The organism is Magnetospira thiophila (genome assembly GCF_054657015.1).
In genome coordinates this window covers 1,070,969-1,126,992 of sequence record NZ_BAAHXF010000002.1, presented here as the reverse complement: position 1 = coordinate 1,126,992, position 56,024 = coordinate 1,070,969, and the positions used below count along the sequence as shown (strand labels likewise).

Here is a 56,024-nt window from a genome sequence, read left to right as displayed (position 1 = left end):
CAGGGCCACCACCTGACCCTGTTTGCCCACGGCGGCGAGCAGCACCTGGGTCCAGCCGCCGGGGGCCGCGCCGAGATCGACGACCCGCATTCCCGGCTTGATCAGGTGATATTTCTGATCCAGTTCCAGCAGCTTGAAGGCGGCCCGGGAGCGATAGCCGCGCTTGCGGGCTTCCAGCACGTAAGGGTCGTTGAGTTGCCGCTGGAGCCAACGGGTGGACGAGATCTTGCGTCCCTTGGCGGTGCGGACGCGCACCGTCTTGCTGCGACCGGCCAGACCGCCCGGCCCCTTGCCGCTCCGTTTCTTCGAAGGCCCCGACGTCATGGCTGGCCCGTGCTACCGGCGACGACAGGCAGGCGGAGGGGGCCGAAAACGTAGCCATCGGCGGTCATCATGTCGAGCAGCAGGCCCTCGCGGATGCCCCGGTCGGCGATGCGCAGCCGACCCACCGGCCAACGGCGACACAGGGCTTCGAGAATGGCGCAACCGGCGACCACCAGATCGGCCCGACCGCGCCCGATGGCCGGAATTTCAGCCCGTTGGTCACAGGACATGGAACAGAGCTTCTCCCGCGCCACTTCCAGGTCGGAAAATTTCATGCTCATGCCATCGACCCGCGAGCGGCAATACTGGTGCAGCTTCAAATGCACCGCGCCGAGGGTGGTTACCGTGCCCGAGGTGCCCACCATCTGCACCCGCTTGCGGGCCACTTCTTCGGAAATGCAGTGGTCGCGGTCGAAGCGCATCAGATCCCCTTCGACCTTCGACATCATGGCGCGATAGACCTTTTGCGGCACCGGGTCGCAGTCGAAGTTCTCGGTCAGGGTGACGACGCCGTGCGGCAGGGAAATAGCCCCGAGAACCTTGGGCAGGCCGCGCCGGGGGATCTCCGCCCACAGCAGTTCGGTAGAGCCGCCGCCAATATCGAACACCAGCGCCTTGCGGTGGTGCCGATCAAGCAGCGGCGCACAACCGCGCAGGGCCAGATTGGCTTCTTCCAGCGGCGTGATGGCTTCCATGCGCAGGCCGGTCTCGTGGCTGACCCGGGCGACGAATTCCGGCCCGTTGACGGCGCGGCGGCAGGCCTCGGTGGCGACGCTGCGGACTTGTCGGATATTGTCTCGGCGCTCGATCCGCTCGGCACAGATCTTGAGCGCTTCCAGCGCCCGGTCCATGGCCTGCTCGGACAAACGGCCGCTGTGCGACAGTCCCTCGCCCAACCGCACGATGCGCGAAAAGGAATCGACCACCCGAATGCCGCGCGGGCAGGGTTTGGCGATCAGCAGGCGGCAGTTGTTGGTGCCCAGGTCGATGGCCGCATAGAGCCCCTGCTCCGAGGCAGGGGGTTGAACGCTGTCCCCTCGGGTCGGAGGGGTGAGGGGAACCGCCGTGGGTGTCTCCATGAACGTCAGGGGCCTAAGCTGTCATTGGTCGATGTTCTTTTTATGACCATACGCCAAGAATCCGCCGAACCCAAGGAGAACCACGCATCCCGCTGCACGACCCGACATTGGGGCTTGTGGGAGCATGGGCTTTTTGCTAGTAAAGGCGCCTTCGCTCGATGGGGTGTAGCTCAATTGGTAGTAGCGCCTGATTCTGGTTCAGGAGGTTGAGGGTTCGATTCCTTCCACCCCAGCCATCGAGACAATTATCTAAATCAATATATTGATGGATGTCTGTGCTCTGAGATGGGCTGGCGGCGCGGATCGCGGCTCAGTATGAGGGTATCGTTTGCCATCAACAGGGTCCTCACCCCGCGCCGCAGCCAATGGAGGCGTGTCGAAGGGGCGGCTACAGAGTCGGCAATCCCACGAATCCGGGATGTTGCGGCGGGTCGGCGGGTTTGGGGTAGACGCCGCTGACCCGGGCCGCGGTGGGGCCGGTCGCACAGGCCGCCAGCATGTCGTTGACCCGATCCACCGGGCCGCTGAACAGGGCTTCCACCGACCCATCCCGCCGATTGCGGACCCATCCGTTCAGGCCCCGGCGTTGCGCCTCGGCGGTCGTCCAGCCGCGAAACCAGACCCCTTGCACCCGGCCTTCGATGCGCACCAGAACTGATTTTTGTTCAATCATTCAAATTCGAGGATAATCTGATCCACGGAAAGGCTATCCCCTTGCTTCGCATGGGCTTTCTTGATCACGCCATCGCGTGCGGCGCGCAGGACGTTTTCCATCTTCATGGCTTCGATGACCGCCAGTTCCTCGCCTTCCTTGACGTCCCGGCCTTCTTCGACCGCCACCGAAAGCAACAGTCCCGGCATGGGCGAAAGCAGATAGCGGGACATATCCGGCGGCTCTTTGTGCGGCATCAGTTCTTGCAGGCTGGCGGTTTTAGGCGACATGATCAGGGCATCGGCCTGCGATCCGGCATGGAACATGCGATAGCCGAAGCTGTGGCGCTCCACCTGCACATAGACCGGGCGGGTGTTGATCTTGGCCCGGAACAGCGTTTCTCCAAACTGCCATTGGCTGAGCACCTGATAGGGTTCCTTGTCGATCACGATATGGAACCCGCCGTCGATGACGCTGACCTCGATCTCGTAGCGATGCTCTCCCACATAGCCGACCCATTCGTAGCCCACCTGGCGCTCGCGACCGGGAATTTGCCCGGAAATCTGGGAGGCACGGATCTGGAAAGCCTGATGAATGAAGGTGGCCACGGAAACCAGCAGCTTGGGATCGTCATGGGGCACATCCGCCGGGTGGAAGCCGTCCGGATATTCCTCGGCGATGAGGTTGGTGTTGATCCGTCCCGACAAAAAGCGGGGGTGCGCCATCAAGGCGGCGAGGAAGCTGATATTGTGCGAGACTCCGCGAATATGGAATTCATCCAACGACCGCTGCATGTGCTGAATGGCGTGGTCCCGGTCGGCCCCGTAGGTCACCAGCTTGGCGATCATCGGGTCGTAATACATGGAAATCTCGCCGCCCTCTTCGACGCCGGTGTCGACGCGCACGTATTTGGTTTCTTTCGGCGGCACGTAGTTGGTCAGGCGACCAATGGACGGTAAAAAGTTGCGGAACGGGTCCTCGGCATAAATCCGCGATTCGATGGCCCATCCGCGGATCGACACGCCGCTTTGGTCGAACGGCAATTTCTCCCCGGCGGCAATGCGGATCATCCATTCGACCAGATCAAGGCCGGTGATCAATTCGGTGACCGGATGCTCCACCTGCAAACGGGTGTTCATTTCCAGAAAGAAGAAATTGCGGTCCTTGTCGACGATGAATTCCACCGTGCCGGCGGATTTGTAGTTCACGGCCTTGGCCAGGGCCACCGCCTCGGCCCCCATCGCCTTGCGCACCGCAGGGGTGAGGAAGGCCGACGGGGCCTCCTCGATGACCTTTTGGTGGCGGCGCTGGATGGAGCATTCGCGCTCGCCTAGATACACCGTGTTGCCGAAGCTGTCGGCCAGGATTTGGATTTCGATATGGCGCGGCTCTTCGATGAATTTCTCCACGAACACCCGGTCGTCGCCAAAGCTCGATGCAGCCTCGGAACGGGAGCGTTGCAGGCCGTCGCGACATTCCTCGTCGTTCCAGGCAATGCGCATGCCCTTGCCGCCGCCACCGGCGGAGGCCTTGAGCATCACCGGGTAGCCAATCTGGTTGGCGATTTTGACCGCATCGTCAATATCTGAAACGGCATCGGGATGGCCGGGGACGCAACTCACCCCCGCAGCATTGGCCAGCTTTTTGGAGGTGATCTTGTCGCCCATGGCGTCCATGGCGTCGGGGCCGGGACCGATCAGCACGATCCCCTCTGCTTCGAGACGGCGGGCGAAGGCGGCATTTTCCGACAGGAAGCCATATCCCGGATGGATGGCCTCGGCACCGGTGTCACGGCAGGCCTTGATGATGTTATCGGCCACCAAATACGACTGATTGGTCGGGGCAGGGCCGATACAGACCTTTTCATCGGCCATGTCGGCATGCAGGGCATCCTTGTCGGCCTCCGAATGGACCGCGACGGTGGCGATGCCCATTTTCTTGGCCGTCTTCATCACCCGGCAGGCGATTTCCCCACGATTGGCGATCAGGATTTTTTTGAACATGATGCTTTCTCCCTGATCAAAGCGGTATGTTGCCGTGTTTGCGCCAGGGGTTTTTGACCTCCTTGTTGCGCAACATGGCCAGCGACCGACAGACCCGCTTGCGGGTTTCGTGCGGCATGATCACGTCGTCGATGAATCCCCGGTGTCCCGCAATGAACGGATTGGCGAACTTCTGCCGATATTCCTCCGTGCGGGCGGCAATTTTCTCGGCGTTGCCCAGGTCCTGACGGAAAATGATTTCCACCGCGCCCTTCGGTCCCATCACGGCGATTTCCGCCGTCGGCCAGGCGAAATTCACGTCGCCGCGCAGATGCTTGGAGCTCATCACATCGTAGGCCCCGCCATAGGCCTTGCGGGTGATCACCGTGACCTTGGGCACCGTGGCTTCGGTGAAGGCATAGAGCAGCTTCGCCCCGTGCTTGATGATGCCGCCGTATTCCTGGTCGGTGCCGGGCATGAAGCCGGGCACATCGACGAAGGTGACGATGGGGATATTGAAGGCATCGCAAAACCGCACGAACCGCGCGGCCTTGCGGGCGGAATCGATATCCAGGCAACCGGCCAGCACCATCGGCTGATTGGCCACGATGCCCACCGTCGAGCCTTCCATGCGCCCGAATCCGATGATGATGTTGGCCGCGAAAGCCGGTTGAATCTCGAAAAAGTCATTCTCGTCAACGACCTTGGTGATCAGTTCCTTCATGTCATAGGGCTTGTTCGGATTGCCCGGCACGATGGTGTCGAGAGAGACATTGTGCCGGTCCGCCGGGTCCGGCGTCGGACGGATGGGGGCCTTGTCCTTGTTGCTGGAGGGCAGAAAATCGACAAAGCGGCGCAGCATCAACAGCGCCTCCACATCGTTTTCGAAGGCCACGTCGGCCACCCCGGACTTGGAGGAATGGGTCAAGGCCCCCCCCAACTGCTCGGCGGTGACTTCTTCGTGGGTCACCGTTTTCACCACCTCGGGGCCGGTGACAAACATGTAGGACGTATCCTGAACCATGAAGATGAAGTCGGTCATGGCCGGGGAATAGACCGCTCCCCCGGCGCAGGGCCCCATGATGACGGAGATCTGTGGGATGACGCCCGAGGCCAGCACATTGCGCTCAAATACCTCCGCGTAACCGGCCAGGGAGTCGACCCCTTCCTGGATGCGGGCCCCGCCGGAATCGTTCAGCCCGATGACCGGCGCGCCGACCTCCATGGCCCGATCCATGATCTTGGTGATCTTGGCGGCGTGGCTCTCCGAAAGGGAGCCGCCGAAAACCGTGAAATCCTGGCTGAAGATGAAAACCAGGCGCCCGTTGACCGTACCGTAACCGGTCACCACCCCGTCCCCGGGGGTCTTGTTGTCGGCCATCCCGAAATCGGTGCAGCGATGCTCGACGAACATGTCCCACTCCTCGAAGGAGCCGGGATCGAGAAAAAGATCAATGCGCTCGCGAGCCGTCAGCTTGCCTTTGCTGTGTTGCGCGTCAATCCGGCGTTGTCCGCCGCCAAGCCGCGCCAGTTGACGCTTTTCGTCTAGTTTGCGGATGATATCGTGCATGGATCTCCCCTCGGATTTGTGCGCACCGAACGGCAATATCATGTAATAGCACGTCAAATCCATGCTGCACCAGCGAAAAGAATTCGCAGGGGCAAAACGGCCTGTGGATCAGCCGCCCTTTTTCCCCTGGGCGCGGATGGCGGCGATCAATTGCGCCATTTCCGGGCTCGCGGATTCCGGCAGGGGGTGGTCGGGGTCCGTTTGTCGCCGTTGGAGGGCGGAGATCAGAGCCTGGATCGGACGGATCAGGCCCTTGCGGATCAGGGTCATGATCAGATAGGCCATGACGAAAACCATCACCATCAGGAATCCGGTTATTTCGACGATGGTACGGATCGAGCGTTCTTTTTGGCGCGTCAGGTCAAAAACCGTTTCCACCACCCCCAAGGTCTCACCCTCGCGGATGTGCACCCGGTTTGCATCCTTGTGACAATAGCCGCACTCCTTGTCGGCCCGGATGGGCGACCAATAGGTCAGCAGAACGCCATCTACCAAAGAGGCCGGTTTGCCGCTCTCCAGGACCTGGGTGATTTGAGGTCGGTCGGCCTGTCGGCCCTCGACGGCGGAAAACTGCGCTTCGATCAGCGGCGAGCGAATGACGCGAAAGCGATAGGTTTGACCGGCGCTAAATCGGGCATAGAGTTCTTCAATCTTGGCAGGGACCCCCTCCAGGCCCACTTTCGAGTCCTGGATCATCGCCTCCTTGGTGGTCAACATGGTCAACTTGATCATGTTGGAGAGTTCGTCCGAAACCATCCGCGCATGTTCGCGGGCGACCGCCGTGTCGTGCTCGTACAGCCGATAGGGCAGCAGGGCCAGCAGCCCGCCCAACGTGACCACCACCATGAATGCGATGGATCGAAGAAGCTTTTTTTCCATGCTGCCTTTCCTGTCCGAGTCGGTCCGGGATACTTTTCCGGAGGCAAGCCTACGCGAAAATGCCCGCCCTGGAATTGCTCTTGATCAAACCTCGGACGGAGAAAGCAGGGCGAACAGCCGCGCGGCGGCCTCGAAATCCGCCCGCAATTCCGCCCGATGGGCCAGCGCCTCGTCGTCTTCGCCCCATTTTTCCATCTGATAGGTCTCGTCGATCTGCGAAACATCAAAGGCCTGCCCGGCATCCAGGTGCCCCTCGGCCAGGGCCAGGGCGATGGCCAGGGACCCGGCGGAGCGGGCGGCGGCGGAGAGGGCCGAGAGGTGAAAGGAATCCAGCGTTTCCAATGCGGCGCGCAGACACGCCAGGGCGGTATCCGGTTGAGGAATGGCCAGCACCCCGTCGGTGATGGTCAGCCGCGCCCCATGTCGCGCCGCCAGCCAGTCGAGCAGGGGGTCCCAGGCGGCGGCCTGTCGGGCCACCAGATCGGCCGGGAATTTCGCACGGTAACACAATAAGTCGGTTCCCGCATAGGCCAGCAGGTGGTCGATGACCTCCTGTCGCACCACTGAAATACGGTCAATGGCGGTACAGGTCAGGCGCATCAGCGGCATCCGATGGGGACGGATTTCCGTCTCCTGGGCCGCCCATTCGGCGGCGATGGCCTCGGCCAGCCCTTGTTGCGCCACAACCAGCGCCGCCCCTTCGGGAGTCTTGATCGGTCGACCGTCGAGCAAAACGGCGAAACCGCCGCCGGAGGCGGGACCGGCGGCGGCCTGTTTATAAAAGCGGCGCTTAGCCCTCATGCTTCGACAAGCTCATGCTTCGACAAGCTCAGCATGAGGGTGGGGGAACGCCTCAGCATGAGGGTGGGGGAACGCCTCACCCTGAGCCTGTCGAAGGGAGAGGGGCAGGATCGCCTCCCGCATATCAATTGCCGAACAAACCCTTGAGCGCCCCACCGAGACCCTCTTCCTTCTTGGGTTCGGTTTGGGCTGGGGCAGGTTCGGCTTTTTTCTCGGTCTTGGGGATCGGCTTGCCCAGCGCCACCAGACAGGGATAATCGGCCCCTTCTTCGTCCATCACGCCGGAAGCATCGAGCAGTTTTTCACCAATGATGCTCAAACCGCCGGTGGCGACGCCGAGCACCGCCTTGCCTGCGGTCTTGGCGACGCCCTTTTCATCAATACCGACTCCGGGATTCGCCAACGTGCCGCTCAGTTTGACCAATTTGGCCACGCCGCCCGCGCCGACGCCGACGGCGTCCTTCATCTGCGGATTGATGCTGATATCCAACTCCTCGGTTTTCAGGTTGATTTCGCCATCCCCCTGAATGGTCTGTTCGGAGGTTTCGACGGCGATCCCCTTGCTCAGTTTGGCCAGTCCGTTGGTGATCTTGGCGTTGATTACGGCACAGGCCAGCTTGGAGTCCTTTTTCTCGCCGGTCAGGGTCGGCAGCAGGTTAGTCAGCAGATTACCGCCTGCCAGATCAATCAACGCATTGTCAATGGTGCCCTGGCCCACGTCGACCAGCAGTTGGCCGTTGAGACTGCCCATCAGCGCCGCCACCGAACCTCCGGCTCCGGTCAATTTGATCGTCACGTCGGTCGGTGCGCCCTTGATCAGGTCCTGCCCAGCCAGAGTCGAGGCCATGGTTCCGGTCATCAGCTTGGCAATCTTGAGGTCGGTATTGAGGTTTGCTGTTTTGCCCGAGGAGCCGTCCAACACCACCGATCCGGCCACCTTGCCGCCGAAAATGTCGGCATTGAGCGGGGTAACGGTCAGTTTGCCGTTTTTCAGGATCAGCGCCAGATCAATATTCTCGATCACCATCTTGTCGGCGACCACCTTCTGGCCCTTGAAGGTCACGTCGGCATTGACCGCTTTGAGACCGTCCAGCGGCAGGGGGTCGGACGAGAACACCTTTTGCGCCTTGTCGCCGTCGGTTTTCTTTTCTGCCGGGGCGGTCGCGGCGCTCTCCGAGGCCGGGCCGGTGAAGTCGGAGGTATCGACCAGGTTGGAGGTCAGCCGCGCGGTGATGCTGGGAATATCCCCCAACAAGGCGGTGACGCTTCCGTTCAGGTCGGTCTTGCCGGCCTTCAGACTCAGATTCTCCAGCGCATAGCCGCCGTCGATATCCTTGGCCTGGACAGTCAGGTCGATGCCGGTGGGCGGCGGCGGCGCGATGTCCTTCAACTCCGGCAGGGCGGCCTGGGCGGCAGCGAAGCTGTCGGTGAGGCTGGCGACTTTGGTCTGTAGGGTCAGGTCCAGCCCCTTGGCCTCGTGCAACCTGGCGATGGTACCGTTCACCGTGGCCACGGCCGCGAACGCCTCGGCGGCGATATTGACCGGAAACGGCTGATCTCCGGCCATGGCGGCGGCCAACGAGCCGATCTGACCCTCGACGGTAATCGGCGCGCCATTGAAGTCCAGACGCAGGGCGAAGGCCAGTGGGCTATCCGCCGAATCCGCATGGGCGGTCAGGCTTTGAACAACGGCGGTGGTGGTCTTGCCGGTCATGCCGTCATGGTAGGTCAGCTTGACGTTTTCCAGCACCACTTCGCGGATCACCGGCAGGGCCGCCGGTCCCTCGGACGCCTCTTCGGCCTTGGCCGGTTCGGCGGCGGTGAAGGTCCAGTTGCCGTTGCCTTTTTTATCGGTTTCCAGCAACGCATCCACGTCCTTGAGGATGAAACGCTGCACGTCCACCGTGCCGGTCAGCAGCGGCAGCAGGGAGACCTGCGCCTCGACCCGCCGCAGGGTGACCATCTCCTGGCGCGAGCCCCATTCGGCATTGGACAGGGAGACGCCCTCGACCATCAACGAGGGGGTGAGCGAGATCCCGACCTCGATATCGCCGGAAATCATCAGGTCGCGACCGGTGGCAGCCTTGGCCTGCTCGGCGATCATGCCCTTGTACTGGTTGAAATCCATGCTCTTGAGCACGACCACGACGGCGATCACCAGGACCACCACCAGACCAACAAGGCCGATCAGTAGCTTTTTCATTTGCGTTTCTCTCCTAATTGACGGAGGGCCGTCGGCACCTGCCCGAAATGCTCGAAAACACGAGCGGCACCGGCTTCCATTAATTCCGTGGGTTCATGATAGCCCCAGGCGACGCCCAAGGCCACGACTCCGGCATTGCGTGCCATGTGAATGTCGTAAGTGGTATCGCCCAGCATGACCGTGTTTTCTGGGCGCGCGCCGGTTTCGTCCATGGCGCGGTAGAGCATGTCAGGCGCCGGTTTGCCGGGACACAGGTCGGCCGTCTGCAAGGTGACGAAGCGCTTTGCCAGATCGTGGGTAGCCAGGGTGCTGACCAGTCCGCGCATGGATTTTCCGGTCGCCACGCCAAGCAGATAGCCCGCCTCTTGCAGGTGGTCCAGAACCTCAAGGGTGCCCGGATACAGTGGTTCCTCCACCGCGCCGGCCTCGCGCTGGGCGGCGAAGGCCTGTTTATAGGATTCTCCAATGTCACCCCAGAGTTCCGCCGTTCCTTCGCGATGCAGCCGGGCAATGGCTTCGGTCAGCGGCAGCCCGACCATGCGACGGACCTTGCCGGCATCGGGTTCCGGCAATTCATGATCGGCGAAGGCGGTGGCCATGGCCGCGATGATAGCTCCCTGGCTATCGACCAGCGTGCCATCGCAATCGAAGACCACGAGCTTCATGGAGGCGGGAACCTTTCGATGCGGATTCGTTTTTTTCAGGCGGCCATGATAGCGCCTTGGGGATGATCTTGCTGCGGAATATTGGCTGATAATTTCCCGGTGAGACTGAAGACGCTCACCAAGTGCTAAAGGGAGCGGCAATCAGGTTGGCATTGTAATACCGGAAGTCGCCACTCACTTCGGTGCCGATCCAGTCGGGTTTGGTGAACTGCTGATCCTCGGAGTCCAGTTCCACTTCGGCGACGATCAGCCCGGCATTCACCCCGGAGAATTCATCCACTTCCCAGACCAATCCGTCGAGGGGAATCTTGTAGCGCCGTTTTTCGATGATCGGCTGTTGGCACAGGGCATCCAGCATGGCGTTGGCCTCGTCGACCGGGATTTCATATTCGAACTCGGTGCGGGACATGCCAACGGTGATCCCTTTGATGGTCAGAAATCCTTTGCTTCCGACGGTGCGCACCCGCACCGTGCGTTCCTTGTCCGTCGACAGATAGCCCTGACGGTACAGGACACCCTCCGCCAGCGCCCGCCAGCCCTCATTCGAAATCAAAAACTTGCGTTCGATTTCCGTCGCCAAGGCTGCCTCCTTGCGAAGATTACAGGCCCAGGGCAACGACTCTCCGCCCCCTGATCCCCCAGACCATAGGCCATCCAGGCAGCACCCTCCAGACCACAATCAATGATGATTTTTTGAACCCCCCCGCGAGGTCGGAAGGGGGCGGTTGCGGGGCGCGTCAGACCCCGAACGATGTGCCGCAGCCGCAGGTGGAGGTGGCGTTGGGGTTCTTGACCTGGAACGAGGCGCCCATCAGGTCCTGCACGAAATCAATTTCCGAGCCGTCGAGCAGGCCGAGGGAGGTTTCGTCGATCAGCACCCTGACGCCGCCATGCTCGAAGGCCACGTCGTCGTCATGGGTTTCCTTGTCGAGGCTGAAGCCATAGGAAAACCCGGCGCAGCCGCCACCGGAAATGGACAGGCGCAGGGCCATGTTCCGGTCGCCCTCCATTTCAATGAGTTGGGCGATGCGCTTGGCGGCATTGTCGGTGATGGTGACGGTCGGTTGCTCGGACATGGGTCGGGACCTCGAAAGGGCAGGGGATATGATCTCTGGCTCATATTTGGGGCTGTTTCATCAATTGTCAATTTCCGCAGGCTAATCATTGCTCCTGATCGTCCTTGCGAGTAGGGTCCCGCCATGTCTCGAATGTTCAAGCTCGCGCCCTATGCCTGCCGCCCGGAGGATAGCCGGGGGCGTCTGTTTGCCGAGCCGGAGAGCGAGACCCGCACCTGTTTTCAGCGCGACCGGGACCGCATCATTCATTCGGCGGCTTTCCGGCGTCTCGAATACAAGACCCAGGTGTTCGTCAATCACGAGGGCGACTTCTTTCGCACCCGGCTGACCCACAGCTTGGAGGTGTCGCAGATTGCCCGTTCGGTCTGTCGCTCCCTGTCGCTCAACGAGGATCTGGGGGAGGCCCTGGCGCTGGCCCATGATCTGGGGCATCCGCCGTTCGGTCATGCCGGAGAGGATGCCTTACAAGAGATTATGACACCGTTCGGCGGCTTCGATCACAATGCCCAGTCATTGAAGGTGGTGACGGCGCTGGAGCGGCGCTATGCCGGGTTCGACGGCCTCAATCTCACCTGGGAGACCCTGGAAGGGGTGGTCAAGCACAACGGCCCCCTGATGAAGGCCGACGGTCGCCCGACCAAGGGCAAGCCGATCCCGGAAGTCATTCAGAGTTATTGCGCCGATCACGATCTGGAACTGCGCAGCTACGCCGGAGCGGAAGCGCAGATTGCCTCGCTGGCCGATGATGTGGCCTACAACAATCACGATATCGACGACGGCTTGCGGGCCGGACTCTTCACCATCGAGGATCTGGCCGACGTGCCGCTGGTCGGGCCGGTGTTCGCGCTGGTCGAAAAGGAATTTCCGGGCATCGACTGGTCGCGCAAGGTGCACGAAGCGGTGCGGCGGCTGATCGGGCTGATGGTGCATGATCTGCTGACCGAGACCGGCGGGCGGATTGCCGACCTGAAACCGGGCCATCCAGACGACATCCGCAACCAATCGGCCCCGGTGGCCGGCTTTTCCGAGCAGATGGCGCGCAACGACGCGGCGCTGAAGAAGTTTCTTTTCGAAAACATGTACAGGCATTACAAGGTCAACCGCATGGTCAGCAAGGCGCGGCGGGTGGTGCAGCAACTGGCAGTCCTGCTGCTGGCCGAGCCCAACTGCCTGCCCACCGATTGGCAGAAAACGGTCGGCGCGCCGGGCAGTCCGGAAACCGCCCTGGTGGTGATGGATTATATCGCCGGGATGACCGACCGGGCGGCGCTGGATGAACATCAAATTCTTTTCGACGTGCAGGCAAGGACTTCATGAATCTTTTCCGGACTTTTACCGATCAAGTGACCGCCATTTTGACCCAATTGGCTACCGAGGGGGTGTTGCCCACGGGGCTCGATCTCTCCCGGCTGTCGGTGGAACCGCCGCGCGATCCGGCGCATGGGGATATCAGCACCAACGCCGCCCTGGTGTTGTCCAAGACGGTCGGCATGAAGCCGCGTGACCTAGCCGCCATCATCGCCGAACGTTTGGGGCAACTGGATGAGGTGATCGCCACCGACATTGCCGGGCCGGGGTTCATCAATCTGCGGCTGGGTGAGGATTTTTGGCGCGACCAATTGGGGGATCTGTTGCGTTATGGTCCGGCCTTTGGGGATTCGGATCTCGGGCAGGGCCGCAAGGTCAACGTGGAATATGTTTCGGCCAATCCCACCGGCCCCATGCATGTGGGCCACGGACGCGGCGCGGTGGTCGGCGACGTGCTGGCGGCGTTGCTGGCCAAGGCGGGATACGATGTGACCCGCGAGTATTACATCAACGACGCCGGAGCGCAGGTGGACGCCCTGGCCCGTGCCCTGCATTTCCGCTACCTGATTGCCCTGGGACAAAAGACCGAGGCTGATTTCGAGGCCGCCCGCGCGGCTGGAGAGGTGGTCTACGGCGGGGATTATCTGGTGCCGGTGGCCGAGGCCCTGGCCCAGCGCGACGGTGACAAATGGGCAATGGCGGATGAGGCGCAATGGTTGCCCGCGCTGCGGTTATATGCGGTCGATGAGATGATGGCGCTGATCCGGGACGATCTGGCGGCCTTGGGGGTGACGTTTGCCACCTTTACCTCGGAGCGCGGGCTGGTCGAATCCGGGGCGGTGGATGCCGCGGCGCAGTTCCTTGAGCAACGGGAACTGGCCTATACCGGCGTGCTGGAGCCGCCCAAGGGCAAGACCCCCGAGGACTGGGAACCGGTGCCGCTGTATCTGTTCAGGGCCTCGCAATTCGGCGATGACGTGGACCGCCCGCTGAAGAAATCCGACGGCACCTGGACTTATTTCGCCACCGACATGGCCTATCACAAGGACAAGGTGGATCGCGGCTTTTCCCATATGATCGACGTCTGGGGGGCCGACCACGGGGGCTACGTCAAGCGGATGCAGGCGGCGGTCAAAGCGCTGACCGGCGGAGCCGGGGACCTGGATGTCAAGCTCTGCCAGATGGTCAACCTGATGAGCAACGGCCAACCGGTGAAAATGTCCAAGCGCGCCGGAACTTTTGTCACCCTGCGCGAGGTCATCGACGAGGTGGGCCGGGACGTGGTGCGGTTCATCATGCTGACCCGCAAGAACGATGCCCACCTGGATTTCGATCTGGTCAAGGTGACAGAGCAGTCAAAAGACAATCCGGTGTTTTACGTGCAATACGCCCATGCCCGCTGTCATTCGGTGCGCCGGGCCGCCGCCGAGATGTTCCCGGATCTGGATCTGACTCCGGCCGCGCTGGCCGAGGCCGACCTGTCGCCTCTGGCCAGTGTCGATGAATTGGCGCTGATCCGCACCCTGGCCGTCTGGCCGCGTCAGGTGGAGGCCGCCGCCGAGGCCCATGAGCCCCATCGGGTGGCCTATTACCTCTATGATTTGGCGTCGCAATTTCATACCCTGTGGACCAAGGGCAATGTGGAGGCCAGCCTGCGGTTTCTCAACCCGGAGGACCCCGGACAGACTCGGGCGCGGCTGGCCCTGTTGCAGGGCGTGGCGACGGTGGTCGCTTCTGGATTGCAGGTATTTGGCGTGACGCCGCTTGAGGAGATGCGCTGAGATGTTTGGTTTGGGCAGAAACAAAGGGCCGCGGGTCGAACCGCAATTGGAAGGCGGTTGGTCCGATGATCGGCTCCCGAACCTGCCCGACATGGACTCCTTGACCGCCCGGCGCTCGCCCTGGGGAAAACGTGTCGGTGTGTTGTCGGTGCTGGCTCTGTTGGCCGGCGGTGGGGCTTGGCTGGCCCTCAGTCAGGGGGCGATCGACATTGATGGCTCCGGACAGGTGCCGCTGGTCACGGCCCCGGAAGGCCCGGCCAAGGTGCGCCCCGATTCGCCGGGCGGGCTGGATGTGCCCAATCAGGACAAACTGGTGTACAACCGGGTCGGCGACAATGGGGAAGCCCCCAAGGCGGAGCATTTGCTGCCGCCGCCGGAAACGCCCTTGCCGCCGCCGGTCCCGGCCCCGCGTCCGGTCGAGGAGACGGTGCCCTTGCCGCCCCCGGCCCCGTCGGCCCCGACGCCCCTGAAGCCAATGGCCGTGGTGCCGGAAGAAAAAGTCGAACCGCTGATCGCTCCGGTTGCTCCGGAGCCCAAACCCGAACCCAAGCCGGAGCCCAAACCCGAACCCAAACCTGAACCCAAGCCGGAACCGAAACCGACACCTCCGCCCCCCCCGGTGGCCAAGCCAACTCCGATGGGCCAGGTCTATCAGGTGCAGGTGGCGGCCTTGCGGGATCGGGCCAAGGCGCTGCAAGCCTGGGAAAATCTGCAACGCAAGCACAAGGACTTGTTGGGCGGGCTTTCCCTGGATATCGAGCGCGCCGACCTGGGAGCCAAGGGGGTCTATTACCGGGTGCGCGGCGGGCCGCTGGCCGATGCCGAGGCGGCCAAGGCGCTCTGTGCCAAGCTGGATGAACGTAAAGTGGGGTGCCTCGTTGTCCGTCCCTGATATGCCTTCCCGGCCGCCGTTGGCGGTGTTGTTCGGCTGTGCCGGTGCGCAGCTATCGGCCGACGAACGGGCGTTCTTCAGCGAGGTCGATCCGCTGGGGTTCATTTTGTTTGCCCGTAATTGCCAGTCCCCCGACCAAATCCGCCACCTGGTCGCCGACCTGCGCGCTACGGTGGGACGGGAGGATGCGCCGGTACTGATTGATCAGGAAGGCGGGCGGGTGGCCCGTCTCAAGCCTCCCCATTGGCGCGTTTCGCCGCCCGCTGCGGTTTTTGGGGACTTGGCGCGCCGGAATCTGGACAAGGCCCGCGAGGCGACGTTCTTGAACGCCCGGTTGCTGGCCCAGGAGCTGTTGGACCTGGGGGTGACGGTCAATTGCGCCCCGGTGCTCGACCTGCCCACCGATTCCGCCGATCCGGTGATCGGCGACCGGGCATTCGGCAACGATCCGGCAATGGTCATTGAACTGGGCCGGGCGGCCTGCGAAGGGTTTTTGGCGGGGGGCGTGCTGCCGGTGCTCAAACATGTGCCGGGACATGGCCGGGCACCGGTGGACAGTCACCTGAAGCTGCCGGTGGTCCATGAGTCCATTGCCGAACTGAAAGCCACCGACTTTGTTCCGTTCAAGGCGCTGGCCGACATGCCCTGGATGATGAGCGCCCATGTGGTCTATACGGATCTGGACCCGGCGGCACCGGCGTCTTGCTCCCTGCGGGTGGTGCACGAGATCATCCGGGTGCATATGGGTTTTGATGGCGTGCTGGTATCCGATGATCTGAGCATGAAGGCCCTGCGCGGCAGTTTCTCCAATCGCTCGCGGGATGTGCTGGCTGCCGGATGCGATTTGATCCTGCATTGCAATGGCGATATGGCGGAAATGAAGGCGACTGCTGGCGGGGCGCGGCCCCTGGATCGGGACGGCTGGCGGCGTGTGCGGGCCGCCGAGGCCCGGCGCGGCACCGCCGATACCCTGGATGTGGCCGCCGTCCTGGCGCGGCGGGATGACCTCCTGTCCGTTCTGGAGGCCTGAACTGATGGACCATATCCTGGAACTGGCCGCCATCTGGACCGTTCCGATCCTGCTGGCGGTGACCCTGCACGAGGCGGCGCATGGCTGGGTGGCCTGGAAACTGGGCGACGATACGGCCAAGCGCATGGGCCGGGTGACCTTCAACCCGTTGAAACATATTGACCTGTTCGGCACCATTCTGCTGCCCGCCTTGTTGCTCTATGGCTCCAATGGTCAGCTCATGTTCGGGGCAGCGAAACCAGTGCCGGTCAATTTTTCCCGCCTGCATAACCCCCGGCGCGACATGATCCTGGTCGCCCTGGCCGGACCGGTGACCAACATCCTGCTCGCCTATGGGGCGGCGTTGCTCATGCATGCGGTTCCGCTGCTGCCGGGAGAGGCGATGATCTGGGTGTTCATGAATCTTCAGGCGGCGATTTATATCAATCTGTTGCTCTGTGTGTTCAACATGATTCCGCTGCCGCCGCTGGATGGCGGGCGAGTGGCCGTCGGCCTGCTGCCCGCGCCGTTGGCCATGCCGTTGGCGCGGTTGGAGCGCTACGGCATTTTCATTTTGCTGGCGATGCTGTTTTTGTTGCCGTGGGTCGGTCAGCAACTGGGCGTCGAGCTGAATATCTTCTGGTGGCTGGTGAAGGTCCCGGCGGATATGTTGATGGAAGTGGTCAAGGTGCTGGCCGGATTTGGGGGCTGACGGCATGGACGATTTCGAGCAGGGCGATCTGCGCCGGGAATCCGAGGGGCCGCGCGGCTTTGATCTGGTGCTCGATCTGGAGGGCTTCGAAGGGCCGCTGGATGTGCTGCTGACCCTGGCCCGCGACCAGAAGGTCGATCTGATCCATATTTCCATCTTGAATCTGGCCGAACAGTACCTGCGCTGGATCACCGAAATGCGCCGCGCCAATCTGGAACTGGCGGCGGATTATCTGGTGATGGCGGCCTGGCTGGCCTATTTGAAGTCGCGGCTGCTGCTGCCCGCGCCGCCGGGGGAGGCCGAGCCGTCGGGCGAGGAAATGGCGGCTGCCCTGCAATTCCAATTGCAGCGCCTGGAATCCATGCAGGAGGCCGGGGTGCGGATGATGGCCCGGCCCCGTCTGGGTGAGGATTTTTTCGCCCGTGGCATGCCGGAAGATCTGTCCAACGATGTGACGGCGGTCTATGACCTGACCCTCTATGACCTCCTCAAGGCCTATGCGGACCATAAACGGCGCGAGGAAATCGGCGGCACCCTGCATATCACGCCGGTGGAACTCTACTCCGTGGAAGCGGCTTTGGAACGCCTGCGCAAACTGATGGGCGATCTGGTGCCCGATTGGCAGACCCTGGCCAATTTCCTGCCGGAAGGATTGCGCGATCCGCTGTTGCACCGCTCGGCGGTGGCCGCCACCTTCGTCGCCAGCCTCGAATTGGCCAAGGAGGGACAATTGGAATTGCGGCAGACGGAAACCTATGGCGATATCCAGATCCGCCGCGCGCTGCGGGCGGGGCAGGAAAAGAAGGGGGGCTCCCATGGCTGAGGCGCTGGGCGAGTATCTGCGACTGCTGGAAGCGGTGCTGTTCGCCTCGGCGGAACCGCTGGCTGAGAAAACATTGGCCCTGCGCCTGCCCGATGATGCCAATCTGAAAGAACTGTTGACCACCTTGCAGGGTCATTACGCCGACCGGGGGGTGCGACTGGTGCAGGCCGGGCGAACCTGGGCTTTTCGCACCGCGCCGGATTTGGCCGGACGGCTGAACATGGAAACGGAATCCCTGCGCAAGCCCTCACGGGCAGCGGTGGAGACTCTGGCCATCATCGCCTACCACCAGCCGGTGACCCGGGCCGAAATCGAGGAGATTCGCGGTGTTTCCCTCAGCAAGGGCACCCTGGATTTGTTGCTGGAAGCCGGGTGGATCGCGCCCAAGGGCCGCCGTCAGACTCCCGGTCGCCCGGTGACCTGGGGCACCACCGATGCCTTTCTGGATCATTTCGGCCTGGAGCGGGTCGGCGACCTGCCGGGGATCGAGGAATTGAAAGCGGCGGGATTGCTGGACAGTCGCCCGGCGATCCAGGCTTATGGCGAGCGCGGGGCGTTGGCCGCTGGGGACGAGCGGGAGCCGGAATTGGATCTGGACCTGCCCGAACCGCTCGACCCGGACAGCTTCGATTGAATTTAACCGGGATCGGGGTGCCGCGCCCGTTGCGGTCGGCGGCATTTTCGGCCATTATCCGCCCAACGCAAACTCCATAGCGGGATAGAGAACATCATATGGGTACTTTCAGCATCTGGCACTGGTTGATCGTGCTGGCCGTCGTTCTGGTTCTTTTCGGCGGCAAGGGCAAGATCTCGGCGCTCATGGGAGATTTGGGCAAGGGCCTGAACTCTTTCAAGAAGGGCATGAAGGACGACGGCGCCGACAGCGCTCCGACCACCCCTCCGGCGATCGAAAACGAGCCGACCGAAAAGGTCGCCGCGACTTCCAAAGAGAAGGATAAGACGTCGGGCGCTTGAGCCGGACGCCCTCCCTTTCGCCTCCATGACCGCCTCATACTCCGGGTCCGCAGAACATGTTTGATTTGGGCTGGCAGGAAATGTTCCTGGTTGCGGTGCTGACCCTGATCGTGGTCGGCCCGAAGGAGATTCCGAAAGTCCTGCGCACCGTGTCCGAGGTGATCAAGAAGGCGCGCGGACTGATCGGCGAGTTCCGGACCTCGGTCGGCGACGTGATTCGCGAGGCGGAACTGGACGATATCAAGAATCAGGTGACGGCGGCGGGACACACGGACCTCAAGGGCCGGATCGAGGATATGATCGATCCGCAGGGGGATGTTGCCAAAAAATTTGAGATGGACGACAAGACCCGTCAGGCGGTGGCCGAGATGAACCCACAGGATGACGTGGCGGAAATCGGCCCCGACGTAGACCTGCCGCAACCGGCCAAATTGCCCGAACCGGCCAAGCCGGAGCCGGGGAAATGATCGAACCCGTCGAAGAAACCAAGATGCCGATCATGGAGCATCTGATCGAGTTGCGCTCCCGGTTGCTGCGCAGCTTTGTCGCGTTCATCCTGGTGTTCTTCGTCTGCTATTACTTCGCGCCGCATATCTATCAGTTTCTGGTGCAGCCGCTGGCCGATGTAGTGCACAAACAGGGCGGTTCGCAGCGGCTGATCTATACGGCGCTGCACGAGGCGTTTTTCACTTATATCAAGGTCGGTTTTTTTGCCGCGCTGTTTTTGGGCTTTCCGCTGTTTGCCATGGAGTTTTGGAAATTCGTGGCACCGGGGCTCTACAAGCATGAGCGGCGGGCCTTTCTGCCATTTCTGGTCGCCACGCCCATCTTGTTTTTCCTCGGCGGGGCGATGGCTTATTACTTCGTCTTTCCCATGGCCTGGAAATTCTTTTTGGGGTTCCAGACGGCCGGTGTTGACGGTGGCATGGCCATCCAGTTGGAGGCCAAGGTCAACGAATACCTGTCCCTGGTAATGGGGCTGATTTTTGCCTTCGGGCTGTGTTTTGAGCTGCCGGTGGTGATGACCCTGCTGGCGCGGGTCGGCATGATCACCTCCAAAGGCATGCGTGAAAAGCGCAAGTATGCCATTGTGTTCGCCTTCATCGCGGCGGCCATCCTGACGCCGCCGGACGTGATCAGTCAGGTCATGCTGGCGGTGCCGACCATGCTGCTGTACGAAATTTCCATTCTGTCGGCGCAACTGATCGAGCGCAAACGGGACGAGGAAGGCGATGCGGCGGGCGAGGCTTCCACTGCCGATGATCTCGACGATCTGCCGCCCGAGGAAACCGACTTCAATAAGTGAGGTCCCCGATGCCGCTTCGCATAATGACCGTTTTTCTGTGTCTGCTCTGGGCCGCGCCGGGGGTCGCCGAGCCCTGTCCGGAATGTCCGGCCCTGGAAGGATTTGTCCCGCCGGAAGACATCACCGAGGACATCCGCCGGATGGTCGGAAAATACAACGGTGGAAGCGGTGCCGAGAATGTGGCGGTCCAGCAGGCGCGCGGGGTGATTGAAACCGGGCTGTACCCGATTTTTGCCAACGGTGCGAGCTGTCCGCAAATCGACAGCGAGAAATGGGCCATCGACTATTCCGGCAAGCGTCCAAAGCCCGCCCTGCACAAGGGTGTGGATATCCCACAACCCCGGGGGACGCCAATCCTGGCGGTGGCCGACGGGATTGTCGTGGGGCGTTTCGCCAATGACGGCAACCGCAAGGGCATCGAGGTCATGCTGCGTCATCGGCCGGAACAGACCGGCCTGCCGTTTTGGACCTATTCCCAATACACCCATTTGCAGGAGATGTCGCCGTTGCCCGTCGGCACGGAGGTGCATCGGGGCGACCCCATCGGCAAGACCGCCAATACCGGCAAGATGGGGCGCAGAGAGCGACGTGTTGCGCTGCATTTCGCCATCCTCTACAGTGCCGTGCCCGAATGGTCCCATGATGGCGAGGTGGTGATCCCCAAGGAGAGCTACTTCATGGACCCCAATGCCTTCTATCGACTTGAAGGCCCTTACGATTCACCCTCCCTGGCGGCCCTGCCTTCGGACCACAAGGGGGTGACGGTGCCCCATCTGAAAGCCGGGGGGACGTCCGTTCCGTCCGAGACATTGCGGATTTGGCCTTATCCTTGTCCTTGATCCGTTTTTGCGATTTTTCTTGCGCTTGTGGCCCAATGAAATCATGGTCGTTGCAATGGACTCCCCCGGAACCAACGGGGAGAGTCGAGAGCGTGCGCTCCTAAAGGCGTGCGGAACGAGCGCCGGAAAGACGCTCGCAAGGGGAGTGAATTAAATAACATGAAAGATCTGGAATCCGTCCGTTCGCATATCGCGACCCGGGTCATCGGCCAGCGTAAGCTGGTGGATAGCATGCTGATTTGTCTGCTCAGCGAGGGGCATCTGCTGGTCGAGGGGCTGCCGGGATTGGCCAAGACCACGGCGGTTAATGCCCTTTCCGAAGCTCTGGAAGGGGACTTCCACCGGGTTCAGTTTACTCCGGACCTGTTGCCGTCGGATCTGGTCGGCACTGATATCTATCGTCATGACCGGGGCGAGTTCGAGTTCCGCGAAGGCCCTTTGTTCCACAACATTCTGCTCGCCGATGAAGTCAACCGGGCCCCGGCCAAGGTGCAGTCGGCGCTGCTGGAGGCGATGGCCGAGCGGCAGATTACCGTCGGACAGACTACCTATAAATTGCCGCAGTTGTTCATGGTGCTGGCGACCCAAAATCCCATCGAGCAGGAGGGCACCTACCATCTGCCGGAAGCCCAGCTCGACCGCTTCCTGATGCAGGTGCAGGTGGAATATCCGACCCGCGAAGAGGAACTGAAAATCGTCGAATTGGATAGCAGCTTACAGGTCGGCAAACCGACGCCGCCCAAATCGGTGGTCACCCAGAAGGCCCTGTTCGCCATGCGCAAGGCGGCGGCGGAACTGTATCTGGACCCTAAGCTTTTGCAATACGTGGTCGATCTGGTTCAGGCGACCCGCAACCCGGGTGTGTATGACAAGGATCTGGCGCGCTGGTGCCGCTTCGGGGCCTCGCCGCGCGCGTCCATTGCTCTGGCCCGCTGCGCCCGGGCGGCGGCCTGGCTGCAAGGGGATGAATTCGTCACGCCGGAGCATATTCAACGGGTGGCCCCGGATATCCTGCGTCATCGTCTGGCCCTCAGTTTCGAGGCCGAGGCCGAGGGGATCGTGACGGATCGTTTTGTCGAACGGCTATTGGAGCTGGTGGCCATCCCATGAACGTGAAAACGACCGATCAGGAAGCGGTTTTTCCTCGGGTCGATGAACTGCTCGAACTGCGCCACGAGGCCCATACCATGGGCATGGCGTCGCACCATCTGGTCAACAGCGCCTTCATGGGGGCCTACGCCTCGGTGTTTCGCGGTCAGGGCCTGAACTTCGAGGAAGTGCGCGAATACCGCGAAGGCGATGATATCCGCAACATGGATTGGAAAGTCACCGCGCGGACCAACAAGCCGCATCTCAAGGTCTATCGGGAGGAACGCGAACGGAGCGTCGTGCTCTGTGTCGATCAGGGGCCGCATATGTATTTCGGCACCCGCAAAACCTTCAAGTCCCATCAGGCCGCCCGCGCCGCCGCCCTGCTGGGCTGGGCCGCCAATGGACTGCATGACCGGGTCGGCGGCATTCTATTTGGCAATCCGGACAACGGCATGGTGCATTTTCGTCCGACCAAGGACCGCCGCTCCCTGTGGCGGCTACTGCACGAACTGGCCCGCGCCCAGGCCATCCCGGAAAGCTGCGACAGTTGCCTTGATCAGGTGCTGGTGCGGGCCGAGCGGGGGGCCGGGACCGGGGCGGTGATTTTCGTCATCGGCGATTTCAATCGCGAGGTGCCGGGACTGGAAAACAGATTGGTCCAATTGGTACAAAAACATTCCGTGGTGCTGGTGCCGGTGGACGATCCGGTGGAACGCGAGTTGCCGGACATGGGGCGGGTGTTGTTTCGCGGAATCGAAGGGGACCTGCTGGAAGTGGATACCCATGACGCCGCCGGACGACGGGCCTATCAGGAAGCTTGGGAACAGCGCCGGGAGGGGCTGAACCAACTGGCCAACTCCCTGGGCATCGCGGTCATTCCGGTGACCACTGTGGAGGACGTGCATCTGTCGTTGATGAACGGGCTGCGCAGGCGGGCCCGCTCGCGGAGGATGCTGTGAACCCGGACATGATCCTTCATCGCATGCAGGATATCCGGGGTCTCGATCCGGTAAGCGTCTGGCCGCTGGCCCTGGGTTGGTGGCTGTTGCTGGGCGGCGGGGTCCTGGCCGTGGTGTTTGTACTCTATGCCCGGCGTCGCTATCGCCACTGGCTGCGTCTGTTGCAGGAAAAATGGCGTGCCGATGCGTTGCGCCAGCTGACGGCCCTGGAAAAGAGAATCAAGCGTGACGATCCCAAGCAACTGGCGGTCGCCTTGTCTGAACTGCTGCGCCGGATCGCCATTGCCCGCTGCGGTCGCGAGGCCTGCGCCGGTCTGCAGGGGGAAGCCTGGCTGGCTTGGTTGCGTGACCACGATCCGCAAAATTTTCCTTGGGGCAACTATCGAACCCTGTTGGTCGATCTCCCCTACGCGCCGCCCGGCAAGGTGACCGAGGGGCATCTGATCGGCGATTTGCGGGCGGTGGTCGCGGCAACCCGGGCCTGGATCGCCTCTCCGGTCTTCGGATCTGCGGACTGCGGAGGTCGGGATGGGGTTTGAGTTTCATTGGCCCTGGCTGATTGTGCTGATGCTGGTCCCCGTGCTGGTGCGGTTGTTCTGGCCGATGACCGGACATCGGGGCGGCGAGGCGGCGGTCGAAGACGCCATCCGTCAGCAGACGTTGCTGCATCCCTCGCTCGACCGGATCGGCGATGGATTCGGCAGCCGAACGCGGTTTGTTTCGGCCCGTGGTCCCTGGCATACCCGGCTTTCGTGGGTGCTGTGGACGGCCCTGGTGATGACCCTTATGCGGCCGCAATGGGTGGAGCAGCACACGGAAACCCGGGCCAAGGGTTATGATTTGATGATGGCCATTGATGCCTCCCATTCCATGGAAGCGTTAGACTTTTCCGTCGAGGGGCGGCAGGTCACGCGGATGGCGGTGCTCAAGGGGGTGGTCGATCAATTCATCACCGACCGCACCGGCGACCGGATCGGGCTCATTGTGTTCGGGTCGCAGGCCTACACCATCGCGCCGCTGACTTTCGATATCGAGGCGGTGCGCAATCAACTGGCCGCCGTGGCCCCCAATATCGCCGGGCAAGGCACCGCCATGGGGGACGCCATCGGGTTGGGCGTGCTCAAGTTGCGGGATCGCCCGAAGGGCTCCCGGGTGCTCATTCTGGTGGCCGACGGGGACAATTCTGCGGGGACCATTCCGCCTCTGGAGGCGGCCCGCATGGCGGCCCATGAAAACATCCGGGTCTATGTCCTTGGCGTGGGCAGTGACGAAAAAACGGTCGAAATTTTCGAGGAAGGCCAAGTGGTCCGGCGCGACGATTTGGGACTTGATGAAGGGACGTTGCGCGACGTGGCCCGGCTGTCCGGCGGGGCCTATTTCCGGGCCACCAACACCCATGCCCTGGAAGAAATCTATGCCCAGATCGGTCGCCTCGAAAAGTCTTTGGTGGAATCCCGCTCGGTCTTGATTCCCCATTCCCTGCATCAGGTGCCCCTGGCCGTGGCGCTGTTGGCGGCATTGCTCCTCGGCCTGTTTCCCGAGGGCCGTATCCGGTTGCCCCGATGGTCGATGAGAGTGGGGACGCGCCATGAGTGAAACCGGATTCCATTTCGCCGACCCCCTGTGGCTGGTTTTGTTGTTGGTGCCTGGCCTCGTCTGGTTGTGGCTGCGGTTGAGCGCCAATCTGGACAATCCGGGGCGTTATGCGGCCTATGCGGATAAGAATCTGCTGCCCTTCCTGCTCGGCACTCAACAGCGCGAGGGGCGCGGCGGTTGGCAGCGTCTGTGGCCCTGGGTGCTGCTCTGGGTCTTGTCGGTGGGGGCCATGGCCGGACCCCGTTGGGGCTTCGAGGATCGCCAGTTATTCCGCTCCGGCATTGATCTGGTGGTGCTGTTGGATCTCTCGGCCTCCATGGACGCGACCGACGTGGCCCCGTCCCGACTGGCCCGTGCCCGCCAGGAAATCGAAGACCTGATCAGTCAGAACCGCCATGCGCGGATCGGTCTCATCGCCTTCGCCAGCCTGCCGCATGTGGTTTCACCGCTGACCGAGGATGGTGCTGCGTTGTTGCGACAACTTCCGGCGCTCACCACGGATTTGGTACAACTCAAGGGAAGCCGCCTCGGCGAGGCGTTGTTGCGCGCCCAACAGATGCTGTCCGGCTACCCCAAGAAAAGCAGCCACCATATCCTGCTGATCAGCGATGGGGATTTTTCCGATGACAACGGCCTGACCACGGCCCAGGAACTGGCCGATGAGGGAATCCACATTCATGCCCTGGGCATCGGCACCCCGGAGGGGGCTCCGGTACTGACTCCGGGCGGGCAGCCCTTACATTATCGGGGCGGTGAGGCGATCATCAGCAAACTAGGCGAAGCGGAGTTGCGGCAACTGGCGCAAATCGGCGATGGCCTTTACCGTGCCGCCGGATTCCGCAATACCGATACCACCGATTTGTTGTCCGCCGTGGAGGCCGATGCCCAAGCGGAACGGGTCGAAGGTCAAACCGTCCGCATGTGGAACGAACGTTTCTATTGGCCGGCCGCCGCGGCTTTGCTGCTGGCGATGCCTTTGTTTCGGTTGCGGCGATCCAATGCCCGTCGGGGGGATCGCTCATGAAGTGCGGGGCACTGCTGATCGGTTTGTTGCTGCTGGCCTCTGTCACGGATGCGCAGGGGGCACCGTTCGAGAACCAGGAGCAGGAAGCCGCCCGGCTGTTCCATGAGGGGCACTACGATGCGGCGGCGGAGACCTTCGAGGACAGCTATCGCAAGGGAGTGTCGCTATTCAAGGCCGAGCGCTACGACGAGGCGGAGGAGGCATTCGCCCACGTGGAGCGGCAGGAGGTCAAGGCCGATGCCCTGTATAACCTAGGAAACACCCGACTGGTTCAGGGGAAATTCGAGGCCGCCATTGAGGCCTTCGACGCGGTGCTGGACGTCGCCCCGGAGCACGAGGATGCTTCCTACAATCGCAGTTTGGCGCGCGCCTTGCTGGCCCAGGTCGATCCCTCCAAGAAACAAGAGGAGGAAGAAAAGAAAGAGGATAAAAAGGACGAGGGCCAAAAAGAGGAAAAGAAGGACGACGGGAAGAAGGAAGAAGAGTCCGAGAAAAAGGACCAAAGTGGCGACCAGGACTCTGAAAAAAAAGAGCAGGACGGCAAGCAGGAATCGGAAGAGCAGAAACAGGGCGGCGAACAGGAATCGGAAGAGCAGGAGCAGGGCGGCAAGCAGGAGTCCGAGGAACAGAAATCATCCGGTGATCAACAATCGGAGGAGCAGCAATCCTCAGGGGATCAGAAATCAGAGGAACAACAGTCTTCCGGTGATCAGAAGTCTGATGAGCAGCAATCTTCGGGTGACCAGCAATCCGAAGAGCAAAAGTCCTCAGGCGATCAGCAATCGGAGGAACAACAATCCGCCGGGGATCAAAAGTCCGAGGAAGATCAATCCTCCGGTGACCAGCAATCCGAGGAGCAAAAATCCGACGGCGACCAAGAGTCCCCGGAGAAGAAAGACTCTGGCGATCAACAATCCGAACAGAAAGATGAAAAATCGTCCGGAGGCGATCAGGAAAAGGATCGCCGCGGCGACAAGGACAGTACTCAGGACCCGGAGAGCCAGGGGGGCAAGGACGAGCCCCGGGACGACGAGTCCAAGGGCGACGCCCAGCAGGAGAAGGCACCCGAGGATCATCCCTCCGAAGCGGGCGATAAGGACCAGAAGGACGGCAAGAAAAGCCGTGACACGGCGCAACTGGGCAACGCCGGGAGCAAAGAGCCGGAGACCCCGCAAACCCCGTCACAGGATATCGAGGCGGTCAGCCGTTTCGATCAAATGGGACGGGGACAGAAGCCGGGCGAGGAGGGAGAGACCGGGCTGCCCGATCCTGAAGGGGCAGCGCAGGGACCCGATTCCGGCTACACGCAATTGGTCAGCCAGTGGCTGAATTCCATTGAGGGCGATCCGGCGATGCTGCTGCACAATCGCTTCATGATGGAGGAATACCGTCAGACACGCCCCAACGCACAGGGAGGACCGCTTTATGAACCGCGCCCCTGGTAACTCCTGGATGCTCGCCGGAGTGGGTCTGGCGCTGTGGGTTCTGCTGACCGGGTTGCCGGTCCTGGCCCAGTCCGGTCCCTGGGGGCCGCCCGGTGCCATCCCGACCCAGCCGCAATGGTATGGCATGCCGCAGCAAGGCTATCCCGGTGGCGCAGGCTGGCCCTACGGTCAGGCTCCCGGTGCCGCCCCGGCGCAGCAGGCGCCGACCACGCCTCCGAGTGTCAAAATAAAACTCGAAGCCACCCAGGCCTATGTGCATCAGGGACTGGTGGCGGTGGTGGAAATTATCAGCGACGACAATCTGGACACCCTGTCCATCGAGATGCCGCACTCCGACGCGGTGATTTTCCGTGAAATCGGCACTCCCAGTGCAAGGGCGGAGACTCGCGGCGGGCGACGGCGGATTATCAACGAGCGCCAGTATCACATGATCCCCATGCGCCCGGGACAGCAGGACCTGGGGGTGATCAAGGTATCCGGGGAACTCTCCGGCGGACGTCCTTTCGAGACCGCGACGGCGGCCCATCTGGTGCTCCAGATCGAGCCGCCGGACGACCGCGTCAGGCCCTGGCTGCCGCTGCATCAATTGGCCTTGAGTGCCCGCCTGCAAGACGACGATTTGGTGGATGAAGGGCGGCCCCTGACCCTGATCATCGAGCAGCAGGCCGTCGGCATGGCCGGGGCGCAGCTTCCCTCGCTGGAGAAGCAACTGAAGTCCGAGCATCATCAGCTCTATCGAGAATCCACTGCTTTCGAGGCGAGCATTTCGGACGACAACCGTCTGATCGGTAAGCGCACAGACCGCTTTACCCTGGTCCCGCAACGGCGCGGCGAGATGGTGATTCCGGAGATCAGCCTGTCCTGGTGGAATGTGGACAAGCGGCGCAAGGAAGTCTCGATCATTCCGGCCCGCCATCTATTGGTTGCCGGAGAGGTGGGGTCGTCCCGCCGCATTCCCGGTGTCAGCGACATTCTGTTTTTTGCCACCGACATTGATCCTCGCCTGTATTGGGTCGTATTGATCGCCGTCGGTTTCGTCGCCGGTTTGAGCTGGCGCAGAATATGGAACGGCCTGCGGGAGCTCGACGACAGGCTCTTCAGGGGATTTCTGGGCCGTGCCCTGGTCAGAACCCGGCGGGCCGCCGGTGAGCGGGTGGTGGTCGCGGTGGAGCCGGTGCGCGAAGTATGGCAGGAAACGGCGGGTAAGGTCTCGCTGCGCCGTTGCCCACAGATCGCCCGCCATTATCTGGCCGACCTGTTGCCGCGTTCCCTGCGGCTGTGGTTCTGTGTCCGCGTCGCCGCCATCGAGCCCGATCCGGAGGATTGGACAACCGTCTTCCGCTTCCTGCTCGAAAAGCGGCTGGGCATTTCGGCCCACAAGCCCATGGCTCCCCTGGCCGCCCAGTTGGCCGACATGCATCCGGGTAGCGACCCAGAACGTCTGGCGGCGTTGCTGCATCAACTTGAATCGTCGCTGTTCAGCCCTCGACCGATGACGGATTTCGAGACCTGGAAACGGGACTTTACCCATCAAATCCGCCCGCGTCCCTGGCGCGCCCTGAGGGCGCGACTGACCCGCAAGGGCGGTGGCAAGCTCCCGGCGCTGAACCCGGACCCTGGAGTCTGAGAGCCGTTACTTCGCGGTCAGTTTTCCGAAAAGCGCCTTGGCCTCGGCCTGTTCCGGGAAGGTCTTTTCCAGGACCGGCCGCAGGATTTCCGCCGCGCGGTCGTTCTGACCCGACTGGGCCAGCGCCGAGGCGAAGTGGAACTGGGTCGTGGGGTCCTTGCTCTCATCCTTGGTGGCGGCGAATTCCAGCAATGGCAATCCTTTCTCCACCTCTCCCACCCGTACCAGCAGCCAGCCGTAGGTATCGGCAATGGAGGGCTGCGGATTGTTTTTCATCAGCCCCCAAGCCTGACGGGCGGCGACGAGGCCTTTCTGAGGGTCGGACTTGCCCGCCAGATAGGCCAGATTGTTGAGGGCGATAATGGCCTTTGGGTCATGCGTCAGCACCTGTTCGTATTGGCTGATGGCCGCCGCCTCATCCTTTTCTTGCAACAGGAAATTGGCCAGGGACATGCGGGCGGTCGTGTCGTCGGGATGCTCGGCCAACCAAGTTCCCAGGAAATCCTTCGCCTGATCGGAAGTTCCCGTCACAGCCAGGGCCTGGGCCACGCGCACCGCCAGACGGGTCGAGGGGGTCTCCTTGAATCCCTCCTGATAGTGGGTGAGGGCCGCCTGGGGGTCCTTGTTGCGGAAATAAAGATCGCCGACCAACAGCTCGGCCAGCGCCCGACCGCCGCCGAGAATCGATTCGGCCTTGCGCGCCAGGGCGATGGCCCCCTCCAGGTCGGTTTTGGTTTGTTCATCGGCAAGCAACTGGACCCAGGCGGGCAGCAGATCGGGGAAGATCTGGACCGTTTCCTCCAACAGCTTGCGGGCCGCATCGGACTTGTCGTCCTTGTTCAGGGCTTCAACCATTTTCAAATGCACTGCGGGCGCCTGTTCCGTGAGCGCTTTGGTCTTGCGCAGGGCCGCGATGCCGCCGTCCAGGTCGCCCATGTCGAAATGAATGCGCGACAACAGAACATAGGCCTCCGGGGACTTTGAGGCTGCGGCCACGAGGCGCTCGGCCACGGCCAGGGCCTCTTTCTTGTCGCCGGTTTTGATCAGCAGATCCGTATAGATTTTGCCAACCAGCACCGAATCCGGGGCCATGGCCGAGGCCCGTTTGGCCAGATGCAGGGCCTCGGTGTTCTCGCCCCGAGTGGCCGCCAGGGTGATCTGTCCGAGCAGGGCGCGGACGTTCTTCGGGTCCAGTCGCAGCAATTCCTCATAAATCGCCGCTTCCTTTTCCGTCTGCTTGTCCTTGCGGTAGCGGGCGGCCAGTTCGAATGCCGCCTGTTGAAAGGCCGGGTCGATCTCGCGGGCGGCCAGCAAATGCTTCAGGGCTGCCGCGTCATCCCCCTTGGCCTGATAAATGCGCGACATCAGGAGTTCCGGCAGGGGCGAGTCAGGCATCTGCTTTTGATAGCTTTCCGCCGCCGCCAGGGCCGCGGGCCAATCCCCCTTGCGCATGTGAATCATGGCCAGGGCGGAGGCGGCCTGCGGCCCGGTGGTCGGGTCATCGGACAGTTGAATCAGGGTGTCTTCCGCCGCCTGACTGTCGCCCTCCGCCATATGCGCCATGCCCAGGCGCAATTTGAGAGCCTGATTTTCCGGATCGAGCGCCGAGGCTTGCTCGAACAACGCCGCAGCTTCCGCCGTTTTACCGGTGGCTCCATAGGCGGTGGCCAGACGGGCCAGGATCATCGGATCATCGGGGGATTCTGCTTGGATTTTTTCGAGCAGCGGCACCGCCTTGTCGAAGGCCTTGGAGCGCAGGTGATATTCGGCCATCAGGCGCAGGGCGGCCGCATTCTCGGGTTCATCCTTGAGCACGGCATCGAGATAGGTCCGGGCCTGTTGCAACTGGTCCTGTTCAAGGGTCAAGGCGGCGGCCAACAGATTGGCCGGTGTAAAGCTCTGCAAGTGCGGCATGACCGGCAGCAGAAATTCCCAGGCTTCCTTGGTCTTCTTTTGCTGACTCAGTCGCTGGGCGCGCAGGAGCCGGGCCAGGGGATGTTCCGGGATGTTGGCCAGGACCAGACCGATTTCCTCGTCCGCCTCCTGGGAACGGTCCAGCGCCAGCAGGGTGGTCGCCCGATCCAGTCGCAGGGAGACCCCATTGGGGCGCAAAGCGATGGCCCGGTCTTGAATTTCCAGCGCGCCTTTCATGTCTTTGCGTTGTTTCAGCAACGCAGCCTTGATAAGCAGGGCGTCGACATTGTGGGGGTCGCGGGTGAGCAGATCGTCGATGCGGGTCTCGCCCTGCTTTTGCTTGCCGGTCGCCATGTCCAGCCGAGCCTGGGCCAGGATTACGTCCGGCAGGTCGGGAGCCAACTTCAGAGCGGCACCGATTTCAGTGCGCGCCTCGTCGATCATCTGACGGCCTACCAGCGCCTGTCCGCGCAAGGCATGCATCCGGGCCTTGAGGTCGCTGGAGAAATGGTCCTGAAGTTGGGCCTCCTTGGCGATCCACAGCAAGTCGCCCTGGGCCAGTTTGGTTTTCGCCATCCAATACAAAATTTCGTCCGCCGCATATCCCTTGTCGCGGGCCTGGGTGAAGGCCGTTTCGGCGTGCGGGATGTTGCCCTGATTCAACAAGATGCGACCGAAGGCCAGACGCAGGTCCGAATCGTCCGGATGGTCGCGGATGGCATTGCGAAGCTTGATCAGCGCCGTGGCCAGATCCCCCTGGGCTTCCAGGGCCTCGATTTCCTGGAGTATCCCGCCACCATTGGGCGCAACAGTGGTGCTGGCCGATGCGGTGAAAGCCAGCAGCGCACACAAGGTGACGATGGACAGAATTTTTTTGAGCATGGGAGCTTCAGCCTTCCAAGGTTAAACGAATCAAGGGGCAAGCGCATTTGTTGCCAAATCATCGCCGATCAGGCCACTTTCTTCAACCAACGTCAAACGGAGGGCACCTGGCTATTTTTGAAGCAGGGGGACCACATAGCGATCAAATGCCGCAGCGCTGAACGCCCCTTGAGAGACATAAGGGACGTTGCCGTCTGGGGCAATGATGACGGTGTAAGGCACCTCCCCCAGTCTGTTACCCCATAGGGCCATCAGAGCGGTGCCCCCCGGTCCGGCCACCAGAACCGGATACGAAATCTCAAGGGAACGGACGAAATTGCGAATCTTGCGGGTTTCATCAAGCGAGATTCCGATCACTTGAAGGCCCGACTTGCCATGGGCTTTCTGCCAACGTTTCAGGTCGGCGATTTCGACCTGACAGGGCAGGCACCAAGTGGCGAAGAAATTGAGCAGAATGATCTTGCCTTTCCATTCCGCGACCTCGTGGGTTTGACCACTGAGATCGGGCAGGGGGGCAGACGGGATCTCCCAGGCATTGACAGGAGCAATATTGGCCGCCTGGGCCGACCCAAAGAGCATCATCCCCAGGAGCAGTGCTATGCGTCCTGAAGACCTCATGGCTGCCCCATAGGCAGAGTCCATTGGACAGGAAATTTAGTGCTCAACTGATTGACGAAGGCCGTCAAGCGCTCTTGTCCGATCATTTGACGCAAGCGGTCGGAGACCACGTCGAAGCTGCGAGTCTGTGACTTCTTGCGACCATAAATCGCCACCAAATGATAGCCGAGCGGGGTGGCGATGACCGGGCTCACCTCGCCATCGGCAAGCCCCTGGAGTGCCGCCTCGATTTCCGGCATGGCGGTGCCTTCTTTTTGCCAGCCCATGTCACCGTTGTTGTGACGGCCCACCGGGTCGATGGAATATTGACCGGCCAGCACATAAAGGCTTTCCCCGGCCAAGACACGGGCGCGGAGAGCCTCAGCCTCTTGCGGGGTCGCCAGCACGACCTGCGCCACATGGCGAATTTCCGGAACATAGCTGACTTCGGGATGGGCTTTGAAGGCGTCGAGGAGAACCTCGTCATTGATCCATTGGGCTTCCAGGCGCTCGCGCAGCAGCGCCGGGAGACGTTCTTGGCGGAAAGTCTCCATGTCCCGGCTCACATCCAGGTGTTCCGCTTCAGCCGCCCCGACAATGAGTTCCAATTCAATACGGTCGTACAACCGGTCGCGCAGCAAGCGCAGGTCATCCTCGGTTTTCATCGGCGAATCACCGAGGATATCGGAGAGGCGTAGCGTCAACCCGTCGGCTTCGGCCAGCACGGTTTCGGGGAGCGTGTCCAGTTGTAACAGGTCATCATGCAGCACCAGATGGCGGCGCTCCTTGAGGGTCTGTAAGGCGAGGGCGCGCATGACCTTGTACTGGGAACTGATATAGACGGACTTGGCCGGTTCAAGGGCTTCCGGGTCGTCCTTTGTGGACTCGATCAGGCGGGCCATTTTGTCTTCCGGAATGCGGATGTTGGCCCGCAGCCGATCCATATAGGCCCGATACAGCAGGCCGCGCTGGTGGTCTTCTGCCTCAGCCAGATAGGCAGGATCTTGGTCTAGCCCTTGGCTTTCGGCTTCCAGCCGCAACAGCAAACCGGCGACCAGTCGTTTGAGCATGTCGCCGCGCAAGGCCGCCTGATCATCCGGGTCCATGGATGGAAACGAGGCGGCAAAATCCGAACTGTGAATGGTCCGCTCCAGGTCATCGGTGGTCAATTCGTGACCAGCTACGGTGACCAGGACCTGTTGAGCCTGGGCGAGGCCATTTAAACAGAACAATGCTGCGGAAAGGACAGCCGACATAACCCACCGGCGAGGGGAAAAAGTAAGTTTCATGAACGAAAGTCCTGTTGGTTGAAAAACGCCGGGGGGCGCACTGAGCACCCCCCGGAAACAACGTCATCGGTCAAGACTATTTCGCGTCTTTCTTGTGATCGTCGTCGTCGTCATCGTCTTCTTCATCCGGAACTTTGCCACCGAGGTCAGCCGCGCTGGCGTGCATCCAGGTGACCGCAGCGTCGTAGTCTTCGAGGATCGGCTTGCCGTTCCAGACATGCTTTTCCTTGTTGGCCACGAAAGGCACGCCCTTGTCGTTGCTGACGTGGCAGGACGCGCACTTCAGCGGACCATGGGAACCGTCCGGATTATACTGGGCCGCTTGCCGGTAAGACGTGACGTCGGTGTTCGGAGTCACCGGATAGAGCCCATGGGTGGACTCGTGGCAGGCTTGACAGGCCAAGCCCTGGTGACCCTTCGAGTAGCGCATCACGCTGTACTTGCCGGGCTGGTTGATCGGGTAGGCGACGCCCCCCTGACCTTCCACATAGGGCGCGGCATGGCAGTCGGCGCAGTGCGGCGCACCGGGAGACAGCCAATAGTCACGGCCATGGGTGGCGGCTTCGTAAGGCACCGCCAAGGCACCGGTTGCCCCTTCGGGCAGGGTGAGCGACTTGGGATCGACCGCCGGATTGGCCGACAGGATGCTGACACTGATGTCGCCATCCTCATCCTTGCTGACCATCGGACCATCTCCCTTGAGGGCGATGATACCAATATCGGGCACCAAGCGTTTCTTGGCCCAGGTCAACAAAATGCCGGATTTGCCCGGGGTGTCATGCCCCTTCGCATCCGCCACGACCTTGGGGTCCATGTACTTGCTGGCCAGTTCTTCCTTGGTCACGCCGATCGCCTTGGCAATGTCGTCGAGCGACTTGTTGCGCAGGGTTTCGCCGGTTTGCAGGAAGGCGTTTTGCAGATTGTCGCGCTGATAGAGCTCGCGAGACAGTTGGTTGTGACAGTTGGTGCACCACAGACCCTTGCCGTTTTCTCCGTTGCCGATCTGCGACACGTTGGCCTGTAGCCATTGACCGACGGAATTCAGATATTCCTTGGTCTCGGCGCCGTCCTTGTCTTTGCCCGGATTGGCGTGCACGTCACGACCGACGTAGCAGCCCCCTGCGGCATCCCGGTTATCCCGGTCGGCATAAGCATTCTTACCGTCCGGCGTAATCGGATAGCCTTCCATGCCACCGTCTTGACGGTGAGCCGGATGACAGCCCTGGCAGGAAGAGGTGCGGCCCTGAGAGTCCGGCATGGGCTGCTTCACCAAGTGAACCGAATGCATGGCTTCGGTCAGCGCCGGAATCAACTCGTCCTTTTCTTCCGGCTTGGCCTTGTCGCCGAGCACGTCGCCGATTTTCTTGGAATTCAACACGCCGATCACGTTATCCGCGTGGCACTTCTGACAGAGGACAGGGTCTCGACCGGTCCGGTTCGAGGTGCTGGTGCTCTTGACGTTGTAGTTCTTCAGGAAGTCGGTGCCGTTCTCATCATCGTGGATTTGCAGGATGGAAATGGCCGAGGCCTTGACCGAGGCAATCCAGTCACTGGCTCCCATGGACTTCCAGAAGGCTTTTTCACCTTCATAGAGCTTGTACTTATCGCCATTGGCCGTTTTGCTGCTGTGGCAATTGGCGCAGTTGGGGATATCAATCGGGTTGTCGCCGACGAACATCACCGGCTTGCCGGTGTGGCTGTCGATGACTGGCGCGCCGCTATCCGCGTCAACCAGCTTGACCCAGGCTTCCTGGAACGGTTGCACATCGCTCTCGACCAGGGTCATCGGGTCTTTGTTGATCGCATCATCATTGAACGGAGTCAGCGGCAGGCCCAGAGCATCCCAAATGCCGGGATTGGTCAGCACGATGGGCACATTGTCAAGCACCGGGGATTTGGTATAGACCACCGTGCCGGTCTGGCCCGAATAGGTCAGGAAACCATCCTTCATCGGGGCACCGGTCGGACCGGAATCCCGGGGGATTTTAATCTGTTTGCCAACGAACAGCTTCTTGGCATCGGCGCTGGTCCCTTCCGGGTTGCTGCCTTCCAGATCCTTATAGATGTAGAGGTGAGTCAGATAGGCGTTGGCGACATTTTCATCGGGATCAATGGTGCCATTGCCGTCCACATCGTAGGGCACGTCCCAATATTTCAGCTTGCCACCTTCGGAATAGGTATTGCCGACGTGACCATACGCGAGCTTGAAACGCTTACGGCCATCCTGAAGCACCGTTGGGTCTTTCTCCGAGCCTTCTAGAAGGCGTGGAGTCTGCGTGGCACGGGTCGAAGTTTTGATGACCTGTGCCTGAATGGAGTTGTAGGGTGGAAGCACGCAGCAGGCGCTGAAATCAAAGCCGGTGCAATGCATCCCCAGTTCGTAGTTGATGGTGATATTGTAATCGTTCTTCGGGTCAATGGTCTTGCCCGGGTCCATGTCCTTTGCCGAAGCGGGGGACGGGGACGCGAGTGCAGCAAGACCGACCGCCAAAACAGTTGGCAGAATCAGAGCCTTCCTCATCAATTTTCTCCCTGTTGAAGCCTATGGCCTTCTGGAACCCCCCAGAGCCATTTATTGCATTCTTTTGTTTTTATTGATGGTTCAAAAAATACACTTACCAAGGTGTGATGACAATGGAAAAATAATCTCGACATCGTGGGCCGAAAATCCACCCCAGATCGGCGCGTATTCTGCCGCACTGGTGATGCCATTTTATCCAGCAAGCCACCTGCTGAACTCGAACCCGAAAGGCCGGGCGGTTGGCCCGCCCGGCGCAGTCCTTCGTTCAGTTCGCCATGCCGGCGGACGGGCGCGATTGTGGTCAGTGGGCTTTCTTGCCGGAAAGCGCCTTGGGCGCGGCATTCGAGCCGATCTCAATGCTGCGCGGCTTCATGTGTTCCGGCATCTCGCGGACCAGAGTCACATGCAGCAGGCCGTTTTCGAGCGTCGCACCGTCGACCCGGATGTAGTCGGCCAGATTGAAGGTCCGCTTGAAGGTCCGGGTGGCAATGCCCTGATGCAGGAACGCACCCTCTTGCTTCGTTTCGACGTCCTTCTTGGAACCGCTGATCTTCAACTCGTTGTTTTCGACGACCAGATCCAGTTCGTCCTCGGTGAAACCGGCGACGGCCATGGAAATGCGGTAGGTGTCCTCATCCAGCTTGACGATATCGTAGGGCGGATAAGCCACCGACGACTCATCGAAGTGGGAGAGGGCATCGAACAGATTGTCGAGCTTGTCGTAGCCGACGGAAAGACGATACAGGGGAGACATATCAAAGGCACGCATGGTCATATCCTCCTATCGAAGCGACATGAGCCCGCGGGAATCGTGTCCCGGGATTGAGCCACGCCCCAACGGGCACGCAACTCGGAAAGTCCCATATGGCAACCTTCCACCTATGATTCTAGCGCAATAAAAGGCTGATTCAAGACCTCGCGTATGAAAATAAAGTAACCATTTATGCTTATGCATGAAATGCATAGCCCTCGGATCAGGCCGTTGCGCGTGAGCAAAAGCGTCCTAAATCAATAGGGTTCTCATGACGGGAAAGCCAGAAAGATGCCTGATACTTATCATGTTGTTTGCCCGCACTGTCATACGGTCAATCGGTTGCCGACGACCAAGTCGGCCTTGAAAGGGAACTGCGGCAAATGCGGCGCGCCCCTGTTCACGGGGCATCCCGTAGCGTTGACGGGGGCATCATTCAACCGCCACCTGTCCAGCGATCTGCCGCTGGTTGTCGACTTCTGGGCCGATTGGTGCGGTCCCTGCAAGATGATGGCCCCGGTGTTCGCGCAGGCGGCGAGGGAACTGGAGCCGCAATTTCGCCTCGCCAAGGTGGACACCCAGGCCGAACAGAGCCTTGCCGCGGCGTATCAGATCCGAAGCATTCCGACACTGGTGATCTTCAAGGGGGGGCGGGAAGTCGCCCGAACCTCCGGGGCGATGGGATTGTCGGACCTGCTGTCCTGGGTCCGGGCGCACAAGTAGCTCTCCCTGGGGCAGGGCGCTTCACGGGTGGGACGAGAGGCCCGTCAGATGGGCACCTTGATCGCCCCCTCCACTTCCGGCTCAGCGACGATCGCGCCACCGAATTCGATTTCCTCTTCGGTGGCATTGCGTACGTTCAGCACTTCCAGTTTGAAGATCACATGGCGGCCACAAAGCGGGTTGTTGCCGTCGACCGTGAGGGTCTTGTCGTCCATGCGGGTCACGATGAAGTTGCGGGGCTCGCCCTTTTCGTTCTCCATGGTGATGGTGGTGCCGATTTCCCGGTAGGCCTCGGGGACGTTTTCAATTTTGTCGGTAAAGACCAGGGATTCGTCCCGCGGGCCATAGAGGATGTTGCAATCTATGGGCACCTCGATGATGTCGCCCGCCTTCTTGCCCTCCAGTTCCAGGGTGACGCTTTGGTCCAGGGCGCTGTCCTTGCCGTGCACGTAGCCGATGGGAAATTCGACCGCGACCAGGGTTTCGCCGGACTTCTGGTCGATCACCTTGTAGCTGAGTTCGACGAACTTGTCGTCTCGAATGGTTTCAGTCATATCACTTCCCAATCCGGTTCTTAGAAGACGGAGGCGCCAAAAATCTTGATCACGTCTTGCTCATCGTAGCCGAGCACCAATCGACCCAGCCATTCACCGGCTTTTTTCGTGCTGCGCACGCGAAAAAGGACCGTCACATGTTCGTTCCGGCGAATGATGCCGAGATAATCGTAGACTTCGGAAAGGCTCCGGGTCAGATCGCTTTTGGCGAACTGCTTTCCCACTTCGACCTCGTTCAGGCCTTGGATCAGGCTGTAGTGGAAATTGCGGATGAACTTTCCGTACTTGCCTTCGTTGGAAGCCCTGACGAGCTCCGTCCACATGGGTTCGGCAACGGCCAGAATTTCTTCATCGGTGAGTTCGATAATGTTCATTAGGGTCCTCGGTGGTGCTGGAAGGGTGATTTGCGGGGGCATAAAAAAAGATCAACACTTCGATGCTGATCTTTTTTCAAACCCCCGGCGGAAGCTCGGAGTGAACTTCCGCCGGTTGTTGTGAAGGTTACTCTGCAGCGGCGGCGGGCTTTTCCACGTCCACCAAGTGATACAGAGGCGCCTTTTCCATAGTGTATTCGCCGGTCTTCGGATCACGACGGGACACGGTCAGAACGTGCCAGTTCTTGTCATCCAATTTCAGGGCGTCGCCACGATAGTAGTAGCCCGGCCAACGGGTTTCCTTGCGGAACAGGGTGTGCTGCATAACACACTCGGACGTCCGATGGCGGTGCTTGACTTCCCAGGCCCGCAGCAATTCATGCAGGTCCTTGGCCGCAATCTTCTCCAGATCTTCTTCCATGATCTTGAGCTTCTTGAGACCGATGCTCAGCAGCTTGTCGTTGGTCATGTAGTTGACCGTCACGCCACCGCAGTACTCGTCCATCAGCTTTTGCAGGCGGTCGAGAGACTGGCGCGGGTTGTGGTAGTTCGGATTGACCTCGCCAGCCACGATTTCGTTGCGGTGGACCTTGTAGTGCTCCATCGGCCGGAAGACTTCTTCCTTCAGCTTGGCGATGGTGGCTTCGGATACACGGATGCCCTCGGCCTTGCCGTCGTCGATGTACTGACAGGCGGACTTCGCAGCAATGCGGCCCTCGGTGAAGGAACCGGAAGAGAACGCGTGCGGCGTTCCGCCGACCGCATCACCGGCACCGAACAGACCTTCGACGGTCATCATGCGGTTGTAACCCCACTGATACTCGGGCGGGGACACATCCGACGGGCCGGAGCACCAGGCGCCGCAACCGGTGGCATGGGAACCCATGACGTACGGTTCGGAGGTGGTCAGTTCCGGGTTCTCGTTCTTCGGATCCACGTCCGTGGCGGCCCACAGCACGGCCTGACCAACGGTCATACCGAGGAAGTTGTGCCAACCAATTTCTTCCAGATGCGGGTCCTGGAACGAGTGCATGGTGATCATGTGGATCGGTCCGCGGCCCGCGTTCACCTCGTTGATGATGGCGTGGTTACGCAGGCAGGTCGGGATCGGGCGGTGGGTCCGGTGGGAAACTTCCGGATCCAGATATTCCTTGCCCACCATTTCCTGAAGGGCAGGGAACCACTTGGATTCGTATTCCTCACCATAGGCGTTCTGGGTGTAGGCCTTCAGGTGCAGGAAGTAGGCACCAACCGGGCCATAGCCGTCCTTGAAGCGGGCCAGAACGATACGGTTTTCCATCTGGGTCATCTTCGCGCCGGCGTTGATCATCAACGCATAGGCGGAACCGGACGACCACGGGGCGTACCACACACGACCAGCACCCTCGCCGACCGAACGCGGCTTGAAGAGGTTGGACGCGCCACCCGCACCGCAAACCACGGTCTTGGACTTGAAGACGTGGAAGTTGCCCGTGCGGACGTTGAAGCCGACGGCACCGGCGACGCGGTTTTCCTTGGCTTCGTCCATCAGCAGGTGGGTGATGCAGACACGGTTGTAGACCTTGTCGGCCGACTTTTTCGCGGCTTCGGCCACGATCGGCTTATAGGACTCACCGTGGATCATGATCTGCCAACGCCCTTCGCGCAGGAACGATCCCTTGTCCGGATCGCGCATCAGCGGCAGGCCCCACTCTTCGAACTGGTGAACCGCGGAGTCCACATGGCGCGCCATGTCGAACAGCAGATCTTCACGCACCATGCCCATCAAGTCGATGCGGGCATAACGCACGTGATCTTCCGGGTTGTTTTCGCCCCAACGGGTGCCCATGTAACAGTTGATCGCGTACAGACCCTGGGCCACGGCACCGGAACGGTCGATGTTGGCCTTTTCGGCAATGACGATCTTCTTGTTCTTACCCCAGTAGCGGGCTTCGAAAGCCGCACCGGTACCACCTAGGCCAGCACCGGCGACGAGGATGTCGATGTTGTCTTCGACGATTGTATTGTAAGCCATTAGTAGTACACCCCTTCCTTCATCACGAGGCCGTTGGATTCCAGGGTATTCAAATCACCGTCATCCATGCGGATATACTTCGGCTCGTTGTACAGCAGTTGACTCTTGCGCTGTTCCTGGGTCGGTTCCGGAGCATTCTTCAGCTGCGGAATGCAGGTTCCCCAGGGCTTCGTGGTGATCGGAGCCAGCAGGTTCAGGTCTTTCTTGCCATTGCGGAACTTGATGCGCCAGGCAATGACACCCTTTTCTTCGTCGCGGACAGCGCGGACGCTGTGGCCGAGCGGCGCGAAGTCGGCGTACCCACGCACATCAATGGCGTTCTGCGGGCAGGCCTTGACGCAGGAATAGCATTCCCAACACATGCTCGGTTCGATGTTGTAGGCACGACGGTAGGTCGTGTCGATGTGCATGATGTCGGACGGGCAGATATCCACGCAGTGGCCGCATCCGTCGCATCGTGTCATATAGACAAAGGTAGGCATATTTCGTTTCCTTCCCTGTTAGAAAGAATCTTTCAGGATTGATTCAGTAATGCTTGGGTTGCTCGCGCTTGATGCCGAGACCCATGTACGACGGTTTGCTGCCCATGTATTCCGGGATATCGGGATACCGCTTCTGCAGCGCAGGGTCGGACAGATCACCCAACTTCGGCAGGTTCTCCATGGAACCGTCAGCCTTGATGACGCGCTTGTTGAACGCGGCGGCCGGCTTGAAGAACATATGTGCGAACTTGGACCACATCACGCCGCCGAACAGAACCGTGGCGGAGATGATGAGCAGGCCCAGGAACACGGTGTTCCAAACCGCGACGCCCATGGTCAGGGACCATACCAGACCAAAGGTCGTGGTGCCCAGCAGCGACAGGATGAACATGTCAGCCTTGGCGATGCGATACCAGGGGTTGCCCTCTGCGGAGACGTCAACGCGGATGAAGAACCAGAACCAGTAGCCGCCGAACATCACCATGGCGGCACCCAGGTGCCAAAGCATGGCGACAATGGCCGGAGCTTCGTGGGTCGGATAGGCGAACACCAGGGCAACGGTGGTCAATACGAACAAGATGAATCCGTACATGGTGAACAGGTGCGAAATCCGACGACGCGGATTGCAGAATTCACCGGATGTCATCACATCGACAGCGACCGTGTTGATGGCGATGCCAATCTTGTCGCCACCGCTGAGTTCACGGGTGCGCGAGGCTTCGGCAGCCTTGGCTTTGGCGAAAAAGTACTTGGCGCTCTTCTTGTGGATCATGTCAAAGATGGTACCGCCAACGACCAGAACGAACATCAAAATGACGTAGCCCTGAATGACGTTGAGCGGGACGGTCGTCGCGAGATCAGCGAATGGATTACTGGCGAACATCGATTCCTCCGTGCCGCAGTCGTTAATTGTTTACACACCTGTTGCCAGGCATCATCTATTAGCGAAGCATTATATAAAGGAAACTTGGTTTGACAATCACATTGACGACAGGGAAGGTAACTAGTTTGTTCCGGCTCCGTAACGCCTTATTTTTTCAGCATGTTAGTTATTAGATTACAATAATTTTAAGTAGCGAGTAGCCAAAATTGTGGCGATTTCATGACACTCCCCGCTCGTTTCAGGACATATTCTTGCCTGCCGACACCCGCCGAGCCCCGCATGATTCGGTTTGTGAAAGGCTCATTTTATGCGCTGATCGTCTGGTGATCCCTATCGGATAGATCAGGCGTTCCCCAGGACGGTGCTGTGGTGTGTTCGCCATGGAGGTGAAAAAAGCGTCTTCCCTCCCGCCACACCATCGTATATATTCGAATCATGGAATGTGCAGGAGACTTTGTGCCGGGGCGGGTTGTTTTGTGATTTTGTCTCGGCTTGTAACTAGGCAACAGATAGGTTGAATTATGGCTAACGTTAACGCTAAAGATCCGGTTCCTGATGGACACACCAAGTACTACACCACGAAGCAGCAGCCGGTGAACGAAAAGGGTTTCGTCGGTTACAAGACCGAGTGGATTGAGTGGCAGAAGGAAGTTCCCTACCAGACTCCGAAAAAGCCGTAGGCTCCTCGGACGGGCGCTTGTCGCTCGGTTGTGAACGGAACAAGGGAGGCGCTGGACGCCTCCCTTTCTTTTTGTCCGTATGGGGAGGGGGCTCCCCGAGGGCGAATCGAATCGCCCGGGTACTCCCGATTCTCAGACGGAACCAGCCAGCTTTTTGAGAAACTCGGCGCGTTTTCCGGCATCCATGGCCACGCTTTCCTCGACCGGCATGCCGCCGAGATACCATTCCTTTGACCCGTCATCGTATTCCACGGCGGGACCGTCTTCCCGGTGCAGCAGGCCGTCCACCCACCATTGGCGCATCAGCCGATCCTCGATCACGGCGGGGCCGTCCGCCCGATGGCGCACGCCGTTCACCCACCATTGCTGCACGCCTTCCGGACGGATGACCGCCGGGCCGTCCTCCCGATGGGCGACTCCGTTTTGATGCCATTCCAGGGTGCCATCGGATTCCATGATGGCTGGCCCATCTTCGCGGTGCAGTTGGCCCTGTCGCCACCATTCCCTGGACCCGTCCCCATGTTCCACGGCGGGGCCGTCGTCGCGGTGCTGTTTGCCATTGATCAGCCAGACCCGAGTTCCATCGGGCCTCTCGACGGCGGGACCATCTTCCCGGTGCAACTTCCCCAGCAGGTACCACTCGATGGTTCCGTCTTCCTTTTCGGTTTTTTCGGGTGTCTGGCACAGTTGGCCGTCTTGCCACCATTCCTTGGTTCCGTCGCCATGTTCCACGGCGGGACCGCCTACGCGGTGCTGTTTGCCATGCAGAAACCAGACTCGGGTCCCATCGGGCTTTTCGACGGCGGGACCGTCTTCACGGTGCAATTTTCCATCCAGGAACCATTCGATGGTTCCATCTTCTTTTTCGATTCTTTGCGGTGTGTTGGGCATCAATAATATCCGTTTCTCTGGGCCTTTGATTTGTGCAAGGAAGCACCAAGGCTCCTTCACATTCTATATATATGGCACTGATGTTCTGATATGAACAGCCCACGGCCGCAATCGGACAGGGGTGGGGTAGGCATTTGGCCACAGAAAAACCCCTAAGCCGTTGTGACTCAGGGGTTCTAACTGGTAGCGGGAGAGGGATTTGAACCCCCGACACGCGGATCAGGATGCAGCTTTGGACTTTCCTGTAACTATATGGAAAATAAAAAGAAAATGAGATTTCCGGGGACGCCTCTCACTGCATACCTTCGAGACCGGCTCGGAACTCCGCAACGGCCTGAGACGCTGGGTCGGCTGCGACAACGCCCACGGGCCCCACTCAGCACTGACGACGTTGGCGGCATGATCCTGAACCAGGGATTAGCTTAACTCGACGGCGTGGGGCGACCAATTTGGTCACCCCACGCTCGACCCGCGCGAAGTGGATTACCCCTTCACGCAGACCACCTGCTTCAAGGTATGGACCACCTCGACCAGATCGGCTTGGGCCGCCATTACCGCGTCGATGTCCTTGTAGGCCATCGGGGTCTCGTCGATGACCTCGGCGTCCTTGCGGCACTCCACGCCCTCGGTGGCCTTCTCGTGATCCTCGACGGTGAACCGCCGCTTGGCCTCGTTCCGCGACATGGCCCGACCGGCCCCGTGCGAGCAGGAACAGAAGGACATCGGGTTGCCTTTGCCCCGCACGATGAATGAGCGGGCCCCCATGGAACCGGGGATGATGCCCAGTTCACCGGCCTTGGCGCTCACCGCGCCCTTGCGGGTCAGCCAAACCTTGGCCCCCAAGTGCTTTTCCTGGGCGACATAGTTGTGGTGGCAGTTGACCGCCACATCGCCCACCTCGAATCCGGTGAAAGCCATGGCAATGATGTTCAATACCCGATCCATCATTACCTCCCGGTTGGTCCGGGCGAACGCCTGGGCCCAGGACACCGCCTGCACATAATCAATGAAGTGGTCAGTGCCCTCCGGGAAATAGGCCAGGTCCTTGTCCGGCAGGGTAATGAAGAACCGCTCCATGTCCTTCTTCGCCAGTTCGATGAAGTAGGACCCGATGCGGTTGCCGACGCCCCTGGAACCGGAATGCAGCATCACCCAGACCCGGTCGGACTCGTCCAGGCAGACCTCGATGAAGTGATTGCCGGTGCCCAGCGTGCCCAGGTGATGGACACTATTGGCCTTGGACAACTTCGGATGCCGCTCCAGGAGCGCCGTGAAGCCTTCCTCCAGGGAACCGTCCCGGTAAGGCTTGGCGGTCCAGGTCGCGCCGATGTCGTCGGGCACGTTGCCCCATGCACCTCGGTCGGACTTCACGTCGCCCCGACCGGTGCGGCCATGCGGGATTGCCCGCTCGATGTCCGACCGCAGTCCATGCAGGCTGTCCGGCAACTGCTGCGAGGTGAGCGAGGTCTGCACCGCCATCATGCCGCAGCCGATGTCCACGCCGACCGCCGCCGGGATGATCGCTCCACGGCACGGGATCACCGAGCCGACGGTCGCGCCCTTGCCCCAGTGCACGTCCGGCATGGCCGCCACGTGGTGGTGGATGAAGGGCAGGGAGGCGACATTGCGCAACTGCTGTTCGGCGGCGTCCTCAACCGGCACGTTGTCGGTCCAGGCATAGATCGGTACCCCCTCTGTGGGCATGTAGTTGTATTGGTTCTCGCTCATCTTCTTTCTCCGTCATCGGTTCGGGGAGGACCGGAATCGAACCGGATGGACGCGGATGACGGGACCGCCGCTCGCCAGAGCCTACCCCTGTTTCAAGGTCTCAAACTTCTTTCCCTCAACGAAAAACCCCTCCCGGTGGGACCGAGAGGGGTTTGCGAAACTCGAACGCTGTTGTTGCGTGTTACGAGGTGCTTCCCTCCGATGGCCGGACAAAATTCAGGCGCAGGGTGGCGGATTCTCTTCCGACCCACATCTGGGCGAATGTCTTTTTCGTGCGCGAATGTTGCCGTAAGAGTGAAAGCATCATCGTTCCATTTCCAGTCGTGGCCGAGGTTTCCGGCTCATATGGTCGTGCATCCTATAGGTGTTGAGCTCGAAGTCAAGATCCATCTTGGTAGACCCTATACAACAAGGGTGACAGTATCGGGCACACAAGGTCGTGGCGATGAAGATGATACCAATAGTTGGAGACCGTTTTTGTCCTCCACGCGTTCTAGTAAAACGCTCGACTTTCAGTCTGCATGTTGCCGAAGGTATCCATGCTGAAATCGCCGCGATCAGTGGTCATAGCCTCGACAGGATAAGGAAAATCTTGGAGGTCTATTTACCCCGCACACCCGAGATGGCTCGCAATGCCATGGCGAAGCTGGAGGAGAAAACGAAAACGTGTGTCTAAACGATTGCGCCCAGGCTAAAGAAAACCCCTGGAGAACCGCAGTTTTCCAGGGGTTTCATTGGTAGCGGGAGAGGGATTTGAACCCCCGACACGCGGATTATGATTCCGCTGCTCTAACCAACTGAGCTACCCCGCCAAGAGGGCCGTACGGATAAGATGAAAGGCCGGGGTTGTCAAGGGGCGTTGGGCGTATTTCGCCGTGGCTCCGGGGCTTTTTTGACGCTACAACAGGCACCGAAGATCACAGCCAAAGGAAAGAGCCATGACCACCACGGTAACTTGGACGGGGGGAATGACATTCAACGGGGTCAGCGCCTCGGGGCATGAACTGGTCATCGACGGCAAACGGGTCGAGGGGCCGTCGCCGATGGAGCTTTTGCTGCTTGGGGCCGGTGGCTGTTCTTCCATCGACGTGGTGATGATTCTGGAAAAGATGCGTGAGCAGGTTTCGGGGGTGGAATGCCGTCTGGAAGCCGAACGCGCCGACAGCGACCCCAAGGTCTATACCCAAATCGACATGCATTTCATCGTCACCGGCAAGGGCCTGAGCCCGGACAAGGTGGACCGGGCGGTGCATCTGTCGGCGGAGAAATACTGCTCGGCCTCCATCATGCTGGCCAAGACGGCGACCATCACCCACAGCTTCGAGATCATCGAAGGCTGAGCGGCTGATTACTCCACGGTCACGCTTTTTGCCAAGTTGCGCGGTTGATCCACGTCGGTGCCCTTGATACAGGCGGTATGGTAGGCCAGCAACTGCACCGGGATGGCATAGAGAATCGGCGCGACGAAAGGATTGACCGTCGGCAGTTCGATGGTCGCGGCGGCCATGGTGCCCAGTTTCTCGATCCCGGCCTTGTCGGACATGAAAATCACCCGACCCCCGCGCGCAATGACTTCCTGCATGTTGGAGGCGGTCTTTTCGAACAGCTCGTCCGACGGGGCGACGACGATCACCGGTACGCTTTCGTCGATCAGGGCAATGGGGCCGTGCTTCATCTCGCCCGCCGCGTAGCCCTCGGCATGGATATAGCTGATTTCCTTGAGCTTTAGCGCCCCTTCCAGGGCGATGGGGTAGCCGGTGCCGCGCCCCAGGTAAAGCACGTCGCGGGCCTCGGCGATTTCGTGCGCCAGCTTGGCGAGGTGCTCGTCGTGGACCAGTACGTCATTGGCCCGGGTCGGGACTTCGGTCAGAGCCTGACAGAGCTCGCTGACTTTCTCGGCGGTAAGGGTGCCGCGTTTGCTGCCCAGGCCGATGGCCAGACAGGCCAGCACGGTGAGCTGGGTGGTGAAAGCCTTGGTCGAGGCGACGCCGATTTCCGGCCCGGCCTTGGTTCGCAACACCAGGTCCGATTCCCGGGCCATGGAGCTTTCCGGCACATTGACCACCGAGATGATCTTCTGACCCTGCTTCTTGGCATGGCGCAGGGCGGCCAGGGTGTCGGCCGTCTCGCCCGACTGGGAGATGAACAGCGCCACCCCGCCGGCCGGCAGGTCCACGTCCCGATAGCGGAATTCCGAGGCGATATCCACATCCACCGGCACGCGCACCAGACTTTCCAGCCAGTAGCGGGCGACCATTCCGGCATAAAACGAGGTGCCGCAGGCAACAATGGTGATGCGGGTGATGTGTGTCGGGTCGAACGGCAGATCGGGCAGGGTGATGGTGCGGTTCCAGGGGTTGAGGATGGCTTGCAGCGTGTCGCCCATCACCGCCGGTTGCTCGTAGATTTCCTTGAGCATGAAATGGGGATAGTTGCCCTTGCCGATCATCGCCCCGGAGGTGGCGGTGAGTTTCACATCTCGGTCCACTGGCTGGTCGTCGGCATCGAAAATCTGCGCTCCGTCACGACGGACGACGGTGTAATCCCCTTCTTCCAGATAGCTGATGCGGCGGGTCAGCGGGGCCAGGGTCAGGGCATCGGAGCCCAGATACATCTCGCCGTCCCCATAGCCGATGGCCAGCGGGCTGCCGCGCCGCGCGCCGATCATCATGTCCTCGTGTCCGGCGAACAGAATGGCCAGAGCAAAGGCTCCGACCAGCTTCTTCAGGGTTTGCGCCACCGCGTCCTGGGGCGACAGGCCCTGGGCGATGAAACTGCCGACCAGATGGACCACCACTTCGGTATCGGTCTCGGTCTCGAAATGGTGCCCCTTGGCGGCCAGTTCCTTGCGCAGATCCTGATAGTTTTCGATGATGCCGTTATGGACCAGCACCACCCGGCCATCCGAATGGGGATGGGCATTGACTTCGGTGGGCGCGCCATGGGTGGCCCAGCGGGTATGGCCGATGCCGATGGTGCCGGTGACCGGCTCGTTGGCGATCAGCTTTTCGAGATTTTTCAGCTTGCCTTCGGCGCGCCGCCGGGTGATGGCCCCGTCACTGAGAATGGCGATTCCGGCGGAATCGTAGCCCCGATATTCCAGCCGTCGCAAACCTTCAATAAGCAGCGGGGTGACTTCCGCCTTGCCGATAATCCCGATAATACCGCACACGGTTCAGATCTCCTGGGGTTAGGGGGCTTTTTTCTTGCGGGCGGCTTTCTCGGCGGCCTTGCGTTCGCGGAATCGCGGCGCCCAATCCGGCACTTCGCGGTGTTCGGCCCGGGTCACCGCCAGGGCATCCGCCGCCACATCCTTGGCGACCACGCTCCCGGCCCCGATGATGGCCCCGTCGCCGACCGTAACCGGGGCGACCAGCGCGGTATTGGAGCCGATGAAGGCCCCCGCGCCAATATCGGTTTTATGCTTCAGGAAGCCATCATAATTACAGGTGATCGTTCCCGCGCCGATATTGGCCTCACGCCCGATCCGGGCATCGCCGATGTAGCTGAGGTGGCTGACCTTGGCCCCTTGCTCGATTTGGGCATTCTTGATCTCGACGAAATTACCGATCTTGGCCTGGGCCCCGATCTGGGCGCCAGGGCGCAGGCGGGCATAGGGACCGACTTGGGCCTGCGCGCCGACGGTGGTGCCTTCCAGGTGGCTGAAGGCCTTGATGGTCGCGCCTTCTTCGACGGTGACGCCGGGGCCGAAGACCACATGCGGCTGAAGAGTCACATCCTGACCCAGTTGGGTGTCCCAGCATAGCCAGACGCTGTCCGGGTCGATCATGGTCACGCCGTCGGCCATGGCCTCGGCGCGCAGGCGTTTTTGGATCAGGGATTCGGCGAGCGCCAGTTCGGCCCGGGAATTGACTCCCAGCAGCTCGTCCTCGTCGCCCTCGGTGACCACGCTGCCCAGCCCCTCGGCCCGCGCCAGGGCGACGATATCGGTCAGATAGTACTCTCCCTTGGCGTTGTTGGGGGTGATCTTGCTGAGCAGGCGGAACAGATGCTTGCCGGAGACGCACATCAGACCGGAATTGCACAGATTGATATCCAACTGGGCCGGGGAGGCGTCTTTGGCCTCGACAATGGCGTGCAGGTGGCCCTGGGCGTCGGTGAGCAGGCGGCCATAGGCCCCCGGCGTCGGGGTGCGGAAGCCCAGCACGGCGATGGCGGTGTTCGGTTCGGAGCGGCGCGCCGCCAACATGCGGTCCATGGTCTGTGCGGTCAGCAACGGGGAGTCGCCGAACATGATCAGGATGTCGCCGTCGAAATCGCCCAGTTCCGGTTCGGCGGCGCGGACAGCATGGCCGGTGCCCAGGCGTTCGGACTGGATGACGGTGGCGTGGGGGGCGACGGCCTCGGCCGCCTGCGGCATGTCCGGGCCGATGACCACGACCACCTTGTCGGGGGACAGGGACTCGACGGCGGCCAGCAAGTGGCGGACCATAGGGCGACCGGCAATGGGGTGGAGAACCTTTGGAAGTTGCGACTTCATGCGGGTCCCGAGACCTGCAGCAAGTACGATGGCGGCGGTTTTTTCCTTGGTCATCTGAAATCGGTTCATTACATAAGCGTGAGAAAGCGGCAGACTGACACATGCTCGGAGCACCGCCAAGTCACAATTTGACGGAACAGGGGATAGCCCAATGAAGGCCATTATTTTCGATCTCGACGGCACGCTGGTGGATAGCGCACCGGATTTGATGAATGCACTCAATAAATTGCTGGTTCGGGAAGGCCGTTCGGCGCTGCCTATCGAGGCGGTGCGTAGCATGATTGGCGACGGAGTGCCGGTGTTGGTGGAGCGCGGGTTTGCCGCCACCGGCGCGGCGATCACCGGGGACGCCCTGAATCCGCTGGTCGAGGGCTTCATGGGCTTCTACGAGGGCCACAGTACGGACGAGACGGTTCCCTATCCAGGGATCATCAAGGTTCTCGACGACCTCAAGGCGAGCGGCCATTACACCCTCGGAGTCTGCACCAACAAGCCACAGGCCCCGACGGTAGAAATTCTCGCCGAGCTGCATATGGCCCATTATTTTTCCGCCGTTCTGGGCGGCGATGCCTGTGCGGTGAAAAAACCCGATCCGGGTCATATCTTTGCCACTTTGGATGCCTTGGGGGTGGCCCCGGAACATGCCCTGTTGGTCGGTGACAGCCCCAACGACGCCTATGCCGCCCGCGATGCCGGAATTCCGGGGATTTTGGTGTCCTTCGGCTATACCCGCATTCCGGTGCAGGAGTTGCCGTCGGTGGCGGTGATTGATCATTTCGACGAACTGCCGGCGCTGATCGAAAAATTGTTGTAGAAACCGTTGGGGAGCGCCCAGATTGAAATAATGAATCGTGAACTCGTGAGGGTCCGCCTCGAGCGTACCGAGCTTGCCGGTCCTCTCGCTGCACGCGGCGATAGCCCATCGGGAGGCCTGTGCCGACTCGCATTTCGATCCCGAGATCACCGCACAGTCTGACGGATTGCTGCCGCCTCGCCACCTTCAACGCCTGTAACCAGTCAGATGGAAGACGAGATTGCCAATGTCTCATGCCGAAAACCACATGAGAAATTGCCGAATCACAAACCGTCAGACAGCGCTACTGAAAACTCATTCGATTGCCCTGTAAGAATAGACGTGAAACATGCCCTCATTTGCTCTATCGTTTTACCGCTTAGGTTCCGAGTGAGACCAAGTCTCCGGGATCAAAAGGGAACACGGTAGAGACGACCCAATCGGGGCTTGATCCGTGACTGCCCACGCAACTGTGAGCGTGAGCCGCATCCGCGAAGCCACTGGGCGTGAGCCTGGGAAGGCCGATGATCGGCGATGAAGCGCGAGTCAGGAGACCTGCCTGAGCATCGTTCAACCCTTATGATTGCCGCACGATGGGTGCGGTGAAAGGAAATATCATGCATATCGAACCGGGCGTCGTTGACGGCGCTAAAATCACCCTCAGCTATGCCACAGCGGCTGGAGCTTTTGGGCTGGCGGGAAAGCTGGCCTACGACACGATTAAAAACGACGGAGGCATTGTCTCCCTGGCGGCGCGAACGGTTGCCACCACGGCGCTTGTCTTCAGTTTTTTTGAAGTCCTGCCACATCACTCCATTGGCGTGTCCGAAGTTCATTTCATTCTCGGCTCGACCTTGTTCCTGATTTTCGGAGGCGGAGCGGCGGCACTCGGTCTCGCTTTCGGATTGTTGGTGCAAGGGCTTCTGTTCGCACCGGCGGATTTGCCCCAATACGGTATCAACGTCACGACGTTGCTGGTGCCGCTATTTGCCATGAGCCTGCTGGCACGGAAGGTCATTCCGAATGGAACGGCGTACAAGGACGTGACCTATGCACAAGCCTTGGCCCTATCCACCAGTTATCAGGCCGGGATCGTCGCCTGGGTCGCATTCTGGGCATTCTATGGTCAAGGGTTTGGCGCTGAGAATCTGGCCCAGGTGGGCTTGTTTGGCGCGGCCTATATGACGGTTATCCTCGTCGAGCCCGTGCTGGACTTGGCCGTCCTTGCCCTTGCCAAGAACTTCGACAGGTTTAAGTACAGCACACTGTTTCACAACCGTCTGTACACCGCCGCTTCGTCGTAAGGTTTTGAAGGAGGGCGGCTTATTCCGCCCTCCAATCAACCGCTTCAGGCAATAAAGAGCAGGGCTCCAGCGGCCGCGATGCCTCCACCGCCCACCCGAACGGCAATCGGAGCAATCTTTTCCGCCATTTTCTGAACGGCAATGCTCAATCCAATCCCGGCTGCATGCAGGGTCGTCGTGGCGACGGCAAATCCGACGCCGTATTCGAGACCGCTGGCGTTTACCGGCATTTCCGTGCCATGGGCGTGACCGTGGAAAATCGCCATCACCCCGACCAAAGCCATAGCCAGACCCATCGGCATCTGACGTCCGGCGGCGATCACGCCGCCCAACACGATCACGGAGCCGACGATACCAATTTCGACGAACGGCACCGGCACGCCGATCATACCAAACAATCCGCCGACAATCATCATGCCGACAAACGAAGCCGGGACGAACCACATGGATTTGCCGCCCATCTGGGCAGCCAGGATCCCGACCGCGACCATGGCAAGTACATGATCGAGTCCACCGACCGGATGGCCAAAGCCTGCGGAAAAGCCTGAAACAGACCCGGCGCCGGTATGGGCCAGGGCAGGTGTTGCAGCCGCCACCAGAACGGCGGCGGCGAGAAAGAATGATCGTTTCATCGTTCGAATCCCCTGTAAGATGGACAAACCAAGCAAGTGTGATGAAAATAAAAAATATCACACTCGCAAGCCAATGCAACACCGGATGACCGATGATGGAACGTATTACCGTTACGATTGACGATGAACTGCTTGAAAAGTTTGACGAGCTGATGGAGTTGAAGGGATATTCCAACCGCTCGGAAGGCATCCGGGACGCAGTGCGGAAAATGCTCGCGGAACAACGGATCGCGGTAAAAGAGGAAGCAAAATGCGTCGGCTGTGTCGTCTATATGTACAATCACAAGGAACGGACCCTGTCGTCACGGCTCGTTGAGGCCCAGCACCATCACCATGACATTCCCACGGCAACGCTCCACCTTCACGTCGACAAAGAGAACTGCGTCGAAGCCACCGTCTTGAACGGGACCATCGAAGAAGTTCGCAATATGGCGAATCAAATCATCGCTCAGACGGGCGTGAAGCACGGATATTTACATTTGATCCCCCTTGAGGATGAAGAGTAACCGCCGCCTCCAAAATCGTCGCCAACGGCATCATTCCACGCTGCCAATCATGAACGACCATCGCCTCAGGTTCGCGCCACCATGCCGTCGGCCAGAGACTGACGATAAGCCAATGATGCGGGAACAAGTCCAGCCGCCAGTCCAGCCAGCAGGATCAAGCCAAGGAGCCATATGTCCTGCAAGGAAGGGGCCGTCAGAGGCAGGTAAAGTCCGTACTGGGCATCAAGGATAGGGCGAGCGACCCAAAGGGCTCCATAGAGAAAGCCAACCCCAACGGCGATCCCCGTACCCGCCAGCAAGGCTGCTTCGGCCATCAGCATGGCGAAGATGTGGACGGGGCGCGCGCCGACGGACCGGAGGATCGCCATTTCCCGGCGGCGTTCGTTGAGACTGGACAGCAGCATCGTCAACATGCCCAGTAGACCCGACAGAACCACAAAGAGCGAAATGACCGTAAGAGCCGCCTCCGCCGTGCCCATCAAATCCCACAGTTCCTGGAGGGCAACACCGGGTAGTATGGCCAGCAGGGGTTCTCCCTTGTACTCATTCACCGCTCGCTGCATGGCGAACGTCCCCAGGCGTGATTCAAGCCCCACCAGAATCGCGGTCACCGATTTCGGACGCAGGTTCATGGCGCGCACCTGTTCGGCGCTGACGGTCATGCCCGGGATGCGGGAGCCACCCTTCCAGTCGACGTGGATCGCCGTGATACCCTCCAGGCTCACATGGACGGTACGGTCCACGGGCGTTCCGGTTTTGGCCAATATGCCAACGACTCTGAATGGCTTGTCGTCGTGCTTCGAAAAGCTCTCGGCACCGAGCCCGTGACTGACCACTATGGGATCTCCCTGCCGATAACCCAGCGCCTTGGCAACGTCGGCCCCCAACACGGCATCGAATACGTCCTCGAAAGGCCCGCCGGAAACAAAGGTAAGGGACTGTTTTCGCCCATAGCGGAAATGCCGGAAATAATCCTGGTTGGTTCCCAGAACGCGGAAACCACGGTGCGAATCTCCAAGCGACAAAGGGATCGTCCAGGCCACGCCGGAACGTTCCTTCAGTTCCTGGTAGCTGTGCCAGGATATGTTGTTGGTCGCGTTGCCTATGCGGAAAACGGAATAGAGTAACAACTGGGTGGCGCCGCTGCGCGCGCCGATGATCAGATCAACACCTGAAATGGTATTGGCAAAGCTGGCACGTGCACCGGTTCGGACTTTTTCCACGCCCAGCACCAACATGACGCTGACCGCGATGGAGAACATGGTCAAAAGTGCCGTCGTCCGTCGATTAACCAGGCTGCGCAGGGACAGACCGAAAATGGGGCCACCGCTCATGGCGCCTCCTTCCCGTGTCTGTTGATGTCACTCAGCGCGACGGACCGGTCAAAGGCGGGTTCCAGGCTTGCATCGTGACTGACGAACAGCAAGGTGGCTCCTGCTTCCCGAACCTCCTGGAACAATAGATCGAGAAAGCGTCCCCGGGCGTCCGAATCCAAAGCCGAGGTGGGTTCGTCAGCAATGATCAACGGCGGAGCACCAATCAGGGCGCGGGCCACGGCGACCCTTTGCTGCTGGCCGACACTGAGTCTCGAAACGCCGCGCCTCTCAAAGCGAGTGGCATCCAGTTCCATATGGTCAAGCAAGCGTCGCGCTTCCTCCTCCAACCGCGCCTGCGAAAAGCCAGCTCGCTCACGCCGACTCCGGGAAAACCGGCAAGGCAGCAGCACGTTGTCGACCAGGGAGAGGTAGGGCACGAGATTAAACATTTGGAAGATGAAGCCAACATGATCGGCACGATAGGTGTCTCTTTGTGAACCACTTAATCGCACCATGTCCTGGCCGAGAATGCGAACCTCACCCAGTTCCGGCACGGCCACACCGCCCAAAAGATTGAGCAATGTTGTTTTGCCGCTGCCGCTGGGTCCCTTCAGGAATACCCGCTCACCTGCTGCGACCTTAAAGGCCTCAATGTTCAGAACAAGGGGATCTCGGGGGCGCCAGCGAAAACAAACATTCTTCAGGGCAACGGCGTCTTCGATCATTTTGATGTCAGAGCCGGGGTTAGAATGTCAACCGTGGGTCGGTCGATTTCAGTTCCGCCGCACCCTGGCCACGCGAGGTAATGTATTGCACCTCCAACTCCTGAGCCGCAGGGAAAACTTCGAAAAACCGGGTTTCCATATAGGTGACCGCCCCCGTGTCAGCACACTCGAAATGATAGTGTGCGTGGAATTCGGCGTGTTCCTCAGATTCTCCGTCCTTGTGATCCTTTTCATGGTCCGCCTGCTTGTGGGCCTGCTCCTCGCCATGGTGATCTTCCATGTGGGCAGATTCCACCTCGACTTTTTTGAGCTCGCAGCCCGCAGAACCAGGAAAATAGAACAGATCGGCACCGGCTTTCAATTTGGTCTCTGCCTGCTCGATGGCCGCCCGCTGTTCCGGTGTTGTCGGTTCATGTTCGAAGCCGACGATATCGGCCCCCGGAGCCGCAAGTTCGATTTCCAGATCGTGTCCTTCGATCGCCAGATTCAGGTGTCCGACACCATGCTCATGGGGCTGGGATTCCGCCCATACCGTGACGGGAGCAACCTGAATAAGCACCCAAAGCCCCAGCGGGACACTGAAACTTGCAGCTTTGTAGAGAGAGTTCATTGTCATAATCTTTCGTTCATTGTGAAATTGAAAGGGATTGACTGATGCAGTCCCGGCAATAGCCGCGCATCTCGATGGTGGCTGGCTCCGTGTGAAAGCCGACGTCCCTGGCACGTTTCTCCAAACGAGCGCCAACATCGGAATCAATAATTTCTTCGGCCTGCCCGCAACCGTCGCAGATCATGAAAATGGTCGCTTCGGTCTGCTGGTGATCATGAGTGCAGGCGACGAATGCTTTGAGGGTTTCCAAACGGTGCGCATAGCCTTCAGCGATTAGCCGATCAAGGGCGCGATACACCGTCGGCGGCGCTGAAATCCCGGCAGAGCGGACCGCATCGATTAATTGATAGGCGGTCAGTGGCTGTTTGGCCTTGCGCAACGCGGCAAAGACCTTTCGATGATTGGGGGCCAAAGACGGCACCGCCTTGTTCCGCTTCACCTTGTGTGCCTCCGAATACCTGAATCCCATGGCGTCAACCGTATCGTATATTATCCGGTCCGTCAACAGGGTCTGACTTTATGTCCTTCAGATTTCATTTTTCACCGTGAGCCCCCTTACTCCTTATAGGGCTCCAGACGACCACCTTCCAAGGTATAGCCGGCTTCAACGGCGGCCTGGCCGTCCACCAGGGCCAGATCGCTCGTGGACCTCTTTACCGACATGCGGCCGATCACCCAGACCGGGTCATACAGATTGGATGGCACGTAAGGCTTGGTTACTCTGACGAAGACGGT

The 56,024-nt window shown here is 60.5% G+C and carries 54 protein-coding genes, 2 tRNA genes and 1 riboswitch (2 of these 57 running past the window's edge); of the genes, 24 read left to right on the top strand and 32 right to left on the bottom strand.

What is annotated here, in order from left to right:
* Positions 1–324, bottom strand: partial view of an RlmE family RNA methyltransferase gene (locus ACYQ1P_RS15115; RefSeq protein ID WP_460021171.1) — the 5' end (the start) only. It extends 396 nt beyond the left edge of the window; only the first 324 of its 720 coding nucleotides appear in the window; its start codon is at positions 322–324; the stop codon falls past the left edge of the window.
* Positions 321–1,403, bottom strand: a complete 1,083-nt coding sequence (locus ACYQ1P_RS15110; protein ID WP_460021170.1) for a Ppx/GppA phosphatase family protein — start codon at positions 1,401–1,403, stop codon at positions 321–323. The genes ACYQ1P_RS15115 and ACYQ1P_RS15110 overlap by 4 nt, the downstream gene beginning before the upstream one ends.
* 159 nt (positions 1,404–1,562) lie before the next feature.
* Here ACYQ1P_RS15110 and ACYQ1P_RS15105 point away from each other — a divergent pair.
* Positions 1,563–1,639, top strand: a tRNA-Gln gene (locus ACYQ1P_RS15105).
* A gap of 152 nt (positions 1,640–1,791) precedes the next feature.
* On the opposite strand, the gene ACYQ1P_RS15100 is transcribed toward ACYQ1P_RS15105, so the two are convergent.
* The 9 genes from ACYQ1P_RS15100 to erpA all read right to left on the bottom strand — a co-directional run bounded on the left by ACYQ1P_RS15100 (position 1,792) and on the right by erpA (position 11,231).
* The gene (locus ACYQ1P_RS15100) at positions 1,792–2,076 is read right to left on the bottom strand and encodes an acylphosphatase (RefSeq protein ID WP_460021169.1); all 285 of its coding nucleotides are present in this window, start codon (positions 2,074–2,076) and stop codon (positions 1,792–1,794) included.
* Positions 2,073–4,058, bottom strand: a complete 1,986-nt coding sequence (locus ACYQ1P_RS15095) for an acetyl-CoA carboxylase biotin carboxylase subunit (protein WP_460021168.1) — start codon at positions 4,056–4,058, stop codon at positions 2,073–2,075. The genes ACYQ1P_RS15100 and ACYQ1P_RS15095 overlap by 4 nt, the downstream gene beginning before the upstream one ends.
* Before the next feature lie 16 nt (positions 4,059–4,074).
* Positions 4,075–5,607, bottom strand: a complete 1,533-nt coding sequence (locus tag ACYQ1P_RS15090) for an acyl-CoA carboxylase subunit beta (RefSeq protein ID WP_460021167.1) — start codon at positions 5,605–5,607, stop codon at positions 4,075–4,077.
* A 108-nt stretch (positions 5,608–5,715) separates the two neighbouring features.
* On the bottom strand, positions 5,716–6,486 hold the full coding sequence (locus ACYQ1P_RS15085; RefSeq protein ID WP_460021166.1) for a hypothetical protein: 771 nt from the start codon (positions 6,484–6,486) through the stop codon (positions 5,716–5,718).
* Positions 6,487–6,570: 84 nt separating this feature from the next.
* Positions 6,571–7,287 (bottom strand): ATP12 family chaperone protein, encoded by a 717-nt coding sequence (locus ACYQ1P_RS15080; protein ID WP_460021165.1) that lies wholly within the window; start codon positions 7,285–7,287, stop codon positions 6,571–6,573.
* A 124-nt stretch (positions 7,288–7,411) separates the two neighbouring features.
* On the bottom strand, positions 7,412–9,490 hold the full coding sequence (locus ACYQ1P_RS15075; protein WP_460021164.1) for an AsmA family protein: 2,079 nt from the start codon (positions 9,488–9,490) through the stop codon (positions 7,412–7,414).
* Entirely contained in the window at positions 9,487–10,155 is a 669-nt protein-coding gene (locus ACYQ1P_RS15070) for an HAD-IA family hydrolase (RefSeq protein ID WP_460021163.1), read from the bottom strand. Before ACYQ1P_RS15070 ends, ACYQ1P_RS15075 begins: the two co-directional genes overlap by 4 nt.
* Positions 10,156–10,270: 115 nt before the next feature.
* The gene (locus ACYQ1P_RS15065) at positions 10,271–10,735 is read right to left on the bottom strand and encodes a CYTH domain-containing protein (RefSeq protein WP_460021162.1); all 465 of its coding nucleotides are present in this window, start codon (positions 10,733–10,735) and stop codon (positions 10,271–10,273) included.
* A gap of 157 nt (positions 10,736–10,892) precedes the next feature.
* Positions 10,893–11,231 (bottom strand): iron-sulfur cluster insertion protein ErpA, encoded by a 339-nt coding sequence (gene erpA, locus ACYQ1P_RS15060; RefSeq protein ID WP_460021161.1) that lies wholly within the window; start codon positions 11,229–11,231, stop codon positions 10,893–10,895.
* Positions 11,232–11,354: 123 nt separating this feature from the next.
* Here erpA and ACYQ1P_RS15055 point away from each other — a divergent pair, with 123 nt between their 5' ends.
* The 18 genes from ACYQ1P_RS15055 (at position 11,355) to ACYQ1P_RS14970 (ending at position 28,619) form a co-directional block, all read left to right on the top strand.
* Complete coding sequence (locus tag ACYQ1P_RS15055; RefSeq protein WP_460021160.1) at positions 11,355–12,548, top strand: deoxyguanosinetriphosphate triphosphohydrolase; 1,194 nt, start codon at positions 11,355–11,357, stop codon at positions 12,546–12,548.
* The gene (argS, locus tag ACYQ1P_RS15050) at positions 12,545–14,320 is read left to right on the top strand and encodes an arginine--tRNA ligase (protein WP_460021159.1); all 1,776 of its coding nucleotides are present in this window, start codon (positions 12,545–12,547) and stop codon (positions 14,318–14,320) included. Before ACYQ1P_RS15055 ends, argS begins: the two co-directional genes overlap by 4 nt.
* A 1-nt stretch (position 14,321) precedes the next feature.
* The gene (locus ACYQ1P_RS15045; RefSeq protein ID WP_460021158.1) at positions 14,322–15,212 is read left to right on the top strand and encodes an SPOR domain-containing protein; all 891 of its coding nucleotides are present in this window, start codon (positions 14,322–14,324) and stop codon (positions 15,210–15,212) included.
* Positions 15,199–16,242 carry a beta-N-acetylhexosaminidase gene (gene nagZ, locus ACYQ1P_RS15040; RefSeq protein ID WP_460021157.1) on the top strand — a complete coding sequence of 348 codons (1,044 nt, stop codon included), beginning with the start codon at positions 15,199–15,201 and terminating at the stop codon, positions 16,240–16,242. Before ACYQ1P_RS15045 ends, nagZ begins: the two co-directional genes overlap by 14 nt.
* 4 nt (positions 16,243–16,246) lie before the next feature.
* On the top strand, positions 16,247–16,933 hold the full coding sequence (locus ACYQ1P_RS15035) for a site-2 protease family protein (RefSeq protein ID WP_460021156.1): 687 nt from the start codon (positions 16,247–16,249) through the stop codon (positions 16,931–16,933).
* Positions 16,934–16,937: 4 nt separating this feature from the next.
* On the top strand, positions 16,938–17,756 hold the full coding sequence (locus tag ACYQ1P_RS15030; protein WP_460021155.1) for a segregation and condensation protein A: 819 nt from the start codon (positions 16,938–16,940) through the stop codon (positions 17,754–17,756).
* On the top strand, positions 17,749–18,390 hold the full coding sequence (gene scpB, locus ACYQ1P_RS15025; protein WP_460021154.1) for an SMC-Scp complex subunit ScpB: 642 nt from the start codon (positions 17,749–17,751) through the stop codon (positions 18,388–18,390). Before ACYQ1P_RS15030 ends, scpB begins: the two co-directional genes overlap by 8 nt.
* Positions 18,391–18,488: 98 nt before the next feature.
* Positions 18,489–18,731 carry a twin-arginine translocase TatA/TatE family subunit gene (locus tag ACYQ1P_RS15020; RefSeq protein WP_460021153.1) on the top strand — a complete coding sequence of 81 codons (243 nt, stop codon included), beginning with the start codon at positions 18,489–18,491 and terminating at the stop codon, positions 18,729–18,731.
* A 56-nt stretch (positions 18,732–18,787) separates the two neighbouring features.
* Positions 18,788–19,198 carry a Sec-independent protein translocase protein TatB gene (gene tatB / locus ACYQ1P_RS15015; RefSeq protein WP_460021152.1) on the top strand — a complete coding sequence of 137 codons (411 nt, stop codon included), beginning with the start codon at positions 18,788–18,790 and terminating at the stop codon, positions 19,196–19,198.
* Positions 19,195–20,037 (top strand): twin-arginine translocase subunit TatC, encoded by an 843-nt coding sequence (gene tatC, locus ACYQ1P_RS15010; RefSeq protein WP_460021151.1) that lies wholly within the window; start codon positions 19,195–19,197, stop codon positions 20,035–20,037. Before tatB ends, tatC begins: the two co-directional genes overlap by 4 nt.
* 8 nt (positions 20,038–20,045) lie before the next feature.
* Entirely contained in the window at positions 20,046–20,876 is an 831-nt protein-coding gene (locus ACYQ1P_RS15005; protein WP_460021150.1) for a M23 family metallopeptidase, read from the top strand.
* A 159-nt stretch (positions 20,877–21,035) separates the two neighbouring features.
* The gene (locus ACYQ1P_RS15000; RefSeq protein WP_460021149.1) at positions 21,036–21,986 is read left to right on the top strand and encodes an AAA family ATPase; all 951 of its coding nucleotides are present in this window, start codon (positions 21,036–21,038) and stop codon (positions 21,984–21,986) included.
* Entirely contained in the window at positions 21,983–22,927 is a 945-nt protein-coding gene (locus tag ACYQ1P_RS14995; protein ID WP_460021148.1) for a DUF58 domain-containing protein, read from the top strand. Before ACYQ1P_RS15000 ends, ACYQ1P_RS14995 begins: the two co-directional genes overlap by 4 nt.
* An 8-nt stretch (positions 22,928–22,935) precedes the next feature.
* Positions 22,936–23,466, top strand: coding sequence for a DUF4381 domain-containing protein (locus tag ACYQ1P_RS14990; protein ID WP_460021147.1), 531 nt, complete (start codon positions 22,936–22,938; stop codon positions 23,464–23,466).
* The gene (locus ACYQ1P_RS14985; protein WP_460021146.1) at positions 23,456–24,523 is read left to right on the top strand and encodes a VWA domain-containing protein; all 1,068 of its coding nucleotides are present in this window, start codon (positions 23,456–23,458) and stop codon (positions 24,521–24,523) included. The genes ACYQ1P_RS14990 and ACYQ1P_RS14985 overlap by 11 nt, the downstream gene beginning before the upstream one ends.
* On the top strand, positions 24,516–25,547 hold the full coding sequence (locus ACYQ1P_RS14980) for a vWA domain-containing protein (RefSeq protein WP_460021145.1): 1,032 nt from the start codon (positions 24,516–24,518) through the stop codon (positions 25,545–25,547). The genes ACYQ1P_RS14985 and ACYQ1P_RS14980 overlap by 8 nt, the downstream gene beginning before the upstream one ends.
* On the top strand, positions 25,544–26,992 hold the full coding sequence (locus tag ACYQ1P_RS14975; RefSeq protein ID WP_460021144.1) for a tetratricopeptide repeat protein: 1,449 nt from the start codon (positions 25,544–25,546) through the stop codon (positions 26,990–26,992). Before ACYQ1P_RS14980 ends, ACYQ1P_RS14975 begins: the two co-directional genes overlap by 4 nt.
* Positions 26,973–28,619 (top strand): hypothetical protein, encoded by a 1,647-nt coding sequence (locus tag ACYQ1P_RS14970; protein ID WP_460021143.1) that lies wholly within the window; start codon positions 26,973–26,975, stop codon positions 28,617–28,619. The genes ACYQ1P_RS14975 and ACYQ1P_RS14970 overlap by 20 nt, the downstream gene beginning before the upstream one ends.
* A gap of 6 nt (positions 28,620–28,625) precedes the next feature.
* Here the strand turns inward: ACYQ1P_RS14970 and prsT are convergent, their stop codons facing one another.
* The 5 genes from prsT to ACYQ1P_RS14945 all read right to left on the bottom strand — a co-directional run bounded on the left by prsT (position 28,626) and on the right by ACYQ1P_RS14945 (position 36,591).
* Positions 28,626–31,415, bottom strand: a complete 2,790-nt coding sequence (gene prsT / locus ACYQ1P_RS14965; RefSeq protein ID WP_460021142.1) for an XrtA/PEP-CTERM system TPR-repeat protein PrsT — start codon at positions 31,413–31,415, stop codon at positions 28,626–28,628.
* A 111-nt stretch (positions 31,416–31,526) separates the two neighbouring features.
* Positions 31,527–32,033 (bottom strand): TlpA family protein disulfide reductase, encoded by a 507-nt coding sequence (locus tag ACYQ1P_RS14960; RefSeq protein ID WP_460021141.1) that lies wholly within the window; start codon positions 32,031–32,033, stop codon positions 31,527–31,529.
* Complete coding sequence (locus ACYQ1P_RS14955; RefSeq protein WP_460021140.1) at positions 32,030–33,301, bottom strand: peptidylprolyl isomerase; 1,272 nt, start codon at positions 33,299–33,301, stop codon at positions 32,030–32,032. The genes ACYQ1P_RS14960 and ACYQ1P_RS14955 overlap by 4 nt, the downstream gene beginning before the upstream one ends.
* Positions 33,302–33,377: 76 nt before the next feature.
* Positions 33,378–35,822, bottom strand: a complete 2,445-nt coding sequence (locus ACYQ1P_RS14950; RefSeq protein WP_460021139.1) for a hypothetical protein — start codon at positions 35,820–35,822, stop codon at positions 33,378–33,380.
* A gap of 301 nt (positions 35,823–36,123) precedes the next feature.
* On the bottom strand, positions 36,124–36,591 hold the full coding sequence (locus ACYQ1P_RS14945) for an Hsp20 family protein (RefSeq protein WP_460021138.1): 468 nt from the start codon (positions 36,589–36,591) through the stop codon (positions 36,124–36,126).
* Between the two features lie 273 nt (positions 36,592–36,864).
* On the opposite strand from ACYQ1P_RS14945, the gene trxC reads away from it, so the two are divergent.
* Positions 36,865–37,296: a thioredoxin TrxC gene (trxC, locus tag ACYQ1P_RS14940; RefSeq protein WP_460021137.1), complete on the top strand. Its 432-nt coding sequence runs from the start codon at positions 36,865–36,867 to the stop codon at positions 37,294–37,296.
* 44 nt (positions 37,297–37,340) lie between these two features.
* Here the strand turns inward: trxC and ACYQ1P_RS14935 are convergent, their stop codons facing one another.
* The 8 genes from ACYQ1P_RS14935 to ACYQ1P_RS14900 all read right to left on the bottom strand — a co-directional run bounded on the left by ACYQ1P_RS14935 (position 37,341) and on the right by ACYQ1P_RS14900 (position 45,714).
* On the bottom strand, positions 37,341–37,850 hold the full coding sequence (locus ACYQ1P_RS14935; RefSeq protein ID WP_460021136.1) for an FKBP-type peptidyl-prolyl cis-trans isomerase: 510 nt from the start codon (positions 37,848–37,850) through the stop codon (positions 37,341–37,343).
* 20 nt (positions 37,851–37,870) lie between these two features.
* Complete coding sequence (locus ACYQ1P_RS14930) at positions 37,871–38,224, bottom strand: hypothetical protein (protein WP_460021135.1); 354 nt, start codon at positions 38,222–38,224, stop codon at positions 37,871–37,873.
* 127 nt (positions 38,225–38,351) lie between these two features.
* Positions 38,352–40,238: an adenylyl-sulfate reductase subunit alpha gene (gene aprA, locus ACYQ1P_RS14925; RefSeq protein WP_460021134.1), complete on the bottom strand. Its 1,887-nt coding sequence runs from the start codon at positions 40,236–40,238 to the stop codon at positions 38,352–38,354.
* Positions 40,238–40,720 carry an adenylyl-sulfate reductase subunit beta gene (gene aprB, locus ACYQ1P_RS14920; RefSeq protein WP_460021133.1) on the bottom strand — a complete coding sequence of 161 codons (483 nt, stop codon included), beginning with the start codon at positions 40,718–40,720 and terminating at the stop codon, positions 40,238–40,240. The genes aprA and aprB overlap by 1 nt, the downstream gene beginning before the upstream one ends.
* Positions 40,721–40,763: 43 nt before the next feature.
* Positions 40,764–41,603, bottom strand: a complete 840-nt coding sequence (locus tag ACYQ1P_RS14915) for a hypothetical protein (RefSeq protein WP_460021132.1) — start codon at positions 41,601–41,603, stop codon at positions 40,764–40,766.
* Positions 41,604–42,415: 812 nt separating this feature from the next.
* Positions 42,416–43,174 carry a hypothetical protein gene (locus ACYQ1P_RS14910; RefSeq protein WP_460021131.1) on the bottom strand — a complete coding sequence of 253 codons (759 nt, stop codon included), beginning with the start codon at positions 43,172–43,174 and terminating at the stop codon, positions 42,416–42,418.
* A gap of 483 nt (positions 43,175–43,657) precedes the next feature.
* Positions 43,658–44,902 (bottom strand): RtcB family protein, encoded by a 1,245-nt coding sequence (locus ACYQ1P_RS14905; protein WP_460021130.1) that lies wholly within the window; start codon positions 44,900–44,902, stop codon positions 43,658–43,660.
* A gap of 735 nt (positions 44,903–45,637) precedes the next feature.
* Positions 45,638–45,714, bottom strand: a tRNA-Met gene (locus ACYQ1P_RS14900).
* A gap of 126 nt (positions 45,715–45,840) precedes the next feature.
* Between ACYQ1P_RS14900 and ACYQ1P_RS14895 the strand changes: the two genes are divergently transcribed.
* Positions 45,841–46,242, top strand: coding sequence for an OsmC family protein (locus ACYQ1P_RS14895; RefSeq protein WP_460021129.1), 402 nt, complete (start codon positions 45,841–45,843; stop codon positions 46,240–46,242).
* 8 nt (positions 46,243–46,250) lie between these two features.
* Here ACYQ1P_RS14895 and glmS read toward each other — a convergent pair whose 3' ends face one another.
* The gene (gene glmS, locus ACYQ1P_RS14890; RefSeq protein ID WP_460021128.1) at positions 46,251–48,074 is read right to left on the bottom strand and encodes a glutamine--fructose-6-phosphate transaminase (isomerizing); all 1,824 of its coding nucleotides are present in this window, start codon (positions 48,072–48,074) and stop codon (positions 46,251–46,253) included.
* A gap of 18 nt (positions 48,075–48,092) precedes the next feature.
* Complete coding sequence (gene glmU / locus ACYQ1P_RS14885) at positions 48,093–49,457, bottom strand: bifunctional UDP-N-acetylglucosamine diphosphorylase/glucosamine-1-phosphate N-acetyltransferase GlmU (protein ID WP_460021127.1); 1,365 nt, start codon at positions 49,455–49,457, stop codon at positions 48,093–48,095.
* Between the two features lie 97 nt (positions 49,458–49,554).
* Between glmU and gph the strand changes: the two genes are divergently transcribed.
* Together gph and ACYQ1P_RS14875 are read left to right on the top strand one after the other, a co-directional pair.
* Positions 49,555–50,217 (top strand): phosphoglycolate phosphatase, encoded by a 663-nt coding sequence (gph, locus tag ACYQ1P_RS14880; RefSeq protein ID WP_460021126.1) that lies wholly within the window; start codon positions 49,555–49,557, stop codon positions 50,215–50,217.
* Positions 50,218–50,560: 343 nt separating this feature from the next.
* Positions 50,561–50,773, top strand: a riboswitch (cobalamin riboswitch).
* 40 nt (positions 50,774–50,813) lie between these two features.
* Positions 50,814–51,500, top strand: coding sequence for an energy-coupling factor ABC transporter permease (locus ACYQ1P_RS14875; protein ID WP_460021125.1), 687 nt, complete (start codon positions 50,814–50,816; stop codon positions 51,498–51,500).
* Positions 51,501–51,544: 44 nt separating this feature from the next.
* Here ACYQ1P_RS14875 and ACYQ1P_RS14870 read toward each other — a convergent pair whose 3' ends face one another.
* Positions 51,545–52,132, bottom strand: a complete 588-nt coding sequence (locus ACYQ1P_RS14870) for a HupE/UreJ family protein (protein WP_460021124.1) — start codon at positions 52,130–52,132, stop codon at positions 51,545–51,547.
* Positions 52,133–52,227: 95 nt separating this feature from the next.
* Here ACYQ1P_RS14870 and nikR point away from each other — a divergent pair, with 95 nt between their 5' ends.
* Entirely contained in the window at positions 52,228–52,638 is a 411-nt protein-coding gene (gene nikR / locus ACYQ1P_RS14865; RefSeq protein ID WP_460021123.1) for a nickel-responsive transcriptional regulator NikR, read from the top strand.
* 65 nt (positions 52,639–52,703) lie between these two features.
* On the opposite strand, the gene ACYQ1P_RS14860 is transcribed toward nikR, so the two are convergent.
* The 5 genes from ACYQ1P_RS14860 to ACYQ1P_RS14840 form a co-directional block, all read right to left on the bottom strand.
* Entirely contained in the window at positions 52,704–53,972 is a 1,269-nt protein-coding gene (locus ACYQ1P_RS14860) for an ABC transporter permease (protein WP_460021122.1), read from the bottom strand.
* Complete coding sequence (locus tag ACYQ1P_RS14855) at positions 53,969–54,679, bottom strand: ABC transporter ATP-binding protein (RefSeq protein ID WP_460021121.1); 711 nt, start codon at positions 54,677–54,679, stop codon at positions 53,969–53,971. Before ACYQ1P_RS14855 ends, ACYQ1P_RS14860 begins: the two co-directional genes overlap by 4 nt.
* A 19-nt stretch (positions 54,680–54,698) precedes the next feature.
* A complete protein-coding gene (locus ACYQ1P_RS14850) occupies positions 54,699–55,289 on the bottom strand; it encodes a DUF2796 domain-containing protein (protein WP_460021120.1) in 591 nt (196 codons plus the stop codon).
* A gap of 16 nt (positions 55,290–55,305) precedes the next feature.
* Positions 55,306–55,728 carry a Fur family transcriptional regulator gene (locus tag ACYQ1P_RS14845; protein WP_460021119.1) on the bottom strand — a complete coding sequence of 141 codons (423 nt, stop codon included), beginning with the start codon at positions 55,726–55,728 and terminating at the stop codon, positions 55,306–55,308.
* A 116-nt stretch (positions 55,729–55,844) separates the two neighbouring features.
* Positions 55,845–56,024 carry the final stretch of a DUF3299 domain-containing protein gene (locus ACYQ1P_RS14840; protein WP_460021118.1) on the bottom strand. It continues 486 nt past the right edge of the window, so 180 of the gene's 666 nt are visible here — the last part of the coding sequence; the start codon falls outside the window, past its right edge; it ends in the stop codon at positions 55,845–55,847.

What these genes read in the sequence shown, in the direction of transcription:
- ACYQ1P_RS14990 (WP_460021147.1), top strand. Translation starts at nt 22,936, where the DNA reads ATGATCCTTCATCGCATGCAGGATATCCGGGGTCTCGATCCGGTAAGC.
- ACYQ1P_RS15000 (WP_460021149.1), top strand. Translation starts at nt 21,036, where the DNA reads ATGAAAGATCTGGAATCCGTCCGTTCGCATATCGCGACCCGGGTCATC.
- ACYQ1P_RS14870 (WP_460021124.1), bottom strand. Translation starts at nt 52,132, where the DNA reads ATGAAACGATCATTCTTTCTCGCCGCCGCCGTTCTGGTGGCGGCTGCA.
- ACYQ1P_RS14975 (WP_460021144.1), top strand. Translation starts at nt 25,544, where the DNA reads ATGAAGTGCGGGGCACTGCTGATCGGTTTGTTGCTGCTGGCCTCTGTC.
- ACYQ1P_RS14875 (WP_460021125.1), top strand. Translation starts at nt 50,814, where the DNA reads ATGCATATCGAACCGGGCGTCGTTGACGGCGCTAAAATCACCCTCAGC.
- ACYQ1P_RS14945 (WP_460021138.1), bottom strand. Translation starts at nt 36,591, where the DNA reads ATGCGTGCCTTTGATATGTCTCCCCTGTATCGTCTTTCCGTCGGCTAC.
- ACYQ1P_RS14915 (WP_460021132.1), bottom strand. Translation starts at nt 41,603, where the DNA reads ATGTTCGCCAGTAATCCATTCGCTGATCTCGCGACGACCGTCCCGCTC.
- ACYQ1P_RS14905 (WP_460021130.1), bottom strand. Translation starts at nt 44,902, where the DNA reads ATGAGCGAGAACCAATACAACTACATGCCCACAGAGGGGGTACCGATC.
- tatC (WP_460021151.1), top strand. Translation starts at nt 19,195, where the DNA reads ATGATCGAACCCGTCGAAGAAACCAAGATGCCGATCATGGAGCATCTG.
- ACYQ1P_RS14960 (WP_460021141.1), bottom strand. Translation starts at nt 32,033, where the DNA reads ATGAGGTCTTCAGGACGCATAGCACTGCTCCTGGGGATGATGCTCTTT.
- aprB (WP_460021133.1), bottom strand. Translation starts at nt 40,720, where the DNA reads ATGCCTACCTTTGTCTATATGACACGATGCGACGGATGCGGCCACTGC.
- nikR (WP_460021123.1), top strand. Translation starts at nt 52,228, where the DNA reads ATGGAACGTATTACCGTTACGATTGACGATGAACTGCTTGAAAAGTTT.
- ACYQ1P_RS14855 (WP_460021121.1), bottom strand. Translation starts at nt 54,679, where the DNA reads ATGATCGAAGACGCCGTTGCCCTGAAGAATGTTTGTTTTCGCTGGCGC.
- aprA (WP_460021134.1), bottom strand. Translation starts at nt 40,238, where the DNA reads ATGGCTTACAATACAATCGTCGAAGACAACATCGACATCCTCGTCGCC.
- glmU (WP_460021127.1), bottom strand. Translation starts at nt 49,457, where the DNA reads ATGACCAAGGAAAAAACCGCCGCCATCGTACTTGCTGCAGGTCTCGGG.
- prsT (WP_460021142.1), bottom strand. Translation starts at nt 31,415, where the DNA reads ATGCTCAAAAAAATTCTGTCCATCGTCACCTTGTGTGCGCTGCTGGCT.
- ACYQ1P_RS15075 (WP_460021164.1), bottom strand. Translation starts at nt 9,490, where the DNA reads ATGAAAAAGCTACTGATCGGCCTTGTTGGTCTGGTGGTGGTCCTGGTG.
- tatB (WP_460021152.1), top strand. Translation starts at nt 18,788, where the DNA reads ATGTTTGATTTGGGCTGGCAGGAAATGTTCCTGGTTGCGGTGCTGACC.
- ACYQ1P_RS15110 (WP_460021170.1), bottom strand. Translation starts at nt 1,403, where the DNA reads ATGGAGACACCCACGGCGGTTCCCCTCACCCCTCCGACCCGAGGGGAC.
- ACYQ1P_RS15045 (WP_460021158.1), top strand. Translation starts at nt 14,322, where the DNA reads ATGTTTGGTTTGGGCAGAAACAAAGGGCCGCGGGTCGAACCGCAATTG.
- ACYQ1P_RS15030 (WP_460021155.1), top strand. Translation starts at nt 16,938, where the DNA reads ATGGACGATTTCGAGCAGGGCGATCTGCGCCGGGAATCCGAGGGGCCG.
- ACYQ1P_RS15055 (WP_460021160.1), top strand. Translation starts at nt 11,355, where the DNA reads ATGTCTCGAATGTTCAAGCTCGCGCCCTATGCCTGCCGCCCGGAGGAT.
- ACYQ1P_RS14970 (WP_460021143.1), top strand. Translation starts at nt 26,973, where the DNA reads ATGAACCGCGCCCCTGGTAACTCCTGGATGCTCGCCGGAGTGGGTCTG.
- ACYQ1P_RS14850 (WP_460021120.1), bottom strand. Translation starts at nt 55,289, where the DNA reads ATGAACTCTCTCTACAAAGCTGCAAGTTTCAGTGTCCCGCTGGGGCTT.
- ACYQ1P_RS14930 (WP_460021135.1), bottom strand. Translation starts at nt 38,224, where the DNA reads ATGAACATTATCGAACTCACCGATGAAGAAATTCTGGCCGTTGCCGAA.
- ACYQ1P_RS14935 (WP_460021136.1), bottom strand. Translation starts at nt 37,850, where the DNA reads ATGACTGAAACCATTCGAGACGACAAGTTCGTCGAACTCAGCTACAAG.
- ACYQ1P_RS14895 (WP_460021129.1), top strand. Translation starts at nt 45,841, where the DNA reads ATGACCACCACGGTAACTTGGACGGGGGGAATGACATTCAACGGGGTC.
- ACYQ1P_RS14955 (WP_460021140.1), bottom strand. Translation starts at nt 33,301, where the DNA reads ATGAAACTTACTTTTTCCCCTCGCCGGTGGGTTATGTCGGCTGTCCTT.
- argS (WP_460021159.1), top strand. Translation starts at nt 12,545, where the DNA reads ATGAATCTTTTCCGGACTTTTACCGATCAAGTGACCGCCATTTTGACC.
- ACYQ1P_RS15085 (WP_460021166.1), bottom strand. Translation starts at nt 6,486, where the DNA reads ATGGAAAAAAAGCTTCTTCGATCCATCGCATTCATGGTGGTGGTCACG.
- ACYQ1P_RS14985 (WP_460021146.1), top strand. Translation starts at nt 23,456, where the DNA reads ATGGGGTTTGAGTTTCATTGGCCCTGGCTGATTGTGCTGATGCTGGTC.
- ACYQ1P_RS14910 (WP_460021131.1), bottom strand. Translation starts at nt 43,174, where the DNA reads ATGCCCAACACACCGCAAAGAATCGAAAAAGAAGATGGAACCATCGAA.
- ACYQ1P_RS15020 (WP_460021153.1), top strand. Translation starts at nt 18,489, where the DNA reads ATGGGTACTTTCAGCATCTGGCACTGGTTGATCGTGCTGGCCGTCGTT.
- ACYQ1P_RS15070 (WP_460021163.1), bottom strand. Translation starts at nt 10,155, where the DNA reads ATGAAGCTCGTGGTCTTCGATTGCGATGGCACGCTGGTCGATAGCCAG.
- ACYQ1P_RS14980 (WP_460021145.1), top strand. Translation starts at nt 24,516, where the DNA reads ATGAGTGAAACCGGATTCCATTTCGCCGACCCCCTGTGGCTGGTTTTG.
- ACYQ1P_RS14995 (WP_460021148.1), top strand. Translation starts at nt 21,983, where the DNA reads ATGAACGTGAAAACGACCGATCAGGAAGCGGTTTTTCCTCGGGTCGAT.
- ACYQ1P_RS14950 (WP_460021139.1), bottom strand. Translation starts at nt 35,822, where the DNA reads ATGAGGAAGGCTCTGATTCTGCCAACTGTTTTGGCGGTCGGTCTTGCT.
- ACYQ1P_RS15100 (WP_460021169.1), bottom strand. Translation starts at nt 2,076, where the DNA reads ATGATTGAACAAAAATCAGTTCTGGTGCGCATCGAAGGCCGGGTGCAA.
- ACYQ1P_RS15095 (WP_460021168.1), bottom strand. Translation starts at nt 4,058, where the DNA reads ATGTTCAAAAAAATCCTGATCGCCAATCGTGGGGAAATCGCCTGCCGG.
- scpB (WP_460021154.1), top strand. Translation starts at nt 17,749, where the DNA reads ATGGCTGAGGCGCTGGGCGAGTATCTGCGACTGCTGGAAGCGGTGCTG.
- ACYQ1P_RS15090 (WP_460021167.1), bottom strand. Translation starts at nt 5,607, where the DNA reads ATGCACGATATCATCCGCAAACTAGACGAAAAGCGTCAACTGGCGCGG.
- erpA (WP_460021161.1), bottom strand. Translation starts at nt 11,231, where the DNA reads ATGTCCGAGCAACCGACCGTCACCATCACCGACAATGCCGCCAAGCGC.
- ACYQ1P_RS15005 (WP_460021150.1), top strand. Translation starts at nt 20,046, where the DNA reads ATGCCGCTTCGCATAATGACCGTTTTTCTGTGTCTGCTCTGGGCCGCG.
- trxC (WP_460021137.1), top strand. Translation starts at nt 36,865, where the DNA reads ATGCCTGATACTTATCATGTTGTTTGCCCGCACTGTCATACGGTCAAT.
- ACYQ1P_RS14860 (WP_460021122.1), bottom strand. Translation starts at nt 53,972, where the DNA reads ATGAGCGGTGGCCCCATTTTCGGTCTGTCCCTGCGCAGCCTGGTTAAT.
- gph (WP_460021126.1), top strand. Translation starts at nt 49,555, where the DNA reads ATGAAGGCCATTATTTTCGATCTCGACGGCACGCTGGTGGATAGCGCA.
- ACYQ1P_RS15035 (WP_460021156.1), top strand. Translation starts at nt 16,247, where the DNA reads ATGGACCATATCCTGGAACTGGCCGCCATCTGGACCGTTCCGATCCTG.
- ACYQ1P_RS15080 (WP_460021165.1), bottom strand. Translation starts at nt 7,287, where the DNA reads ATGAGGGCTAAGCGCCGCTTTTATAAACAGGCCGCCGCCGGTCCCGCC.